59 protein-coding genes and 1 tRNA gene (1 of these 60 running past the window's edge) are annotated in these 54,278 nt (G+C 68.7%); 28 read left to right on the top strand and 32 right to left on the bottom strand.

Annotated elements, in window-relative coordinates:
- The 11 genes from ABZX61_RS09340 to ABZX61_RS09290 all read right to left on the bottom strand — a co-directional run.
- Nucleotides 1-922, bottom strand: the 5' portion of a protein-coding gene (locus ABZX61_RS09340; protein WP_355192958.1) for an alcohol dehydrogenase catalytic domain-containing protein. Its footprint begins 122 nt before the window's first position; the window shows 922 of its 1,044 coding nt (coding positions 1-922); its start codon is at nucleotides 920-922; its stop codon lies beyond the left edge, outside the window.
- The gene (locus tag ABZX61_RS09335) at nucleotides 919-1,356 is read right to left on the bottom strand and encodes an RbsD/FucU domain-containing protein (protein ID WP_355192956.1); all 438 of its coding nucleotides are present in this window, start codon (nucleotides 1,354-1,356) and stop codon (nucleotides 919-921) included. The genes ABZX61_RS09340 and ABZX61_RS09335 overlap by 4 nt, the downstream gene beginning before the upstream one ends.
- Nucleotides 1,347-2,249, bottom strand: a complete 903-nt coding sequence (locus ABZX61_RS09330) for an amidohydrolase family protein (protein ID WP_355192954.1) — start codon at nucleotides 2,247-2,249, stop codon at nucleotides 1,347-1,349. Before ABZX61_RS09330 ends, ABZX61_RS09335 begins: the two co-directional genes overlap by 10 nt.
- A complete protein-coding gene (locus ABZX61_RS09325; protein ID WP_355192952.1) occupies nucleotides 2,242-3,567 on the bottom strand; it encodes an L-fuconate dehydratase in 1,326 nt (441 codons plus the stop codon). The genes ABZX61_RS09330 and ABZX61_RS09325 overlap by 8 nt, the downstream gene beginning before the upstream one ends.
- A gap of 90 nt (nucleotides 3,568-3,657) precedes the next feature.
- A complete protein-coding gene (locus ABZX61_RS09320) occupies nucleotides 3,658-4,701 on the bottom strand; it encodes an ABC transporter permease (RefSeq protein ID WP_355192950.1) in 1,044 nt (347 codons plus the stop codon).
- Nucleotides 4,694-6,256 (bottom strand): sugar ABC transporter ATP-binding protein, encoded by a 1,563-nt coding sequence (locus ABZX61_RS09315; RefSeq protein WP_355192948.1) that lies wholly within the window; start codon nucleotides 6,254-6,256, stop codon nucleotides 4,694-4,696. Before ABZX61_RS09315 ends, ABZX61_RS09320 begins: the two co-directional genes overlap by 8 nt.
- A gap of 52 nt (nucleotides 6,257-6,308) precedes the next feature.
- The gene (locus ABZX61_RS09310) at nucleotides 6,309-7,370 is read right to left on the bottom strand and encodes a sugar ABC transporter substrate-binding protein (protein ID WP_355192946.1); all 1,062 of its coding nucleotides are present in this window, start codon (nucleotides 7,368-7,370) and stop codon (nucleotides 6,309-6,311) included.
- A gap of 495 nt (nucleotides 7,371-7,865) precedes the next feature.
- Nucleotides 7,866-7,955, bottom strand: a tRNA-Ser gene (locus ABZX61_RS09305).
- 10 nt (nucleotides 7,956-7,965) lie between these two features.
- Nucleotides 7,966-8,403, bottom strand: coding sequence for a tRNA adenosine(34) deaminase TadA (gene tadA / locus ABZX61_RS09300; protein ID WP_350724347.1), 438 nt, complete (start codon nucleotides 8,401-8,403; stop codon nucleotides 7,966-7,968).
- Nucleotides 8,404-8,434: 31 nt separating this feature from the next.
- Nucleotides 8,435-8,911, bottom strand: coding sequence for a tRNA adenosine deaminase-associated protein (locus ABZX61_RS09295; RefSeq protein ID WP_350724125.1), 477 nt, complete (start codon nucleotides 8,909-8,911; stop codon nucleotides 8,435-8,437).
- A 17-nt stretch (nucleotides 8,912-8,928) separates the two neighbouring features.
- Nucleotides 8,929-9,447 carry a tRNA adenosine deaminase-associated protein gene (locus ABZX61_RS09290; protein ID WP_355192944.1) on the bottom strand — a complete coding sequence of 173 codons (519 nt, stop codon included), beginning with the start codon at nucleotides 9,445-9,447 and terminating at the stop codon, nucleotides 8,929-8,931.
- Nucleotides 9,448-9,643: 196 nt separating this feature from the next.
- On the opposite strand from ABZX61_RS09290, the gene upp reads away from it, so the two are divergent.
- The 7 genes from upp to ABZX61_RS09255 all read left to right on the top strand — a co-directional run bounded on the left by upp (nucleotide 9,644) and on the right by ABZX61_RS09255 (nucleotide 14,178).
- A complete protein-coding gene (upp, locus tag ABZX61_RS09285) occupies nucleotides 9,644-10,282 on the top strand; it encodes a uracil phosphoribosyltransferase (protein WP_350724129.1) in 639 nt (212 codons plus the stop codon).
- A gap of 120 nt (nucleotides 10,283-10,402) precedes the next feature.
- The gene (locus ABZX61_RS09280; RefSeq protein WP_192788986.1) at nucleotides 10,403-10,627 is read left to right on the top strand and encodes a hypothetical protein; all 225 of its coding nucleotides are present in this window, start codon (nucleotides 10,403-10,405) and stop codon (nucleotides 10,625-10,627) included.
- A 71-nt stretch (nucleotides 10,628-10,698) separates the two neighbouring features.
- Nucleotides 10,699-10,881: a hypothetical protein gene (locus tag ABZX61_RS09275; RefSeq protein ID WP_192794450.1), complete on the top strand. Its 183-nt coding sequence runs from the start codon at nucleotides 10,699-10,701 to the stop codon at nucleotides 10,879-10,881.
- Nucleotides 10,878-11,411, top strand: a complete 534-nt coding sequence (locus tag ABZX61_RS09270; RefSeq protein WP_192788987.1) for a PH domain-containing protein — start codon at nucleotides 10,878-10,880, stop codon at nucleotides 11,409-11,411. Before ABZX61_RS09275 ends, ABZX61_RS09270 begins: the two co-directional genes overlap by 4 nt.
- Nucleotides 11,412-11,507: 96 nt before the next feature.
- On the top strand, nucleotides 11,508-12,851 hold the full coding sequence (locus ABZX61_RS09265; RefSeq protein ID WP_355192941.1) for a helix-turn-helix transcriptional regulator: 1,344 nt from the start codon (nucleotides 11,508-11,510) through the stop codon (nucleotides 12,849-12,851).
- A gap of 100 nt (nucleotides 12,852-12,951) precedes the next feature.
- The gene (locus tag ABZX61_RS09260; protein ID WP_350724133.1) at nucleotides 12,952-13,626 is read left to right on the top strand and encodes a FadR/GntR family transcriptional regulator; all 675 of its coding nucleotides are present in this window, start codon (nucleotides 12,952-12,954) and stop codon (nucleotides 13,624-13,626) included.
- 99 nt (nucleotides 13,627-13,725) lie between these two features.
- Nucleotides 13,726-14,178 (top strand): universal stress protein, encoded by a 453-nt coding sequence (locus tag ABZX61_RS09255; RefSeq protein ID WP_355192939.1) that lies wholly within the window; start codon nucleotides 13,726-13,728, stop codon nucleotides 14,176-14,178.
- Between the two features lie 137 nt (nucleotides 14,179-14,315).
- Here the strand turns inward: ABZX61_RS09255 and soxR are convergent, their stop codons facing one another.
- Nucleotides 14,316-14,849 carry a redox-sensitive transcriptional activator SoxR gene (gene soxR / locus ABZX61_RS09250; RefSeq protein ID WP_355192937.1) on the bottom strand — a complete coding sequence of 178 codons (534 nt, stop codon included), beginning with the start codon at nucleotides 14,847-14,849 and terminating at the stop codon, nucleotides 14,316-14,318.
- Between the two features lie 9 nt (nucleotides 14,850-14,858).
- On the bottom strand, nucleotides 14,859-15,290 hold the full coding sequence (locus tag ABZX61_RS09245) for an Lrp/AsnC family transcriptional regulator (protein WP_350724139.1): 432 nt from the start codon (nucleotides 15,288-15,290) through the stop codon (nucleotides 14,859-14,861).
- A gap of 56 nt (nucleotides 15,291-15,346) precedes the next feature.
- Between ABZX61_RS09245 and ABZX61_RS09240 the strand changes: the two genes are divergently transcribed.
- Entirely contained in the window at nucleotides 15,347-16,261 is a 915-nt protein-coding gene (locus tag ABZX61_RS09240) for an SMP-30/gluconolactonase/LRE family protein (protein ID WP_355192935.1), read from the top strand.
- Between the two features lie 2 nt (nucleotides 16,262-16,263).
- Here ABZX61_RS09240 and ABZX61_RS09235 read toward each other — a convergent pair whose 3' ends face one another.
- Nucleotides 16,264-16,992 carry an ABC transporter permease gene (locus ABZX61_RS09235; RefSeq protein ID WP_355192933.1) on the bottom strand — a complete coding sequence of 243 codons (729 nt, stop codon included), beginning with the start codon at nucleotides 16,990-16,992 and terminating at the stop codon, nucleotides 16,264-16,266.
- The gene (locus tag ABZX61_RS09230; protein ID WP_355192931.1) at nucleotides 16,989-17,894 is read right to left on the bottom strand and encodes an ABC transporter ATP-binding protein; all 906 of its coding nucleotides are present in this window, start codon (nucleotides 17,892-17,894) and stop codon (nucleotides 16,989-16,991) included. Before ABZX61_RS09230 ends, ABZX61_RS09235 begins: the two co-directional genes overlap by 4 nt.
- Before the next feature lie 109 nt (nucleotides 17,895-18,003).
- Here ABZX61_RS09230 and ABZX61_RS09225 point away from each other — a divergent pair, with 109 nt between their 5' ends.
- The 3 genes from ABZX61_RS09225 to dnaN all read left to right on the top strand — a co-directional run bounded on the left by ABZX61_RS09225 (nucleotide 18,004) and on the right by dnaN (nucleotide 21,283).
- Nucleotides 18,004-19,434, top strand: coding sequence for a histidine kinase (locus ABZX61_RS09225; RefSeq protein WP_355192929.1), 1,431 nt, complete (start codon nucleotides 18,004-18,006; stop codon nucleotides 19,432-19,434).
- Nucleotides 19,434-20,087 carry a response regulator transcription factor gene (locus ABZX61_RS09220; protein WP_350724149.1) on the top strand — a complete coding sequence of 218 codons (654 nt, stop codon included), beginning with the start codon at nucleotides 19,434-19,436 and terminating at the stop codon, nucleotides 20,085-20,087. Before ABZX61_RS09225 ends, ABZX61_RS09220 begins: the two co-directional genes overlap by 1 nt.
- A 98-nt stretch (nucleotides 20,088-20,185) precedes the next feature.
- Nucleotides 20,186-21,283 carry a DNA polymerase III subunit beta gene (gene dnaN / locus ABZX61_RS09215; RefSeq protein WP_355192927.1) on the top strand — a complete coding sequence of 366 codons (1,098 nt, stop codon included), beginning with the start codon at nucleotides 20,186-20,188 and terminating at the stop codon, nucleotides 21,281-21,283.
- Here the strand turns inward: dnaN and ABZX61_RS09210 are convergent.
- Complete coding sequence (locus ABZX61_RS09210) at nucleotides 21,266-21,736, bottom strand: MarR family winged helix-turn-helix transcriptional regulator (protein WP_355192925.1); 471 nt, start codon at nucleotides 21,734-21,736, stop codon at nucleotides 21,266-21,268. The genes dnaN and ABZX61_RS09210 overlap by 18 nt on opposite strands.
- A gap of 58 nt (nucleotides 21,737-21,794) precedes the next feature.
- On the opposite strand from ABZX61_RS09210, the gene ABZX61_RS09205 reads away from it, so the two are divergent.
- Nucleotides 21,795-22,643 carry an SDR family oxidoreductase gene (locus ABZX61_RS09205; RefSeq protein ID WP_355192923.1) on the top strand — a complete coding sequence of 283 codons (849 nt, stop codon included), beginning with the start codon at nucleotides 21,795-21,797 and terminating at the stop codon, nucleotides 22,641-22,643.
- 3 nt (nucleotides 22,644-22,646) lie between these two features.
- Here ABZX61_RS09205 and ABZX61_RS09200 read toward each other — a convergent pair whose 3' ends face one another.
- Complete coding sequence (locus tag ABZX61_RS09200) at nucleotides 22,647-22,802, bottom strand: hypothetical protein (RefSeq protein WP_355192921.1); 156 nt, start codon at nucleotides 22,800-22,802, stop codon at nucleotides 22,647-22,649.
- A gap of 129 nt (nucleotides 22,803-22,931) precedes the next feature.
- On the opposite strand from ABZX61_RS09200, the gene ABZX61_RS09195 reads away from it, so the two are divergent.
- Complete coding sequence (locus ABZX61_RS09195) at nucleotides 22,932-23,438, top strand: GtrA family protein (RefSeq protein WP_355192919.1); 507 nt, start codon at nucleotides 22,932-22,934, stop codon at nucleotides 23,436-23,438.
- A gap of 84 nt (nucleotides 23,439-23,522) precedes the next feature.
- Here the strand turns inward: ABZX61_RS09195 and dnaB are convergent, their stop codons facing one another.
- Entirely contained in the window at nucleotides 23,523-24,878 is a 1,356-nt protein-coding gene (dnaB, locus tag ABZX61_RS09190) for a replicative DNA helicase (RefSeq protein WP_350724159.1), read from the bottom strand.
- 283 nt (nucleotides 24,879-25,161) lie between these two features.
- On the opposite strand from dnaB, the gene ABZX61_RS09185 reads away from it, so the two are divergent.
- Together ABZX61_RS09185 and ABZX61_RS09180 are read left to right on the top strand one after the other, a co-directional pair.
- The gene (locus ABZX61_RS09185) at nucleotides 25,162-26,463 is read left to right on the top strand and encodes an MATE family efflux transporter (protein ID WP_355192917.1); all 1,302 of its coding nucleotides are present in this window, start codon (nucleotides 25,162-25,164) and stop codon (nucleotides 26,461-26,463) included.
- Nucleotides 26,464-26,588: 125 nt separating this feature from the next.
- Complete coding sequence (locus ABZX61_RS09180; RefSeq protein WP_355192915.1) at nucleotides 26,589-28,061, top strand: amino acid permease; 1,473 nt, start codon at nucleotides 26,589-26,591, stop codon at nucleotides 28,059-28,061.
- Between the two features lie 51 nt (nucleotides 28,062-28,112).
- Here ABZX61_RS09180 and ABZX61_RS09175 read toward each other — a convergent pair whose 3' ends face one another.
- The 7 genes from ABZX61_RS09175 to rpsF form a co-directional block, all read right to left on the bottom strand.
- Nucleotides 28,113-28,856 carry an amino acid ABC transporter ATP-binding protein gene (locus ABZX61_RS09175; protein WP_350724165.1) on the bottom strand — a complete coding sequence of 248 codons (744 nt, stop codon included), beginning with the start codon at nucleotides 28,854-28,856 and terminating at the stop codon, nucleotides 28,113-28,115.
- Nucleotides 28,853-29,791, bottom strand: coding sequence for an amino acid ABC transporter permease (locus tag ABZX61_RS09170; protein ID WP_355192913.1), 939 nt, complete (start codon nucleotides 29,789-29,791; stop codon nucleotides 28,853-28,855). The genes ABZX61_RS09175 and ABZX61_RS09170 overlap by 4 nt, the downstream gene beginning before the upstream one ends.
- The gene (locus ABZX61_RS09165) at nucleotides 29,788-30,645 is read right to left on the bottom strand and encodes an ABC transporter substrate-binding protein (RefSeq protein WP_355192911.1); all 858 of its coding nucleotides are present in this window, start codon (nucleotides 30,643-30,645) and stop codon (nucleotides 29,788-29,790) included. The genes ABZX61_RS09170 and ABZX61_RS09165 overlap by 4 nt, the downstream gene beginning before the upstream one ends.
- Nucleotides 30,646-30,958: 313 nt before the next feature.
- Nucleotides 30,959-31,405, bottom strand: a complete 447-nt coding sequence (gene rplI, locus ABZX61_RS09160; RefSeq protein ID WP_185069541.1) for a 50S ribosomal protein L9 — start codon at nucleotides 31,403-31,405, stop codon at nucleotides 30,959-30,961.
- Nucleotides 31,406-31,419: 14 nt separating this feature from the next.
- A complete protein-coding gene (gene rpsR / locus ABZX61_RS09155; RefSeq protein WP_020543048.1) occupies nucleotides 31,420-31,656 on the bottom strand; it encodes a 30S ribosomal protein S18 in 237 nt (78 codons plus the stop codon).
- A 64-nt stretch (nucleotides 31,657-31,720) separates the two neighbouring features.
- The gene (locus tag ABZX61_RS09150; RefSeq protein WP_355192908.1) at nucleotides 31,721-32,290 is read right to left on the bottom strand and encodes a single-stranded DNA-binding protein; all 570 of its coding nucleotides are present in this window, start codon (nucleotides 32,288-32,290) and stop codon (nucleotides 31,721-31,723) included.
- 78 nt (nucleotides 32,291-32,368) lie between these two features.
- On the bottom strand, nucleotides 32,369-32,659 hold the full coding sequence (gene rpsF, locus ABZX61_RS09145) for a 30S ribosomal protein S6 (RefSeq protein WP_080044189.1): 291 nt from the start codon (nucleotides 32,657-32,659) through the stop codon (nucleotides 32,369-32,371).
- Nucleotides 32,660-32,848: 189 nt separating this feature from the next.
- Between rpsF and ABZX61_RS09140 the strand changes: the two genes are divergently transcribed.
- The gene (locus tag ABZX61_RS09140; protein ID WP_355192906.1) at nucleotides 32,849-33,163 is read left to right on the top strand and encodes a hypothetical protein; all 315 of its coding nucleotides are present in this window, start codon (nucleotides 32,849-32,851) and stop codon (nucleotides 33,161-33,163) included.
- Between the two features lie 57 nt (nucleotides 33,164-33,220).
- Here ABZX61_RS09140 and ABZX61_RS09135 read toward each other — a convergent pair whose 3' ends face one another.
- The gene (locus tag ABZX61_RS09135) at nucleotides 33,221-33,400 is read right to left on the bottom strand and encodes a hypothetical protein (protein WP_319714256.1); all 180 of its coding nucleotides are present in this window, start codon (nucleotides 33,398-33,400) and stop codon (nucleotides 33,221-33,223) included.
- 107 nt (nucleotides 33,401-33,507) lie between these two features.
- Between ABZX61_RS09135 and ABZX61_RS09130 the strand changes: the two genes are divergently transcribed.
- Complete coding sequence (locus ABZX61_RS09130; RefSeq protein ID WP_355192904.1) at nucleotides 33,508-34,251, top strand: deoxyribonuclease IV; 744 nt, start codon at nucleotides 33,508-33,510, stop codon at nucleotides 34,249-34,251.
- Between the two features lie 63 nt (nucleotides 34,252-34,314).
- On the opposite strand, the gene ABZX61_RS09125 is transcribed toward ABZX61_RS09130, so the two are convergent.
- The 4 genes from ABZX61_RS09125 to ABZX61_RS09110 form a co-directional block, all read right to left on the bottom strand.
- The gene (locus ABZX61_RS09125) at nucleotides 34,315-35,391 is read right to left on the bottom strand and encodes a mannosyltransferase family protein (protein WP_355192902.1); all 1,077 of its coding nucleotides are present in this window, start codon (nucleotides 35,389-35,391) and stop codon (nucleotides 34,315-34,317) included.
- Nucleotides 35,388-36,710 (bottom strand): glycosyltransferase 87 family protein, encoded by a 1,323-nt coding sequence (locus ABZX61_RS09120; protein ID WP_350724179.1) that lies wholly within the window; start codon nucleotides 36,708-36,710, stop codon nucleotides 35,388-35,390. The genes ABZX61_RS09125 and ABZX61_RS09120 overlap by 4 nt, the downstream gene beginning before the upstream one ends.
- Nucleotides 36,707-39,184: a transglycosylase domain-containing protein gene (locus tag ABZX61_RS09115; RefSeq protein WP_355192899.1), complete on the bottom strand. Its 2,478-nt coding sequence runs from the start codon at nucleotides 39,182-39,184 to the stop codon at nucleotides 36,707-36,709. Before ABZX61_RS09115 ends, ABZX61_RS09120 begins: the two co-directional genes overlap by 4 nt.
- A 328-nt stretch (nucleotides 39,185-39,512) precedes the next feature.
- Nucleotides 39,513-39,899 (bottom strand): DUF5318 family protein, encoded by a 387-nt coding sequence (locus ABZX61_RS09110; protein WP_350724183.1) that lies wholly within the window; start codon nucleotides 39,897-39,899, stop codon nucleotides 39,513-39,515.
- A gap of 134 nt (nucleotides 39,900-40,033) precedes the next feature.
- On the opposite strand from ABZX61_RS09110, the gene ABZX61_RS09105 reads away from it, so the two are divergent.
- Together ABZX61_RS09105 and ABZX61_RS09100 are read left to right on the top strand one after the other, a co-directional pair.
- The gene (locus tag ABZX61_RS09105; RefSeq protein ID WP_350724184.1) at nucleotides 40,034-40,624 is read left to right on the top strand and encodes a PadR family transcriptional regulator; all 591 of its coding nucleotides are present in this window, start codon (nucleotides 40,034-40,036) and stop codon (nucleotides 40,622-40,624) included.
- 13 nt (nucleotides 40,625-40,637) lie between these two features.
- Nucleotides 40,638-41,717, top strand: coding sequence for an inositol-3-phosphate synthase (locus ABZX61_RS09100; protein ID WP_355192897.1), 1,080 nt, complete (start codon nucleotides 40,638-40,640; stop codon nucleotides 41,715-41,717).
- A gap of 48 nt (nucleotides 41,718-41,765) precedes the next feature.
- On the opposite strand, the gene idi is transcribed toward ABZX61_RS09100, so the two are convergent.
- Nucleotides 41,766-42,350: an isopentenyl-diphosphate Delta-isomerase gene (gene idi, locus ABZX61_RS09095; RefSeq protein ID WP_355192895.1), complete on the bottom strand. Its 585-nt coding sequence runs from the start codon at nucleotides 42,348-42,350 to the stop codon at nucleotides 41,766-41,768.
- A 106-nt stretch (nucleotides 42,351-42,456) separates the two neighbouring features.
- Between idi and ABZX61_RS09090 the strand changes: the two genes are divergently transcribed.
- Complete coding sequence (locus ABZX61_RS09090; protein WP_350724190.1) at nucleotides 42,457-43,761, top strand: MFS transporter; 1,305 nt, start codon at nucleotides 42,457-42,459, stop codon at nucleotides 43,759-43,761.
- Here the strand turns inward: ABZX61_RS09090 and ABZX61_RS09085 are convergent.
- Nucleotides 43,712-45,175 (bottom strand): CCA tRNA nucleotidyltransferase, encoded by a 1,464-nt coding sequence (locus ABZX61_RS09085; RefSeq protein WP_355192892.1) that lies wholly within the window; start codon nucleotides 45,173-45,175, stop codon nucleotides 43,712-43,714. The genes ABZX61_RS09090 and ABZX61_RS09085 overlap by 50 nt on opposite strands.
- A gap of 90 nt (nucleotides 45,176-45,265) precedes the next feature.
- Between ABZX61_RS09085 and ABZX61_RS09080 the strand changes: the two genes are divergently transcribed.
- From ABZX61_RS09080 to trxA, 8 genes are all read left to right on the top strand, one after another.
- On the top strand, nucleotides 45,266-45,793 hold the full coding sequence (locus ABZX61_RS09080; protein WP_355192890.1) for a YbaK/EbsC family protein: 528 nt from the start codon (nucleotides 45,266-45,268) through the stop codon (nucleotides 45,791-45,793).
- Nucleotides 45,794-45,843: 50 nt separating this feature from the next.
- Nucleotides 45,844-47,979: a DUF6049 family protein gene (locus ABZX61_RS09075; protein WP_355192888.1), complete on the top strand. Its 2,136-nt coding sequence runs from the start codon at nucleotides 45,844-45,846 to the stop codon at nucleotides 47,977-47,979.
- Complete coding sequence (murJ, locus tag ABZX61_RS09070) at nucleotides 47,976-49,583, top strand: murein biosynthesis integral membrane protein MurJ (protein WP_350724198.1); 1,608 nt, start codon at nucleotides 47,976-47,978, stop codon at nucleotides 49,581-49,583. The genes ABZX61_RS09075 and murJ overlap by 4 nt, the downstream gene beginning before the upstream one ends.
- A 166-nt stretch (nucleotides 49,584-49,749) precedes the next feature.
- Nucleotides 49,750-51,261: a protein kinase family protein gene (locus ABZX61_RS09065; protein ID WP_350724200.1), complete on the top strand. Its 1,512-nt coding sequence runs from the start codon at nucleotides 49,750-49,752 to the stop codon at nucleotides 51,259-51,261.
- A 15-nt stretch (nucleotides 51,262-51,276) separates the two neighbouring features.
- A complete protein-coding gene (gene sigM, locus ABZX61_RS09060) occupies nucleotides 51,277-51,912 on the top strand; it encodes an RNA polymerase sigma factor SigM (protein ID WP_350724202.1) in 636 nt (211 codons plus the stop codon).
- A complete protein-coding gene (locus tag ABZX61_RS09055; RefSeq protein WP_355192885.1) occupies nucleotides 51,902-52,801 on the top strand; it encodes a zf-HC2 domain-containing protein in 900 nt (299 codons plus the stop codon). The genes sigM and ABZX61_RS09055 overlap by 11 nt, the downstream gene beginning before the upstream one ends.
- 133 nt (nucleotides 52,802-52,934) lie before the next feature.
- Nucleotides 52,935-53,867 carry a thioredoxin-disulfide reductase gene (trxB, locus tag ABZX61_RS09050; protein WP_355192883.1) on the top strand — a complete coding sequence of 311 codons (933 nt, stop codon included), beginning with the start codon at nucleotides 52,935-52,937 and terminating at the stop codon, nucleotides 53,865-53,867.
- A gap of 14 nt (nucleotides 53,868-53,881) precedes the next feature.
- A complete protein-coding gene (gene trxA, locus ABZX61_RS09045; RefSeq protein ID WP_350724208.1) occupies nucleotides 53,882-54,196 on the top strand; it encodes a thioredoxin in 315 nt (104 codons plus the stop codon).
- The last annotated feature ends 82 nt before the right edge of the window (nucleotides 54,197-54,278 follow it).

The following is a 54,278-nucleotide window of genomic DNA, read 5'->3' as shown; positions in this document are numbered from 1 at the left end:
GTTGCTCGGCGGGGATGGTGGCGTCGGCAACCAGCGTGACCGCCTTCTCGAAGTCCGAACGGTCGTACAGCCTTGCGCCGATGAGGGTCAGTTCGCGCCAGAAGAACCGATGCAGGTCGACCTCTCGAGGCCGGGGGTGGATGGCCACGAGGCACAGCCGGCCGCGTACGCCCAGCACCTGGACCGCGGTGTCCACACCGCCTGCCGCGCCGGAGACCTCGAATGCGACATCCGCGCCTGCGTCGCCGGTCCACTGCCGGACCAGTTCGGGCACGTCCTCGGCAGCCGGGTTCCAGGCGGTCAGCCCCAACTTCTGCGCCAGGATCCGCCGGTGGCCGCTCAGCTCCACCACGCGGACTTCGGCACCGGTGGCGCGCGCGACCAGCGCGATCAGGATGCCGATGGGTCCGCCGCCCACGACGACCACCCGCTCACCGTCCCGCACTCGGGCCCGGTTGACGTCGTGTACCGCCACCGCAGTGGGTTCGACGAGCGCGGCGCGGTCCAGGGGGAGCGAGTCGGGCAGCCGTACGAGGGTGGCGGCGGGCACGATCCAGCGCTGCTGCATCGCGCCCGGGGAGTCGATACCGATGAAATCCAGGTGCTGGCAGATGTGCCGGTTGCCTGCGCGGCAGGCGGGGCAGCTGTCGTCCCAGCGCAGCGGCATCACGGTGACCGCGTCGCCGGGCCGCCAGCCTTCGACGTCCGGCCCGACACGGAGGACACGGCCGGACATCTCGTGCCCCAGGACCGCGGGCGTGCTGACCCGGGCGTCCATGTCACCGTGGAAGATGTGTAGATCGGTGCCGCAGATGCCGACGTAGGCGGGGGCCAGCTCGACCTCACCCGGTCCGGGGGAGGCGGGTTCGACGGGCGCCGTGTCCAGGGTTCGGGCAGCCGTGTAACGGACGGCGAGTGTCATCGTGTTGTCACGGTCCTTTCAGTGCGAACGCCGATGGTCAGCAGCAGGTTCGCGTAGGTACGGATGTCGGCGGTGACGATCGCCAGCGCCAGGTCGGGTGAGCGGGCGGCGTCGTAGAACTCGAAGCGGCTGAGGTTCTCGACCGGGACGGGCGCCAGCTTCGAGCGGTACTCGGTGATGGCCGGCGGCTCCGGTGCGCCCTCGGGGGGCACCATCACCTGGGCCGACTCGACGGGCAGGGCCCGCAGCAGGACGTCGAGCACGACGGTGACGTCCAGCAGGCCGGGGGCCAGGTTGAGGTGGACCGTCCTGGCACGCTCGCCGGTGGCGGTGCTGGCGGGGTAGTGGCCGTCGGCGAGCAGGACGCGGGCGCCGTGGCCGGCTCCGGCCAGGGCTTCGAGGATTCCAGGGTGCAGCAGTTCGGTCAGGAGCATGGGGCGGTCCTCCCGTCGGCGGCGGATATCAGGCCGTAGAAGGTGGTCGCAGTGTCAGCGAGCACGGCGTCGGTCTCGATGGCGGAGCAGCCGCTCAGGAGTACCTCGACGGTGGCGGCCCAGCGGTTCCAGCCCCCCGCCAGAACGCATACCGGCCAGTCGGAGCCGAACATCAGCCGCTCGGGGCCGAAGGAGGAGAGCAGGACGTCCCACACCGGCCGGATGTCGGCGATCGTCCACTTCTCGTGGTCGGCTTCCGTGACCAGCCCGGACACCTTGCACCGCACCTGCGGGTGCCCGGCAAGCAATCTCACGTTCTGTTCCCAGTCGGCCAGATCATGCCGGACGATGGAGGGCTTCCCTGCGTGATCCAGGACCAGCGGCAGATCCGGGAGGCGTTCGGCCAGGCGGATCGCCTGGGAGAGCTGGTGGCTGCGGATGAGCACGTCGTAGCCGAGCCCGCGCTCCTGCACCGCCCGCAACCCCCGCTCCACGGCCGGGCGTTGCAGCCATTCCGGGTCGGACTCGCTTTGGACGATGTGCCGCACGGCTCGCAGATACGCCCCTCCGGGCCCGGCCCGCAGTTCGTCGAGCACGTCACCGATCGCCGGGGAGGTCAGGTCTGCCCAGCCGACGACCGCGCCGATCAGCGGGTTCTCGTCGGCCAGAGCCAGCAGCTCGCGTGTCTCGACCACGGACGTGACGCACTGGACGACCACCGTGCTCGTCAGCTGTCGGCCGGCGATGAGCCGGGTCGCGGTCGATCGCAGGTCGTCGAGGCCGAAGGTGCGGCGGATCGGCTCGTGGCCCGCCTCGTCCAGCCAGGGCTGGGGGCGGTGGTCGAGGTTCCATACGTGATGGTGGGCGTCGACCAGGCGGAGGGCGTCAGACACGGGCGGTCCAGACGGGGCCGTCGGGGTAGGCGTACTCCTTGAGAGACTCCGGGTGCATCTGCGCGCTGAGTCCGGGCAGGGCCGGGGCGAGGTAGTGGCCGTCCGCAACGCGGACCGGGTCGACGAAGTGCTCGTGCAGATGGTCGACGTACTCGATGACCCGGTTCTCGACCGTGCCGGAGACGGCGACGTAGTCGAACATCGACAGGTGTTGCACCATCTCGCACAGGCCCACACCGCCCGCGTGTGGGCAGACCGGCACCCCGAACTTGGCAGCGAGCAGCAGGATCGCGATGTTCTCGTTGACGCCGCCGACCCGTGCCGAGTCGATTTGCACGATGTCCACCGCGCCCGCCTGGAGGAGTTGCTTGAAGACGACCCGGTTGGCGATGTGCTCGCCGGTGGCGACCTTGATGGGGCTGACCGCCTTGCGAACGGCGGCATGCCCGAGGATGTCGTCCGGGGAGGTGGGCTCCTCGATCCAGTACGGCTGATAGGGGGCCAGGGCGCGCATCCAGTCGATGGCGGGCTGCACGTCCCATCTCTGGTTGGCATCGACCGCGATGCGAATGCCCTCGCCCACCGTCTGACGAGCAGTGCGCATACGCCGTAGATCGTCCTCGAGGTCCGCGCCGACCTTCAGCTTGATCTGGGTGAAGCCGTCGGCGACGGCCTCGCGGGCGAGGCGGGCCAGCTTCTCGTCGGAGTAGCCGAGCCAGCCAGGGGTGGTGGTGTAGGCGGGGTAGCCGCGCTCCAGCAGGTGGGCGATGCGCTGCCGGCGACCCGGTTCGGCGCGGCGCAGGATCTGAAGCGCCTCCTCTGGAGTGAGGGCATCGCTCAGCCAGCGGAAGTCGATCTGGGCGACCAGATCCTCTGGCGACATCTCGCCGAGAAACCGCCAGACGGGCTTGCCGACCCGCTTGGCCGCGAGGTCCCAGGCGGCGTTGACGACGGCACCGGTGGCCATGTGGATGGCGCCCTTCTCCGGGCCCAGCCAGCGCAGTTGGGGGTCGTGGACCAGAGAGCGGGAGAACGTGCCGAGGTCGGCGCAGACCTCGTCGACGGACAATCCGACCACATGCGGGGCCAGGGCCGCGATGGCGGCGGCCTGGACATCGTTGCCACGGCCCGTGGTGAAGGCCAGGGCGTGGCCCTCCAGTCCGTCACCGGCGTCGGTGCGCAAGATGACGTAGGCGGCCGAGTAGTCGGGTTCGGGGTTCATCGCGTCCGATCCGTCCAGATGCTCGGACGTCGGGAACCGGACGTCCATGACGTCGAGCGCGGTGATGCGGGCGGATGCGGACACAGCGGAGGACATGGCAGCAACTCCTGTGGCGGCAGGCGGCGACACGACCTCCTGCGACGGAACAAAGATGGGGCGGCGTACGGCGGCGTGGGGTCGCCCGGTTCACTCCTGGACCTTGCCGCCCGTGATGCGGGAGATGGTCAGCGCGACCAGGATGATCAGGCCGTTGAGGGCGCCGATCCACTGGGCGGGGACACCCGCGAGGGTGAGCACATTCTGGATCATGAAGAGCAGCAGGATGCCGCTGAAGGCGCCGAACATGGTGCCCTTGCCGCCGTTGAGGCTGATCCCGCCGATGACGGCGGCGGCGAACACGGTGAAGATGTAACCGTTGCCCTGCGCGGAGGCGACGGAGGCGAGACGCCCGGAAAGTAGCAGCCCGGCGAGTGCGGCCAGCAGGCTGCCGGTGACGATGACGATCCACAGCACCCGGTCAGTGCGGATACCGGCCGCCTTCGCCGCGTCGACGTTGCCGCCGATGGCGTACAGCGAGCGGCCGAAGCTGGTCCAGCCCAGGACGACGATCGCCACGGCGAACAGCGCCAGGCAGATCCAGATAGAGGCGGGTATCCCGAACCACTGGGCGGTGCCCAGGTAGAGCATCGACTCCGGCAGTTGGAAGAAGGTCTGGCCGCCCGAGATGCCGGTGAGGACACCACGCAGGACGATCAGCATGCCGAGGGTGACGATGAAGCCGTTGAGACCGAAGCGGATGATCAGCAGGGCGTTGACCACGCCGATGAGCGCACCCACGGCCAGCGTGATGGGAATCGACCAGGCGCCGGGGAGGAGCCCGAGGCCGGGTCCGACGCCGGCCGGCACCACCAGCAGGGCGGCGACGCCGGGCGCGAGGCCCATGGTGGACTCCAGAGACAGGTCCATCTTCTTGACGATCAGGATCATCGTCTGGGCGAGGACCAGCAGGGCGATCTCGGACATGGTCTGCAGGACATTGATCAGGTTGTCGCCCTGGAGGAAGACCGGGTTGACGATCTGGCCGACGATCGCGATCGCGACGATCGCGGGAACCAGGGCGAGGTCACGCAGCCGGGCCACGGGTATCCGGCCGCCGAACAGCCCCTTCCGCCCGGCCTCGGGCTTCGTGGGCTTGGGGGCGGGCGTGTCCGCGAGGGCGGTTTCAGGCATTGAGGTCCACTCCTTCCATCGCGGCCACTAGGTCGTGGTCGTGCCAGCCGCGGGCGATCTCTGAGGTCACCCGGCCCTGGAACATCACCAGGACCCGGTCGCACATGCGCAGGTCGTCGAGTTCGTCAGAGGCGATGAGCACTCCGGTGCCGCCTTCCGCGGTCTCCTCGACCTTGCCGAGGAGGAACTCCTTGGAGCGCACGTCCACGCCTGCGGTCGGGTTGATCAGCACCAGCAGCCGGGGGTCGTCGGCGAGGGCGCGGGCCATGACGACCTTCTGCTGGTTGCCCCCGGACAGCGCGGAGACCGACAGGTCGGAGCCTGAGGTCTTGATCGCCAGTTTCTCGATCATGCCCTCGGCAAGCTGGTCCCGGCGGTCGCGGCTCAGGAACCCTCCCCGGCTGAGCCGTTTGGGCACGGACAGCGTGGCGTTGTCCGCGATCGACATGTCGGGTACGAAACCCTGGTGGTGCCGGTCCTGCGGGACGAACCCGGCGCCGGCGGCGAGCGCGGCGGGCACGCTGCCCGGCTGTGGCTGCCGCCCTGCGATCTCGACCTCGCCGCCGTCGGCGGCCAGCAGCCCCACGACGGTCTCGGCGACCTCGATGCGACCGCTGCCGGCGGCCCCGGCCAGGCCGACGATCTCGCCCGCGCCCACCTTGAAGGTGACGTCCTCGTAGGCCTGGCCGGTGAGGCCCCGGACGCTCAGCGCCGACGTCGCGCCGACGTCGAGGGCGCTCGCCCGTTCCTCGCGCCTGTCGGCCGCCGCCTCGCCGGTCATGGCGGCGATGAGCTCGGTGCGGGGAAGTTCGGCGACCGGCGCGGTCAGGATGTGCTGGGCGTCTCGGAACACCGTCACCATGTCGCAGATCTCGTAGATCTCCTGGAGGTGGTGGCTGATGAACAGGAAGGTCACGCCCTGGCGCTGCAGATCGCGTATTCTCTCGAAGAGCCGGTTGATCGCCGCGCCGTCGAGTTGCGCGGTCGGTTCGTCGAGGATGATGAACCGGGCTCCGAAGGACAGCGCACGGGCGATCTCGACGAACTGCCGCTGTTCCACGCTGAGATCGCCGGCCGGAGCTTGCGGATCCACGTCCACCGACCAGGTCGACAGCAGTTCCCGCGCCCGCCTGCGCACTCCCTGCCAGCTGATCAGCCCGCTCCGGCCGTGCTCATGCCGGTTCAGGAAGAGGTTCTCGGCGACGGTCAGCGTGGGGATGATCGTCGACTTCTGGTAAACACAGGCCACCCGCTGCCGCCAGGCGTCGCGGTCCGCGAGCCGGGGCGCCAGGCTGCCGCCGAAGGTGACCGTTCCCTCGTCCGGGGCCTGAAGTCCGGTGAGGACGGACACCAGGGTCGACTTGCCGGCCCCGTTGCGGCCGACCAGCGCGTGGGTCTCGTTGGGCATGATGGTGATCCGGGCGCCGTTCAGGGCCACCGTCGGACCGAATCGTTTGACAATGCCCGTCGCCTCGACGACGGGAGGGCCGACCGGGGCTCTCCCGTCGTGCGCCGGGGCGGGCGCGGGGGTGACTGCTCGCTCCCCGTCGCTCATCTCAACCGCCTTGTGTTCGTGAGCCGTTCTGTTTCCTGACGAGCTCTGAGACTCAGCCGAGGTTGTTGCCCCACAGGGACGTGTCGGTGCTCTTGAGGCTGGGGACACCGCCGTAGGTGCCGCCGTCGGCGGTGACGAGCGGGGCTGCGAGCTGGTCCTCCAGCAGACCGTCACGGACCTGGACGATGGTGCTGTCGTGGTCGGTCTTGCCCGGCTGGAACGTCTTCCCGTCCATTGCGGCCTTCAGGTAGTACAGGGCGTACTTGGCGTAGAGGTCGGCCGGCTGGGAGACGGTGGCGTCGATCTTGCCCTCGGCGATGGACTTGAGTTCTTCGGGGATGCCGTCGTTCGAGACGACGAACACGTGCTTCGCGTCCTCGGGACCGACCAACAGGCCCTTCTGCTTGAGCACCTGGAGCGTGCCAGACAGGGCGAAGCTGGACTGCATGTAGACGCCCTTGATGTCCGGGTGGGCGGTCAGGTCTGTCTGGAGCTTCTGCGCGGCGACGGCGCCGTCCCAGTTGGTGGCCTCTCCCAGCACCGTGATGCCCGGGTAGTTCTTCTTCATACAGTCGTTGAACGCCTCGGTGCGGTCACGGCCGTTGATGGAGGCAAGGTCGCCTTGAAGCATGACGACCTTGCCCTTGCCGGCCAGCTTGGTGCCCAGGTACTGGCACGCCTTCTCGCCGTAGGCACGATTGTCGGCGCGGACGACCATGTAGACCTTGCCGCTGTCGGGGCGGGTGTCGACGGTGACGACCGAGATCTTCTTCGCCTCCAGCTGCGCGAGGGTCGGGGCGATGGCGGCGGTGTCCTGCGGAGCCATCGCCAGGCCCTTCACACCCTGGCTGATGAACGTCTGCGCGTTGGCGGTCAGCTTGGCGACGTCATTCTGCGAGTTGGTGGTCTTGAGCGAGAGGCCAAGCTCCTTGGCGTACTCGGGCGTGTACTTGATGTACGAGTTCCAGAAGTCGGTGTCGGAGCGTGGGTAGTCCACGCCGACCAGTGGCGTGGCGCTCGACGTGGCCGTGGTGCCGGAGCTGCTGCAGGCGCTGAGCAACACCAGCGCGGACACGGCGGAGGCGGTGGAGCACAGGACAGTTGTGAGTCTCATCGGCACTTCCTCGCACTGATCCCGAAGCGGGGGATGTTTCATATCGGCGGCATCCGTGTGTCACCGACATGAAGAGATGGGATGTATTTAAGGCCGAATCCGGGGCACTGTCTACCCCAAGGGGCATTTTGCTGCGATGCTCTCGGTAGATCTCTTGTCTGGACATCACCGGCAACGAGCGGGAGGATGGATCCATCCCATCAATTCAGTTCAACGCGTGCATGATGTGATCCGGCCATGCCGGCTGGTAGAGGCATGCCATGTCCGACGGTGGGCACACTGCTACAACCTTCGACAAAGGAACGAGAGTCTGGTCGGGCCTGGTTGCCGACCGCTGGATGCCGCCCCATCCGGCACCGGTGGGCAGGATGGTGTCTTCGTCCTCGCCCACGGTGGGCACGTCAGCGGCGGCGACGGGCCGCCGGGGTCCCCAAAACGCTTTCATGATCTTGACAGACGAAGGGCCCCCGACCCGTAGGTCGGAGGCCCTTCTCGTGGCGGTGGTGGTGGGATTTGAACCCACGGATGAGTTGCCCCATCACACGCTTTCGAGGCGTGCGCCCTCGGCCACTAGGCGACACCACCGCGCATGAGCTTACCGGATCCGGCGAGTAGCGAAGAACCGCTTTAGTACCGACGAGCACTCGTCCGCCAACACTCCCATGACGACCTCGGGCCGATGGTTGAGCCGGCGGTCGCGTACGACGTCCCAGAGCGAGCCCACGGCCCCGCCCTTCTCGTCCACCGCGCCGTACACGATCCGGTCGACCCGGGCCAGTACAGCGGCGCCCGCGCACATCGTGCAGGGCTCCAGGGTCACCACGAGCGTGCAGCCGGCCAGCCGCCACTGCCCGCGCCGCACGGCCGCCTGCCGGAGCGCGAGAACCTCGGCGTGGGCCGTCGGGTCGGCGGAGGACTCGCGGTCGTTGCCCGCCGCGGACAGGACCTCGCCGAGCGCGTCGAGCACCACCGCGCCCACGGGGATCTCTCCCCTGGACCCCGCTGCGTCCGCCTCCGCCAGCGCCAGGCGCATGGCCTCCTCGTACGTCACAGCGAGAGCCGGGTCACCGCAGCCGGTCGAGCTCGTCGGCGAAGGCCAGCCGCTCGGCGATCACCGACAGGATGTCGGCCGGCAGCATGCCCTCCTCCATGCTCAGCTCCAGCAGCTCCTCGGAGCTGACCCCGAGGTCGCTCAGCAGCTCGTAGTCACCGGCCGGGCGCACGCCGAGGCCGTTGGCCTCCTTGTCGGGCGCCACGCCGGCGAACTCGGCGAACAGCTCGCCGAGCGGGTCGGACAGGATCGCGTGCGCGTCCGACAGGAACACGCGCGGCTCCTCCTCGCCCCGGTAGCGGGCGATCGCGAACCACTCGTCCTCGACCTCGACGCAGAGCAGGGCCAGCTCGTCGCCGGAGAGGCTCAGCGTCTCCGTGACCGCGTCACCGAGGTCGTCGACGATCTCGGCCGCGCTCAGATCGACCTCGGCGCCGCTCCAGCCGTCCGAGGTCCTGACGAAAGCCGCAGAGAAGGTGTTGGACGCCATGTCCGAGCTCCAGGGGGTCAGCCGAAGACCGATTCGATGGCACGCTCGAACGGCTCGGAGAAGCCGAGCCGCGCGGCGATGCTGGACAGCACATCTTCGGGCAGCAAGTCGATGTCGCCGGAGAGGATGCCCAGCTCCATCTCGTCCAACCCGAGATCGGCGAAGATCGACAGATCTCCGGCGGGGAGCACGGTCTCCTCGTCCTGGAGGATCTCGTCGAGCTCCTCCTCGTCCGGCACCGGCACGTCGAGGTACTCGAGAACCTGGCGGGCCAGCGGGAAGTCCCAGGAGGCCGCGATGTCGGACAGGAACACGTCCACCCGCTCGCCCAGGACCCGCAAAGCTACGAAGAACTCGTCACCCACGGCGACCAGCCCGATCGTCCCGCTCTCGCTCGGCTGCTGCCGCAGGGCATGGATCAACCCCTGCAGGTCGGACGTGAGCACGACCGGCAGGAGCTCGGCGTCCCAGCACCCGTCCTCGCGATAGACCACGATGGCGAAGTCCAGAGCGTCATCTTCGTCTGCCATCGCCATCCCCACCCGACTTCTGACACGACAGGTATTACCAGCACCCAATCGTTCCAGACCCGCGCACGAGGCGTGTGCCTCTCGGACCAAATTGTGATCAAAACCCATGGCCTGACGGGCCGTGGGGGTGGGCGCGGTCAGGGGACCACCGCAGGTGGCGGGGGTCCCCATGCACGTTCGCCAGCGGATAGCCTTGCCGTTTATGGAAACCCTCGTCGTCGACCATCCGCTCGTGGCCCACAAGCTCACCACGCTGCGCGATGTCCGCACCGACTCGCCGACCTTCCGCAGGCTCGCGGATGAGCTGGTGACGCTGCTCGCGTACGAGGCCACCCGCGACGTGCGGATCAACGACGTCACGGTCGAGACGCCCGTGGCCCCCGCCCACGGCGTGCGACTGGCCAAGCCGTACCCCCTGGTGGTGCCCATCCTGCGCGCCGGGCTCGGCATGCTCGACGGCATGACCCGGCTGCTGCCCACGGCCGAGGTCGGGTTCCTCGGCATGATCAGGAACGAGTCCACCCTCCAGGCCGAGACATACGCCACGCGGCTGCCCGACGACCTGTCCGGCCGCCAGTGCTACGTCGTCGACCCGATGCTGGCCACCGGCGGCACGCTGGCGGCGGCCGTGCAGTTCCTGTTCGACAGGGGCGCGGTCGATGTCACGGCCATCTGCCTGCTGGCCGCCCCCGAGGGCCTGGCGTACATGGACAAGGTGTTCGCCAACTCGGGCAAGCCCATCCGCGTGGTGACCGCCGCGCTCGACGAGCGGCTCAACGAGAACGGCTACATCGTGCCCGGCCTCGGCGACGCGGGCGACCGCCTCTACGGCGTGGTCTGACGCCACGACGTCTGAAAAGCACCTTTCCCGTCACACGCAGTCATCTCTTCGTTACATACTGTTGTTTCGTGGGTACGAAGAGGCAGGAAGGCAACTTCCGCATGCGCGTGGGGGAGCACGATGAGCGATCACAGCGAGGCGGAGCCGGCTCCGTACGCGGAGGTGGAAACTGTGCTGTGCGACGAGTTCGCCGGCATCCACTCCGCGACCACCGTAACGCGCTGCGTTGAAGCTGCGCACTACGGCGCGCTGGAGGTCACCGGTTACGCCCATCCAAGCCTTGTAGAGCGCATCGCACGCAAGCACCTTCACGTCCTGGCCCTGGTGGCCAGCGAACGCGGCTGACAAGATCAAAACTATCCCGCGAAGGCATCTTTACCCGGGCATCCGGGTGGGTAATGTATAGGGCGGGTGGAGTGGGTAAGGGCACGGAGGCGACGGTGCAGGTCAAAAAAGTCCTCACATACGGTGGTATCGCATTTGTCGCGTACTACCTGTTCGCGCGACCATCTGACGCCGCGGACGCGGTGAGAGGAGCGTTCGACACGGTGTTCAACGCGGCCGACTCGCTGGCTCAATTTGTGAACAGCCTGTCATGAGACTTGTGACCCACGGGGACTCCGCCCCGTCGTCGGTCAACCGATACCTTCTCCCCCAAGAACAACAGTTCATCATGGTCCGGCGGCACCCTGCGATCTTGCTACGCCCGGTTGCCGAGGTGCTCGCCGGCCTGATCGTCGCGGGCTTGCTCAGCAAGTTCTTCGGAGGCAGCGATCAGGGTGGCACGGCGCTCGTCGTCGTGTGGTGGTTGTGGCTCCTGCTTCTGGTGCGTTTCGTGTGGAAAGTCGCGGAGTGGTCGGTCGATTACTTTGTGGTGACTTCGAAGCGCATGCTGCTGACAACGGGCTTGATCACCCGTAAGGTCGCGATGATGCCTTTGGGCAAGGTCACCGACATGAGCTTCCAAAGAAGTCTGCTTGGGCGCATGCTCGGCTACGGTGAGTTCATCCTCGAGTCAGCAGGTCAGGACCAGGCACTCTCGACCGTGGAGTACATTCCGTACCCCGAGACGCTGTACCTCGAGGTCTGCGGGATGCTTTTTCCCAGCAAGGACGAGAGCGACGATTAATCTCCTCGCGGGGAATTCTTCACTCGGGGATACCCGATTCGGCTACTTCATGCAATCATTGCGTGTTGTTGACCCTTCCCCGCCTTGAGAGATGAGATGCCGAGTCAGGGAACCATCGGTGACCGCGTCCGCGGACTGCGGCTGAACAGGCGGATGTCCCAGGCCCAACTGGCCGGACCCGACCTGTCTGACAGTTATGTCTCGCTCATTGAGTCGGGCAAGCGCACGCCGACTCCTGTCGTGGCCCGGCTGCTGGCCGAGCGGCTGGGGTGCACGACCGAGTTCCTCCTTCACGGAATCGAACCTCGGCAGCGCATCGACACGGAGCTCGGCCTGCGTCACGCCGAGCTCGAGCTGCAGCATGGCGACCCGTCCGTCGCCGCCGACCGCTTCACGGAGATCGTGAAGGCGGCCGACGAGGAAAACGCCATGCTGACCGCGCACGCCCGGTTCGGCAGGGCGCGCGCGCTCGAGGCCCAGGGTCGCCTCGGCCAGGCGGTGGAGGCGTTCGAGCGCCTGCGCAGGGAGGCCGCGGCTCACCCCGAGCGGCTGGCCGACCTCCCGCTCACGATCGCACTGAGCCGCTGCTACCAGCGGGCGGGCGACCGCCTGCGGGCCCGCGACCTGGCCGCCGCCGCCCTCCAGCAGGCCGAGCGGCTGTCCATCACGCAGGGCGAGATCGCCGTCGACCTGGCAGCCGCTCTGGTCGAGGCGCGCAGCGAGCGCGAGAGCGAGTCCCGCGAGCTGGGATACGTCCAGCGGGTGCTGGCTCTGACCGGCGTTCCTCAAGTTGTGGACCGTTCCGGAGAGATCCAGGCGCTGTGGCACGCGAGCGCCGCCGCCGCTGCCGGCGAGGACTCGGCGCTGGCCGTGCGCCTCGCCGACGACGCCATCATGGCCGGCCGCCAGGCCCGGCTGTCGCTGCAGCTGGCCAGGACCGCCATGCACTGGTCCAGGCTGACCACGGTGCCGGCCGACGAGGCCGAGCGCCTCATCTCGGCCGCCGCCGAGGCGTTCGCCACGTTCCCCGGCACCGCGCGCGAGCACGGCGAGAGCCTCATCGTGCACGCGCGGGTCGTGCTGCGGACCGGCGCCTCGGCGCGGGCGAGCGAGCTGGCGAACGCGGCTCTGAGCCTGTCGCACGACCGCGCCGGCACCACGCCCGCCGAGGCCCACCTCGTGCTGGCCACCGTCGCGTTCGACGAGGGGGGCGACGCCTCCGCGCACCTGCGCGACGCCCACCGGGCGCTCGACACGCTCGACCGGCCGGTGTTCGGCTCCGATCGGCAGGCCGCGCGTTGCTGGCGTGAGCTGGGCGACCTCTACGGCAGGGCCGGGTCCAGAACACAACAGACCGCCGCATATCGTAAGGCCCTCGAAGCCGCTGGGGTCCGTTCGGCCATGGCGGGGGTGACCGTCGACGCCACGGTTTCGCGCTGATCCTCCAGGAGCTCCAGATTTGGCGTTTTGAGTCTGGAATAATTAGGGTCTACCAGTCATTGACTCATAGGATGATTGGTTTCCCCGGAGGAGGCGGACTGTGAGTCTGCGTACGGCGCAGCGGGCTTCGCTCGTCGACCAGGTGATCGATCAGCTCAAGGAGCAGATCACCTCAGGGTCGTGGCCGATGAACGGCAAGATCCCGACCGAGACGGTGCTCGCCGAGCAGCTCGGGGTGGGTCGCAACACCGTTCGGGAGGCCGTACGCGCGCTCACGCACGCCGGGCTGCTCGAGTGCCGTCAGGGGGACGGCACTTACGTCCGTGCGACCAGCGAGCTGTCCGGCGCGATGCTGCGGCGGCTCAAGCAGGCCGAGCAGCTCGAGATCCTCGAGGTACGTCGTGCGCTGGAGGTCGAGTCCGCGCGCCTGGCCGCCACCCGGCGCACGGACGACGACATCAAGCGCATCGAGGCGGCCCTGGCCGAGCGGGACCGGGCCTGGGAGCTGGACGACCCCGACTACTTCGTCGAGGCCGACCTGGCCTTCCACATGGCCGTGGCGCACGCGACGCACAACCTGGTGCTGATCGACCTGTACGAGGACTTCTCGGCGGCTCTGCGCGCCAGCATCACGGCCGCGGGAACCTCGCTCGACAAGAGCTACATCCCGCACGACGCCATCGCCCGCGCCATCGCGGCGGGGGACGCGGCGGCGGCCGAGCGGGCGGGGCACGCCTGCATGGAACACATCCTCATCGCCCTCACCGAATCCTGACCCCTCCCCCGGGGTGTGACAAAGGAGACAGCCGGCTCTGGAATGGCGCCTGATCGCTTCGGTGCTTTAGCGGAAGAGTGAAGTGAAAGGAAGAACGCCATGACCATCCTTGTCGCCTACGACGGCTCGGCCGACTCGCGGACCGCGATCGAATTCGCGGCCAAGCATCTCGCCGCCGAGCCCACCGTCGTCGTCACGGTGTGGGAGCCGCTGCTCGTGCAGCTCAAGAAGTATCCGCTGGCCGCGGGCGCCCTCGACCAGAGCACCGAGGACGAGTCGCACGCGCAGGCGGAGCAGCATGCCCGGGAGGGGGCCGAGCTGGCCATCGCCGCCGGGCTCTCGGACGTCACCTATCGGGCGGTGGCTGACAACGAGTCGATCTGGAAGACGATTGTCGATGTGGCGGATGAGGTGGATGCCTCGGTGATCGTCACGGGGTCGCGGGGGCTGGCGGGGGTGCGGTCGGTGCTGTTGGGGAGCGTGTCCAACCACGTGCTCCATCACGCGCACCGGCCGACGCTCATCGTCCCGCCGGCCAAGCCCGCCCGCTGAAAGCGGCTCAGGACCTCAGCCGAAGCGCGCCACCGCACTTCGGCTGGGGTCCTTTGCGTGAGGAGGACGGCCTTGGGGTCCCTCCAGAGGCCGGGCCCGACCGTGACGACGACGAGGGGCAGCCTTGGGGTGGGGCGTCAGGAGGCTGTGGGGAGGGGCGTTTCCGTGAAGGGGGCGCAGCCGGTTGAGGGGGCGCAGGACTGGGGTGGGGGGCAGAGGCGGGTATCGATGCGGCGCGCGCCCGGGCCCTCGTCGCCGAGCCGGTCGTGGGGGTTGGCCACCGGGCACCGGTCGAGCGACAGGCAGCCGCACCCGATGCAGTCCGTGAGATCGTCCCGCAGCCGCTGAAGCTGCTCGATCCGGTCGTCCAGCTCCCCGCGCCAGGCGGCCGACAGCCGGGCCCAGTCGTCCCGGTTGGGCGTGCGCTCGTCCGGCAGCTCGGCGAGGGCGTCCTTGATGGTCTTCAGGGGGATGCCGATGCGCTGGGCCAGCCTGATGAACGCGATCCTGCGCAGGCTGTCGCGGGTGTACCGGCGCTGGTTGCCGGCCGTACGGCGGCTCTTGATCAGGCCCTTGGTCTCGTAGAAGTGCAGGGCGGACACGGCGACCCCGCTGCGCTCGGCGAGCTCGCCGACGGTGAGCTCCTTGGTGTTCCAGGCGACCTTCGTCATACCTGGAGATTACTTGAGGGTTCGTTCGAACAGGGTCTCGAGGACCACGATCGTCTGCGTCCCGGTGACCCCGTCCACCCCGAACACCCGGCGCAGCACGTCCTGCAGCTCCACTGTCCCGGCCGTACGGACCTTGAGCAGCACCGACGCGGGACCCGCGATGACGTGCGCCTCCTCGATCTCCGGGATCGCCGCCAGCCGGTCGGCGCTGTCGCCCATCCAGGTGCTCCCGTCCACCAGCACGTACGCCGTCACCGCACGCCCGAGCGCCGCCTGGTCCACCTCGATCGTCGTCCGCCTGATCACCCCGCGCTCGCGCAGCTTGCGCACCCGCTCGTGCGCGGCCCCGCTGGACAGCCCCACCGCCTTGCCCAGCACCGCGTACGACCGCGTCGCGTCCTCCTGCAGCAGGCCGATCAGCATCCTGTCGATATCATCCACAGCCGAATGCTATCCAGTGATATGCCCGAGATGTCGAACAGCATATGGTGGACCTCATGACGGACACGATCCCCACTGAGTTCGAGGTGCTCGACGAGCGGTTCGCCGCGGTAGGCGGAGACGACTATGTCGAACGCCTCCACACCGGCACCCGCTGGGCGGAGGGCCCTGTTTACTTCCCGGCCGGCCGGTTCCTGGTCTGGAGCGACATCCCCAACGAGCGGATGCTGCGCTGGGACGAGATGACGGGCGCGGTCGGCCTGTTCCGCCAGCCGTCCGGCTACACCAACGGCAACACCCTCGACCGCGAGGGCCGTCTGATCTCCTGCGAACACGGCAACCGCCGCGTCACCCGCACCGAGCACGACGGCTCGATCACGGTCATCGCCGACCGCTGGGAGGGCAAGCGGCTCAACAGCCCCAACGACGTCGTGGTCCGCTCCGACGGGTCGATCTGGTTCACCGACCCGCCGTACGGGATCCTCAGCAACTACGAGGGCTACGCCGCCGCGCAGGAGATCGACGGCTGTCACGTCTACCGCGCCGACCCGGTGACGGGCGAGGTCCGTGTCGTGGCCGACGACTTCGCCCGCCCCAACGGCCTGGCGTTCTCGCTCGACGAGAGCCGGCTCTACGTCGCCGACACGCGGATGAAGCACCTGCGCGTGTTCGAGGTGCGCGAGGACGGCACGCTCGCGGGCGGCAAGGTCTTCGCCGAGGGGACGGAGCAGGACATCTTCGACGGCCTGCGCCTCGACGACACGGGCCGCGTCTGGGCCGCGGCAGGCAGGGCGCTGCTCTGCTACGACCCGGACGGCACGCTGATCGGCCGGCTGAAGCTGCCGGAGCCCACGGCCAACCTGGTGTTCGGCGGGCTCAAGCGCAACCGGATGTTCATCACGGCCTCGTCCTCGCTCTACTCCCTGATGACCAACGTCACCGGCGCGCGCCCGGTCTGGGCCGGGCGCTAGCCTCACTCCCACCTGAACAGCCGCACGGCCAGCCCACTGAAGATCAGCAGCCCGGCGCCCACCACCACGAGGTGCGCGGTCTGCGGCGCGTGGCCCGCCCAGGTGTCCTTGAGCGCCTGGGCGAACGGCCCCGCGACGGAGTAGTCGCTGACCGTCCGCAGCGCGTCCGGCATGAGGTCGCGCGGCACCCACATGCCCCCCAGGAACATCAGGGGGAACATCACCGCGGACCCGATCCCCGGCGCGACCTTCGCGTTGGGCGCCAGCGCGGCGATCACCAGCCCGATGGCCTGCAACGCGGCGCTGCCGAGCAGGAAGACCAGGATGAATCCCACCCACTGCCGCGGCGCCGCCGACCCGAACACCAGCGAGCCCGTCACGATCAGCAGGGCCGTGGTGACCGCTCCGACCACCAGGTTGATCAGGAGCTGCACCCCCAGCAGCCGTGCCGGGTGCACGGGCGTGGTGGACATCCGCCTGAGCACCCCTTGCTCGCGGTAGCCGGTCATCACCGCGGGCACCACGCTGCAGGCCAGGGTCAGCAGCGAGAGCAGCGTCATCAGGCTCGGCATCTGCGTGTCCACGGCCCGCTCCCCCGAGGCCCCGGGCCGGGTCATGTCCGGGATGCTGAGGCCCAGCACGAGCAGGAGCGCGACCGGCAGCCCGATCGTGAAGAGCAGGAACGGCCATTCGCGCAGGTGCAGCTTGGTCTCCACGAGGAGCAGCTTCATGACAGCTTCCTTCCGGTGAGTGCGAGGAACGCGTCGTCGAGCGTGGTCTGCTCGATCCGCAGGTCTCCTGGAACGACCCCGTGCTGGGCCAGGGCGAGCGTGACGGCCGGCGCGAGGTTGCCCGTGCCGCTCACCACGAGCTGCTCGCCGCTCCTCGTGACCTCGCGTACCTCCGGCAGGGCCAGGAGCAACGCGTCGTCGACCGGAGCCGACGGCCGGAACCTCAGCCGCTGCTCCCCGCCCACCTGCGCGATGAGCCCGGCAGGCGTGTCCGTGGCCGCCACCTTGCCCGCGTCGATGAGCGCGAGCCGGTCGCAGAGCCGCTCGGCCTCCTCCATGAAGTGGGTGACGAGCACGATCGTCACGCCGGAGTCGCGTACCTGCTCGACCAGCTCCCAGGTGTCCCTGCGGGCCTGCGGGTCGAGCCCGGTGGTCAGCTCGTCCAGCACCGCCACGCGCGGCCTGCCGACCAGGGCCAGCGCGACCGAGAGCCGCTGGCGCTGCCCGCCGGAGAGCTTCTTGAACGCCGTGTCGCGCTTGCCGCCGAGGCCGACCCGTTCGAGCAGCTCGGACCAGTCGGCGGGGTCGGGGTAGAAGGAGGCGTACAGATCCATGGCCTCCCACACCTTGATCTTCTCGGGCAGCGCCGCGCTCTGCAGCTGCATGCCCAGCACGTGTCGCAGCTCGCCCCTGTTGAGCTGCGGGTCCAGCCCGGCCACCCGTACGGTGCCACCGTCGGGCACGCGCAGGCCGGCCACGCACTCGACGGTGGTGGTCTTGCCCGCGCCGTTCGGGCCGAGGATGCCGAAGATCTCACCCTCCGCCACCTCGAACGACACGTCGGCGACCGCCAGGTGGTTCGGGTACTGCTTGCGCAGGTTCCTGACTTCGATGACCTTCATGCAGACGACGCTAGGAACACGGCCTTCGCCGGGGAATCCGGCTGGATGTCGGGCAAGGGTGTACCTAGGTGCAATGGTCCGGTCGCGCCCGTTGGACCAGACTGGGGGCATGCTGCTCCGAAGGTTCGGTCAGGCCGCGGCGCTGCTCGCGCTCCTCCTCGTCGAGGTGCCGGCGATCGTGCTCAGCCTCACCATGCTGCTGCTGTCGTTCGGGATGGGCATGGTGTTCCTGTATTCGCCTCAGGTCCAGCTGGTCAGGAGGCTGGCCGAGCTCAACCGGCGGCTGATGCGGAGCTGGACCGACGTCCACATCGAGTCCCCGTACCTGCCCAAGCCCCCGCCTCCGGAGCCGCAGGCGGACGGCCTCTACCGCTCCGACCGGACCCTCTACAAGACGCCCCGGATCCCCGCGTGGAACAACCAGTGGAAGTGGCTGACCTCCGACCCGGCGACCTGGCGCGACACGATCTGGCTGGTGCTCGAACCGGTGGTGAAGGCGGCGCTGCTGCCGGTGTTCGTCACGCTCCCCGAGCGTGGCCTGCGGGTCTACGCCCTCTGGAGCGACCTGATGCTCCGCGCGACCGTCGCCAGCCGCCTGGCGAACCAGGTGAGCCACCTCAAGCGGACGCGTAACCTGGCCGCCGACTCGCAGGCGGCCGAGATGCGCCGGATCGAGCGGGACCTGCACGACGGCACGCAGGCCCGGCTGGTGGCGATCGGCATGACGCTGGGCGCGGTCGAGCAGCTCGTCGACGACGACCCCGCGGCGGCCAAGGCGCTGCTGTCGAAGGCCCGGGACACCTCTTCCGAGACGCTGACCGAGCTGCGCCGGGTCATCCGCGGCATCCACCCTCCGGTGCTGGCCGAGCGCGGGCTGGCCGACGCCGTACGCGCGCTGGCCATGGACAGCCCGTTGCAGGTCACGGTGGACGTGGACCTGCCGCACCGGCCGGAGGCGCCGGTGGAGGCGGCGGTGTACTTCGCGGTCAGCGAGCTGCTCTCCAACGCCGCCCGGCACGGCGACGCGCACGCGGTGACGGTGGACCTCAGCACCGACGGCCCCAACCTACGGGTCACGGTCACCGATGACGGCCTGGGCGGCGCCGACCCGGCCAAGGGCAGCGGCCTGTCCGGGATCGAGCGGCGGCTGGCCGCCTTCGACGGGCTGCTCGCCCTGAACAGCCCGCCGGGCGGCCCCACCACCGTGGCGATGGAGCTGCCCCGGGTGCTGCCCGAGCACTGGGCGGGCAGCCTGCCCCGGCTGCCGCGCTGGAAGGCGGCCATCGTCGTGTTCCTCTGGGCCACGGCCTGGTGCCCGACCTTCCCTCAGGGCATCGTGGCCGGCGTCATGAAGACGATCGGCGTCGAGGAGAAGAGCTGGTTCCTCGCCCTGTACCTGCCCGGGCCCTGGCAGTGGCCGGTCATCCTCGGCATGATCACCCTGGGCCTGTGCATGCACATCCTAGCCATCTGGATACCCTCCAACCACAACCGCGACCTCTGGGTCGCGCGTGCCACGCCGATCAAACCCTGGTGCTGATGAAGAACCGCGTACTCGTCGCCGAGGACCTCTACCTGCTCAGAGACGGGCTGGTGCACCTGCTCCAGGCCCATGGCTTCTCGGTCGTGGCGGCCGTGGAGAGCGGGCCCGAGCTGCTGCGGGGCCTGCTGGAGCTGCGGCCCGACGTCTCGATCGTGGACGTGCGGCTGCCGCCCACGTTCACGGACGAAGGGCTGCAGGCGGCGCTCGCGGCCAGGAAGCAGGTGCCCGGGCTGCCCGTCCTCGTGCTGTCCCAGCACGTCGAGCAGCTCTACGCGCGCGAGCTGCTGGCCGACGGCTCGGGCGCGATCGGCTATCTGCTCAAGGACCGGGTCTTCAACGCCGAGCAGTTCATCGACGCCGTACGCAGGGTCGCCGAGGGCGGCACGGCCATGGACCCCGAGGTCATCGCCAAGCTGCTGGCCAGCAACGCCAGGCACGAGCCGCTGGCCGCGCTCACGCCGCGCGAGCGGGAGGTGCTGGAGGCCATGGCGGAAGGACGCTCCAACACGGCCATCTGCCAGCGGCTCTATCTGAGCGAGAGCGCCGTGGCCAAGCACACGGCCTCCATTTTCGCCAAGCTGGGGCTCGCGCCGTCGGACGACGACAACCGCCGCGTGCTGGCCGTACTCGCCTATCTCAACAGCCGCTAGGAACCCTCCACCTGGGGTTGGCCATCCGGAGACTGCCCCGACTTGTCGGTCGCACCGGCTATTTTCATAAGGGCATGGCGACGAAGGGGTGGTAGCAGGTGAAAATCCGGGTTAACCGCGATGTTCTGGCAGATGCGGTGGCGTGGGCTGCCCGAGTCCTGCCCTCCCGCCCCGTGGTGCCCGTTCTGTCCGGGCTGCTGCTGGAGGCGAGCGACGAGCTGGTCCTGTCCGCGTTCGACTACGACGTCTCGGCCAGAGCCTCGGTCGACGCCGACGTGGCCGAGACGGGCAGCGTGCTGATCCCCGGTCGGCTGCTGGCCGAGATCAGCAGGAGCCTGCCCGCCGACGACGTGGAGATCGTCACAGAGGGCGCCGAGGCGGTGCTGACCTGCGGGAGCGCGGAGTTCGGGCTGATCACGATGCCGGTCGAGGACTTCCCGACCATGCCCACGATGCCGCCGAGCATCGGCGCCGTCGGCGGCGGCGTGTTCGCCTCGGCGGTCGGCCAGGTCGCGCCCGCCGCCAGCCGCGACGACACGCTGCCCATGCTCACCGGCATCAGGGTCGACATCGCGGGCGAGTCCGTGGCCATGGCGGCCACCGACCGCTACCGCATCGCCGCCCGCGACTTCGCCTGGCGCCCGGCCGGCCCCGACCTCGCGGTCTCGGCCATGGTCCCGGCGAAGGTGCTGGTCGAGGTGGCCAAGTCGCTGCGCGGCGGCGAGGTGTCGATCGCGATGGGCGACGGGGTGGCGGGGTTCGAGAGCGTCGGGCGGAGCACGACCGTGCGGCTGCTCGACGAGCAGTTCATCGACTATCGCGCCCGGCTGACCTCCGACTGGTCGATCAGGGCCGACGTGGCGGTGGCGCCGTTCGTGAACGCCATCAAGCGGGTCGCCCTGGTGGCCGAGCGCAACACCGCGATCCGGCTGTCGTTCAGCCAGGGGCAGGTGCTCATCCAGGCGGGCGGCGGCGACATCGGGCGCGGCGCCGAGGTCGTCGACTGCGAGCTGCGCGGCGACGACATCCAGATCGCCTTCCAGTCGCAGTTCCTGCTCGACGGGCTGACCGGGATCGAGAGCGAGCTGGCCCGCATCAACATGGAGTCGCCCACCAGGCCCGCCCTGATCCAGGACGTGCCCGGCGACGCCGAGCCCGCCTTCCGCTACCTCGTCATGTCACTCCGCCAGGGCTGAGCCGCCGGTCTGGCGCTCGGCGACCAGCTTGAACACCCTCTTGAACTCCGTGTACGCCTCCTCGCCCACGGCCTCGGCGTGCTCCGCCTCCATGACGGCGAGGATGGCGTCCGACTTGACCATGTGATCGCGGCCCTTCTCGGTGGGCACGATCAGCTTGGCCCGCCGGTCGGCCGGGTCCGGCTGGCGCTCCACGTAGCCCAGCTCGACCAGCTCGTCCACCAGCGTGCCGATCACCTGCTTGTGCTGGCCCGACTGCGCGGCCAGGTCCGTGGCCCTGCTGCCCTCCTCGTCCAGGTACGCCAGCACTGCCCCGTGCCGGGGCCTGAGCCCGGGATGCCCCTGCTGGGCCAGCGTCTCGAACAGCTGCCGCTGCAGGCTGAAAAGAGTCCTGCTGGACAGGATGCCGAGATCGGGCTCTTCCTGCTTGCGCCGGCTCCTGCGCACGGTCATGTCCTCCATTTAGTCATCAATCTTGATTGTCACTGAATCTTACTATATCGTCGACGGCATGAGCATCTTGATCACGGGTGCCAACGGCACCGTTTCCAGCGCTGTCCTCCGCTCCCTGTCCGGCACCCTGTCCGACATGGGGGACGTGCGGGTCCTCGTGCGTGACGCGGCCAAGGCGCCGTCGGGGGTGGCGGTCACGGTCGGCGATCTGGACGACCCCGCCACGCTCGACCAGGCCTTCCAGGGCGTGGACACGTTGTGGCTGCTGACCGCCATGGGCCCGCAGGCGCCGCACGCGAGCATGAACGCCGTCTGGGCCGCCCGGAAGGCCGGGGTGAGCCACGTCGTACGCATGTCGGCCATCGGCGCGGCCCACGACGCGCCGACCCGCAACGGCCGCCTGCACGCCCTGTCGGACGTCGAGCTCGCGGCCTCGGGCCTCGACTGGACCGTCATCCGCCCGGCCTTCTTCATGCAGAACCTTTTCGGCTCGGTCAACGGCGACACCTTGTACGGCGGGCTCGGCGAGGGGCGACTCGGCATGATCGACGTACGCGACATCGGCGACTTCGCCGCCACGGTCCTGCGCGCTCCCGCACAGCACAAGGGCAGCACCTACACTCTCACGGGCCCGGCCGGCGTCTCACTGCGGGACGTGGCCGCCGTGCTGGGCGAGGTGTACGGCACTCCGATCGCCTATCAGCCGATGGCGCCGGACGACGTTCAGCGGTCGATGGTCGATGCCGGGCTGTCCCCGTGGATCGCGGCGGTCACCAAGGAGTACCTGACGGCGTACTCGGCGGGGTGGGGTGACTACACGACGCCGGACTTCGAGAAGGTGATGGGCCGGCCGGCCCGGTCGTTCGCCGACTTCGCCCGCGCCCACGCCGCCGAGCTCCGCCCGTGACCGTCACTCCGGGAGCAGGGCGGGGCCTCCGTAGTCGCGCAGCCGGCGCAGGAACGTCAGGACGCCGGTCAGCCCCGCCGCCCTGGACGCCCGGGCCGAACACGCCCTCTTCGAACGCGTCCGCGGCCACACCGAGGGCCGCACGGTCGTCCTGATCACGCATCGGCCGGCCGGCGTCCGCTACGCCGACTGCAGGCCAGCACCTACAGGTTGTAGAGGTGTTACCAGGGTGTTCGACCGGTGAGAAGATCGAGGGTGCTCCAAATAGCGAAAGCAGTACTCGCGAGATTGCCGGAACCACTGCACGCACTCGCGTTGAAGCACCGTGAACTGCTGAAGTTCGCGGTGGTGGGTGGAACAACGTTCTTAGTGGACAACACGGTGTTCTACGGGTTGAAGCTGACCATTTTGGAACCGAAGCCGGTGACCGCGAAGATCATCGCGGTGCTCGTGGCGACGATCGTGTCCTACGTGTTGAACCGCGAATGGTCGTTCCGGACCAGGGGCGGCCGCGAGCGCCGTCACGAGGCGGCGCTGTTCTTCCTGGTCAGTGGCGTCGGTCTCGTGCTCAGCTCCGCGCCGCTATGGATCTCCCGGTACGTATTTCACCTGGAGACCCCGGATGTGAGCCTGGTTACCCAGGAGGTCGCCGACTTCATGAGCGCGCAGATCATCGGCACGCTGATCGCCATGGTGTTCCGCTTCTGGGCGCTCCGGAAGTGGGTCTTCCCCGACGAGAAGACCCAGTCCGGCAGCGTGCGACTGGCTCCCGATTCCACGGACGAGGCGGCTTGACGGCAGCGAATCCAGAAGCCGTTTCGGCGGTTGGATGATCAGCCGCATTTGCTCACGGAATCGCGGATCCGACAAACAGGTGAATCAGTGCTGCGCCATGTCCACGAACCGGCTGTAGTGGCCCTGGAACGCCACCGTCACCGTCGCCGTGGGGCCGTTACGATGCTTGGCCACGATCAGGTCCGCTTCACCCGCCCGGGGTGACTCCCGCTCGTACGCGTCCTCCCGGTGCAGCAGGATGACCATGTCGGCGTCCTGCTCGATGGACCCGGACTCACGCAGGTCGCTCACCGCGGGGCGCTTGTCCGTGCGCTGCTCCGGGCCACGGTTGAGCTGGGAGATCGCGATGACCGGCACCTCCAGCTCCTTGGCCAGCAGCTTGATCGCACGGGAGATCTCCGAGACCTCGTTCTGCCGGCTCTCGGTCTTCTTCGGCGAGCTCATCAGCTGGAGGTAGTCGATGACCACGAACCGCAGGTCGTTACGCTGCTTGAGCCGCCGGCACTTGGCCCGGATCTCCATCATCGACATGTTGGGCGAGTCGTCGATGAACAGCGGCGCCTCCGCCACCTCGCTCATGCGCCGGGCCAGGCGCGTCCAGTCGTCGTCGCCCATCATGCCCGAGCGCATGGCGTGGAGGGCGACCCGGGCCTCGGCGGACAGCAGACGCATGGTGATCTCGTTGCGCGACATCTCCAGCGAGAAGATGACCGTGGTCATCCCATGCTTGATAGCCGCAGACCGGGCGAAATCCAGACCTAGCGTGCTTTTACCGATGGCAGGCCGGGCGGCCACGACGATCATCTGGCCCGGGTGGAGGCCGTTGGTGAGCTGGTCGAGGTCCTGGAAGCCGGTCGGCACGCCGACCATCTGGCCGCCGCGGCTGCCGATGGCCTCCAGCTCGTCGAGGGCGCCGGGCATGATGTCGGCCAGGGGCGCGTAGTCCTCCGAGGTGCGGCGCTCGGTGACCTTGTAGATCTCCGCCTGGGCGCGGTCGACGAGGTCGTCGACCTCTTCGTTCTGCCCGCCGTAGCCGAAGGAGACGATGCGGGTGCCGGCCTCGATGAGGCGGCGCAGGATGGCCTGCTCCCTGACGATCTTGGCGTAGTAGCCGGCGTTGGCCGCGGTGGGGACGACGGCCGTGAGGGTGTGGAGGTAGGCGGCCCCGCCCACCCTGGCCATCTCGCCGCGCTTCTGCAGCTCGTCGAAGACGGTGACCGCGTCGGCGGGCTCGCCCCTTCCGTAGAGGTCGGTGATGACCTCGTAGACCATCTGGTGGGCGGGCCGGTAGAAGTCGTCGGACCGCAGGATCTCGACGACGTCGGCGATGGCGTCCTTGGACAGCAGCATGCCGCCCAGGACGGACTGCTCCGCCTCGATGTTGTTCGGGGGGGTGCGCTCGAAACCAGGGCCTGCGCCCGTCTCGTCGTCAATACTCACCGCGCCCCCTCGAACACTTGCAGGCGGTCGCACCACCCCCACTTGTAGCCGACCGGTCTGACAGTTTCTCGGAGTCGAGAGCCGACGGCAACGCGACCTGTGGACAACCCTGTGGCCAAGCTGTGCACTACCGTGCCCAGGATGTGAAAGGCCTGTGGACAGTTGCTGTGGATAACTCTCTCGGATATCCACCGAACAGCCTTTGACCTGGGCGAACGGTATCCACTGGCTGTGGAGAAAAGAAAGTTTCGCCGACACGCCGTGTAATGGCCATAATGGACAAATGCTCATTACCCCCAGGGATCGGGAGATACTCCGCTTAGCCGTACCGGCGTTCGGCGCGCTGGTGGCCGAGCCGCTCTTCCTCCTCGCCGACTACGCCATCGTGGGGCACGGGCTGGGCACCACGGCGGTGGGGGCGCTGGGGGTGGCGGGTACGGTCCTCGCGACCCTGGTGAACCTGTGCGTCTTCCTCGCGTACGGCACCACGGCCTCCGTGGCGCGTCAGACGGGCGCCGGGAACCACGCGCGGGCCATGCGCAGCGGTGTGGACGGGATCTGGCTGGCCCTGGCCATCGGCGCGCTCCTGATCGCCGTGTGCTGGCCGCTGGCCCCCGCCATCGTGGAGCTGTTCGGGGCGGGCGAGGGGCAGGGCGCGCAGGCCGTGACGTACCTGCGGATCAGCCTGCTCGGCGCGCCCGGCATGCTGGTCGTGCTGGCCGGGACGGGGGTGCTGCGCGGTCTGCAAGACACCGTCACGCCGCTGGCCGTCGCCATCGGCTCCTTCGTGCTGAACGCGGTCCTGAACGCCTGGTTCGTGCTGGGGCTGGGGTGGGGCATCGCCGGGTCGGCCTGGGGCACGGTGATCGCGCAGACGCTGGGCGCGGCCGTCTACCTCGCCGTCGTGGCGCGGGGCGCGCGGCGGCTGGGGACGCCGCTCACGCCCGGTCTGGCGGGGGTCAAGGAGGCGGGCACGGCCGGGTTCGCGCTGCTCGTCCGTACCCTCTGCCTGCGGGTGGTGCTGCTCGCGGCCACCGTGATCGCCACCAGGATGGGCGAGGTCGAGCTGGCCGCGTACGCCATCGCCACCCAGGTGTGGACGCTGCTCGCGTTCGCGCTGGACGCCATCGCCATCGCCGGGCAGGCCATCACGGGACGCTCGCTCGGCGCGGGGGACGTCGCGTCCACCAGGGCCGCGACCAGGCGGATGGTGCAGTGGGGCGGCTGGTCGGGCGTGCTGCTCGGTCTGCTGGTCGTGGCCGCCAGGCCGCTGCTGCCTGGGCTGTTCGACACGGACCCGCAGGTCACCGACCTGTTGCTGGCGCTGATGTGGCCGGTGGCGGCGTTCCAGCCGGTGTGCGGGGTGGTGTTCGTGCTCGACGGCGTGCTGATCGGTGCGGGCGACCAGCGCTACCTGGCGTGGGCGGGGGTGTGGACGACGCTGGCGTACCTCCCCGCCGCCCTCCTCGCCTCCGGCTTCGGGATCGTCGCCCTGTGGTGCGCGCTCGGGGTGTGGATGCTCGCCCGCCTGGTCAGCCTCGTACGCCGGGCCGCCGGCACCGCCTGGCTGGTGACCGGAGCGTAGGCGGTCTCACTTTGGGCACAGCCCCCGCTACCTGCAGTGATCTGCGGAAACACTGTGACCGTCCTGTGCTTGCTGTTGTCCGAGTGGTGAGACATTGTGGGCGCGTTCCCTGAGCGGGGTGTTCCTTGTCCACGATTCTGCGGCGACTGCCACCCACCGAGGCGACCGGATTACGCACGGGCGCCCGCCACAGCCTGGCCGAGCTCTACCGCCCGGCCGACCTGGTGGTGCTCGGGCTCGGTGTGATCATCGGCGCCGGCATCTTCTCCATCGCCGGGCGGCAGGCGGCCACCACGGCGGGTCCCGGCGTCATCCTGTCCTTCATGATCGCGGGCATCGCCTGCCTGCTCGCCTGCCTGTGCTACGCCGAGCTGTCGTCCACGATGCCGACCTCGGGCAGCGCCTACACCTTCACGTACGTCATCTTCGGCGAGGTCTGGGCGTGGATCATCGGCTGGGCGCTGATCCTGGAGCTGCAGTTCGCCGCCGCCGTCGTGGCCAGGGCGTGGGCCGCGATCACGGTCGGGGCGATCTCCAACTTCGGGGTACGCGTGCCGCACCAGGAGCTCGTCGGCGACGTCCTCGTGCTCGTGATCCTGGTGCTGCTCACCGGCGTGGTGGCGCTCGGCGCGCGGATCGGGCTGCGGGCCCTGTGGATCATGGTGGCAGCCAAGCTGCTGGCCATCGGGGCGGTCATCGTCGTGGGCCTGCCCCACATCGACGTACGGAACTTCGGCGAGTTCCACGTGCCGTCCAAGATCCTGCCGAAGCCGCCCACGACCGTGCTGGAGATCCTGTTCGGCCAGAGCCACGCGTTCGGCTGGTTCGGGATCTTCGCGGCGGCCTCGGCCATCGCGTTCGCGTACATCGGGTTCGACATCGTGGCCACCTCCGCCGAGGAGACCGTGAACGCGCCCGCCGCCGTGCCCAAGGGCATGATCCGCAGCCTGATCATCGCCACCGTCCTCTACCTCGCGGTGGCCCTGGTCATGGTGGGCATGGTCCCGTACACGAAGATCTCCGAGGACGCGCCGCTGACCGGGGCGTTCCGGGCGGTCGGCGTGGACTGGATGGTGCACGTCATCGACGTGGGCGCGGTGCTCGGGCTGACGACGGTGATCCTGGTGCTGATCGTGGGGCAGACGCGGGTGCTGTTCTCGATGGCCCGCGACGGGCTGATCCCCCGCGGCCTGGCCACGGTCAGCCGGAAATATCACACTCCCACCCGGGTGACGCTGGTGATCGGGGTCGTGGCGATCGTGCTGGCCGAGTTCGTGCCGGTGCTCACGATGCAGGAGCTCGTGGTGATCGGGACGCTGTTCGCATTCGCGTTCGTGGCGGCCGGGGTGATCGTGATGCGGCGGCGCATGCCGTACCTGGAGCGGGGGTTCAGGGTGCCGCTCTCGCCGCTGCTGCCGGGGCTGTCGCTGGTGGCCACGCTCTGGCTGATGGTGAACCTGCAGTTGCTCACCTGGGCGTGGTTCGCCCTGTGGATGGCCTTCGGCCTGCTGGTCTACCTCGTGTACGGCCGCCGCCACAGCCTGCTGGCCCGCCCGCACACCCCGATCGAGCCGGCACGCGGCCGCCATCGCCGCTAGAGCCGGCCCGATTCCCCCACCGCCGAGCTGGTACGCGGCCCGCCACCGGCCCTAGAGCCGGCCCGACTCCAGGACGCTGCGCAGGAACTCCCTGGTGCGGGGGTTCTCCGGCTCGGTGAAGATCTGCTCGGCGGGGCCCTTCTCCAGCAGCACGCCGCCGTCAAGGAAGCACACCGTGTCCGAAATATCGCGACAAAAGCTCATCTCGTGGGTCGTGAGAATCATCGTCATGCCCGACTCCTTGAGCTCCTTGATGACCCCCAGCACCTCCAGCACCAGCTCGGGGTCGAGCGCCGAGGTGACCTCGTCCAGCAGCATCAGCCTGGGCTGCGTGGCCAGCGCCCTGATGATGGCCACCCGCTGCTGCTGCCCGCCCGAAAGCTGGTCGGGGTAGGCGCGCGCCTTGTCCGCCAGCCCGAACCTGGCCAGCAGGCCGTGCGCCTGCTCCTCGGCCTCACCCTTGGCCACCTTGTGCACCTGGCGCGGCGCGAGCGTGACGTTGTCCAGCACGGTCATGTGCGGGAACAGGTTGAACGCCTGGAACACGATGCCGAGCCGCTTGCGCACGTCGTCCACGTTCACGCGCGGGTCGGTGATGTCCTCGCCGTCGAGGAGGATCACGCCGTCGTCCACGGTCTCCAGCAGGTTGACGCAGCGCAGGAGCGTGGACTTGCCCGAGCCGGAGGCCCCGATGAGGCTCACCACCTCGTGCGGGCGCACCTCGAGGTCGATGCCGCGCAGCACGCTGTGGCCCCGGAAGTTCTTCCACACCCCGTCAATAGTCAGAAGGCTCATGCGCCACGCCTCCTGCGCGTGCGTGCCGCCAGGTGGTCGGTGAACCTGGCCAGGGGGATGGTGAGCAGGATGAACAGCAGCGCCGCCACCAGATAGGGCGTGTAGTTGAAGGTGCTGGCCACGTGGATCTGCGCCTGCCTGAGCGCCTCCAGCGGCCCGATGGTCGACACGAGCGCGGTGTCCTTCTGCAGCGAGACGAAGTCGTTGAGCAGCGGCGGCACGACCCTACGGGTGGCCTGGGGCAGCACCACGAACCGCATGGTCTTGATGTGGCTCAGCCCCAGCGAGCGGGCCGCCGCGACCTGGCTCGGGTGGATGGACTCGATGCCCGAGCGGAACACCTCGGCCACGTACCCACCGTACGAGAGCGTCAGCGCGATGATGGCCAGCGTCACCAGGTCGGTCGGGATGCCCTGCAGCCGGAGCGCGGGCAGCCCGAACCCGATCAGGTAGATCACCAGGATCGTCGGCACACCGCGGAAGACGTCGGTGTAGAGCGTGGCCAGCGCCCGGATCGGGAAGAACGCGGGCTTCCTGATCCCCCTGGCCAGCGCCACCAGCAGCCCGACGACCAGGATCAGCGGCTCGGCGATCAGGAAGATCTTGATGTTGAGCAGGAAACCCTTCAGCACGTCGGGCAGCGCCTTGACGAACTCGTCGGGATTGAAGAACGTCTCCTGCACCCGGGGCCAGCCGGGTGAGTTCGTGACGATCGAGACGACCAGCACGATGAAGACGATCGTCGAAACCGTCGCGATCGAGGCCGAGCGGCGGGCGTGCGACCGGCGCACCCGCTCCCGCTCGACCTGCCGCTCCGACTTGACCCACTCGCCCGCCGCCGGTTTGCCAGGTCCACCGGGCTCGCCCACCGCGACCTTGCCGGGTTCGCCGGATTTGCCCGCTGCGGTCTTGCCGGGTTCGTCGAACTCGCTCATCGCAGCTCTGGCGCGCCCGCCGCCGAGCCGAGCCACGCCTGCTCGATCTTGGCCAGCTCGCCCTTCGACTTCAGCGCCTCAACGGCCTTGTCGACGCACGGCTTGAGCGCGCTGCCCTTCTCCATGACCAGCCCGAACTCCTCGGGCGTGCCGCCCGTCGAGCTGAACTGCCCCACGATCTTGGACTTCTCGACCTGCGCGGCCGTCACGTAGAACGCCGTCGGCAGGTCCACGACCAGCGCGTCCACCTGCTTGTTCTTCAGCGCGTTGACGGCGTCGATCTGCTCGTTGTAGACGTTGGGGTCGTCGGCGGGCTTGATGACGTTCTTGACCGCGTCGAGCGAGGTCGTGCCCACCTGTACGCCGATCTTCGCGCTCTGCAGCTCGGCCAGGCTCTTCGCCCCGGCGAACTTGCTCCCGTCGATCGCCACGATGGCCTGCTTGACGGTGTAGTAGCCCTTGCTGAAGTCGACCGCCTTGGCCCGGTCGGGCGTGATGGACACCTGGTTGACGTCGAAGTCGAACTGCTTGACCCCAGGAGCGAACGCCGAGTCGAACTTGATCGTGCTCCACTGCACCTCGGTGCGGTCGAAGCCGAGCTCCCCCGCCACGGCGAAGGCCACCGCGCTCTCGAAGCCCTGCCCGTTGCTCGGGTCGTCGTCCTTGAACCAGGGCTCGAAGGCGGGCTTGTCGGTGCCGATGGTCAGCTTGCCCGCGTTGACCAGCTTGAGCTGGTCCTTGGTGCACGCGGTGGACGTTGACGCGATCGGGCTCGCCAAGCTCGACGTGTTGTCGACCGGCGCGCAGCCGACGAGCGCCACGGCCAGCGCGAGCAGCATAAGGGGACGGGCCATGGCTGCAGCCTCCAGGGGGAACATGCGAAAGAACGAACGCATTCTACGCTGACCGAATAGGAAATTACGCCCGGCGGTGCCCCTGACCATGGAGTTGGCCAAGATGGGCTCGCGTAACGGCGGCCCGCCGGTGAAGGGTCAGCGGGCGTTTCCTGGAAGGCGCTGAGCCGGAGTACGGCGGGTGGCCTGCCCGTGCGCAGCCGTACGGTATGGGGCTTTTCAGCCGGGGGTCAGCGGACGTTTCCGGGAAGCGCTCACAGGGGCAGGAAACGTGAAAGCCCCCTCCGGGCGGAGGGGGCTTTCACAGCAGGACTCAGCCCGCGACGACCTCGACGTCCACAGAGGCCGAAACCTCGGGGTGGAGCTTGATGGTGACGCGGTGCGAGCCGACGCTCTTGATCGGGTTGACGATCTCGATGCGGCGGCGGTCGACGATCGGGCCACCGGCGGCCTTGACGGCGTCGGCGATGTCGCCCGTCGTGATCGAGCCGAACAGGCGGCCGGACTCGCCGGCGCGCGTGGTCAGGCGGACGCGCAGCGCGCCGATCTGACCGGCGACCTCCTTGGCGGTGCCGAGGTCGCGGATCTCGCGAGCGTCGCGAGCCTTCCTGATCGTCTCGATCTGCTTCTCGGCGCCCCGCGTCCAGCGCATGGCGTAGCCGCGCGGGATGAGGTAGTTACGGCCGTAGCCGTCCTTGACCTCGACGACGTCGCCAGGGGTGCCGAGGCCGGAGACCTCGTTGGTGAGGATGAGCTTCATATCGACAGGCCTCCTTAGCGCGCGGTGCTCGTGTAAGGCAGCAGGGCCACCTCACGCGCGTTCTTGATCGCGGTCGCCACGTCGCGCTGGTGCTGGGTGCAGTTGCCCGTCACCCGGCGCGCACGGATCTTGCCGCGGTCGGAGATGAACTTCCGCAGCAGCGCCGTGTCCTTGTAGTCGACGTAGGAGATCTTGTCGTGGCAGAACAGGCAAACCTTCTTCTTCGGCTTGCGCAGTGCCGGCTTAGCCATCGTGGTGCTCCTTTCAGAGCCCCGCCTTCACGGGCGGGAATGGACTCGGGCTTGTGGACAGGTTTTAGAAAGGCGGTTCGTCGCTGAAGTCGCCGCCGCCGCCGCCTCCGAAGCCGCCGCCGCCCTGCTGGCCGCCGCCGCCTCCGAAGCCGCCACCACCGCCGCCGCCGTAACCGCCGCCGCCCTGGGGCGGGGCGGGCGAGGCGGAGGCCCACGGGTCGTCGGCGGGGCCGCCGAAGCCGCCCCCGCCGCCTCCACCACCCTGGCGGGAGGTGCGGTTGACCTTGGCGGTCGCGTTACGCAGGGACGGGCCGACCTCGTCGACCTCGACCTCGTAAACGGTGCGCTTCTCGCCTTCCTTGGTCTCGTAGGACCGCTGCTTGAGCCGCCCCTGCACGATGACCCGCATCCCGCGCTGCAGGCTCTCGGCGGCGTTCTCCGCCGCCTGCCGCCACACGTTGCAGGTCAGGAAGAGGCTTTCGCCATCTTTCCACTCGTTGGTCTGACGATCCATGAACCGCGGAGTGGACGCGATGCGGAATCGAGCCACCGCTTGCCCCGTCGGGGTGAAGCGCAGCTCCGGGTCGTCGACGAGGTTGCCGACGATGGTGATTACGGTGTCGCCTGCTGCCATGGCTAGCGCTCGCCTTCCTGCACGCCTTCGCTTGGATTACGGCTCAGAGTACGGGGCTTCCCCGACAAAAACCGGGGGTTAGTGCACGTCCGGACGCAGGACCTTGGTGCGCAGGATGCCCTCGTTGAGGTTCATCTGCCGGTCGAGCTCCTTGACCGTCGCGGGCTCCGCGGACAGGTCGATGACGGCGTAGATGCCTTCCGACTTCTTGTCGATGTCGTAGGCGAGACGGCGACGGCCCCAGACGTCGACCTTCTCCACGGTGCCGCCGTCGTTGCGGACCACGGAGAGGAACTGGTCGAGGGACGGCGCGACAGTGCGCTCATCGAGCGAAGGGTCCAGGATGACCATTACTTCGTAACGACGCATGCGGACTCCAACCTCCTCTGGACTCTTGCGGTCACGACACTCTGCCGTGACAGGAGGACGCTGACGTCTGTGCCCGGGCGCCCCTTTCGGCGCCCCGGGGCGATGGTTCAACCATCACAACGCAGCTTGCCCAGGTTACCAGCCGCGGGAAGGTGGGAAGGCCTTTAGGAAACCTAGGGGGTGGTGGCCGTGCCACATGTGCTTCAGCCCTCCGAGAGGGAGCGGTTCAGGCTCACACTCAACAACGACGGGCATGCGCACCCGGTGGAGAACGCCCTGGCGGTGGGAGCGCTCGTTTGCGGTCTCATTGCCTTCGTCTCCACATTCTGGGTCTCCGCGCATGCGATCTCCTCGTGGGCCGGCACGCTCGGCTTCGGGGTCGGGTTGTATTCCCAGTACGTCTCGGCGACCACGCCGCAACGTGCGCTCAACATCGTCGGCATCGTGGGATCGTTCGTGGGAGCCGCGCTGGGCATCGCCCACGGGGGCTTTCTCCCCCACTGAACTTCATTGAGCCGATGAGGAACGGCCCCGGCGCCCGGGGCCGTTCCGGCATGCCGCTCACCCGCCGATGTGCAGGTCTATACCGAGCAGGACCAGGAACCAGAGGAACACCGCGAGCAGCGCTTCCGCGAGGTCTCTGAGCAGTCCGGGGGTGATGTAGTGGTAGACCCAGCCCACGTAGATCCCGATCACGACGTAAACCAGTAAGATCAGCGCTCGCAAGCGCCAGCGTGCCATATCGTTTCTCCTCGATTAGGGGGCGCATGGCGACTTCCCGAGCGCGCGCCCGGCAAACCGATCGGTCCCCCGATGCCGCCTTACTCTGCGGCGTAAGCTCGGGAGCTATGGTGCGCATCGGAGCTCATGTCGATCAGGACGATCCCGCCGCCCACGCCGAGGCGGTGGGGGCCGAGGTGGTGCAGTTCTTCCTCGGAGACCCGCAGGGGTACGACAAGCCGGTGCTGCCCGCCAAACCGGTCGAGGGCGTCGACATCTACATCCACGCCCCCTATCTGGTCAATGTCGCCACCACGAACAACCGCATCAGGATCCCCAGCCGCAAGCTGCTGGAGCAGCACCTCAAGGCCGCCGCCGGGCTCGGCGCCAAGGGCCTGATCGTGCACGGCGGCCACGTCAACAAGAGCGACGATCCACAGGCCGGCTTCGACAACTGGCGCAAGGTGTTCGAGCGCATGGAGTGCCCCATCCCCGTGCTGATCGAGAACACCGCGGGCGGCGGCAACGCGATGGCCCGCAAGCTGGAGCGCATCGCCCGGCTGTGGGAGGCGCTCGACGGGTTCGACGTGGGCTTCTGCCTCGACACCTGCCACGCCCACGCGGGCGGCGAGGAGCTGGTCGACCTGGTCGAGCGGGTCAAGGCCATCACCGGCCGGATCGACCTCGTCCACTGCAACGACTCGCGTGACGACTTCGACTCCGGCGCCGACCGCCACGCCAACCTGGGCAAGGGGAAGATCGACCCCGAGCTGATCCTGGCGGTCTGCCGGGCGGCCGACGCGCCGATCGTGGTGGAGACGCCCGCCGACGGCCAGGCGGACGACATCGCGTTCCTGCGCAAGAACCTCTAGGAAATACACACAGCCTGTGGATAACTTCCCTGGATTACCAAGACGAAGAAGTGGGTAGAAAGATCAGCCCGCCCACGCGCCGCTCAGGAAACGTTCCGCGTTGAGCAGCATGAGCGGCCCGAAGATCAGGGCGTACACGACCATCACCCACGGTCTCCTGGTCGCGACCTTCGCGACCAGGATCCACAGGGGGAACCACAGCAGCAGCGAGCGCGGGATCGACAGGTAGTACGCCGAGGTCATCAGCGCCGCCGCCTGCAGCCCCGTGTAGACCAGCTCGCTCCACCGGCGCAGCGCGAGCAGCCAGATCAGCGCCGCCAACGCCACGACCACCCCGGTGATCTCCATCCGGAACGCCACCGCGAAGTCGTCGGAGCCCATGGCCGAGCGCCAGGTCGTCTTCCACGCCTCCCACGGCCAGGCGAAGTCCCGCCCCCACCCGGCCTCCTGCGCGTGCTTCCACGCCAGCCAGTCACCCGACCTGCGGTAGTGGTAGTACGAGTACGTCGCCAGCGGCACGAACGGCACGACCAGCCACCCCGCCTGCCGGATGCGCTGCCGGATCGGCTCGCGCCGGGTGAAGAACTCCACGACGAGCGCGACCGCGAGAAACAGCCCCGTGATCCGCACGCACGAGGCGCCCGCGGCGAGGGACGCCGCCAAGGACCATTGCCCCTGCCTGGCGGCCAGCCAGGCCGGGATCGCGAAGGCCAGGAAGAGGGACTCGCTGTAACCCGCCGCCAGGAACACCGCCATCGGGTAGAGCAGCAGCGCCAGCACCGCCATCCAGCCGGAGGCGCCTTCCAGCTCGGCCAGCCGGGCCAGCGCCACCATCGCCACCGCCCCGGCGGCGAGCGAGATGAGCAGCCCGGCCGCCGCCCAGTCCGGCACGACGAGGTGCACCACCCGCAGCAGCATCGGAAAGCCGGGGAAGAACGCGGGCAGCCCGTCGTCCACAGGCTTGCCGGGCTCGCCGTCGTAGCCGTACTGGGCGATGGTGATGAACAGCCCGGCATCCCACTTGCGCCACTTGTCGGCGTACGCGCCGAGGGCCGTCCCCAGCAGCGTCATCACCAGCAGCCCCGCCCGCGAGCCGAACCAGAGCAGTAACGCGTCCCGGCCGGCCGAGCGGGTGATCATCGAACGGCTGGTGTCAGCGTGAACCGGTCACGAGCGTCGTCGAAGACGCCGCCACCCTGGTCGTCGACGTCGCCCTGGCGGACCACGTCCTTGTCGGGACGGAGGATGTCCCGCACCACGAACGCCATCATGATCCCGATCGTGATGACCCGCCCCCAGACGGCGGTGAAGTACGTGTCGTCACCGATGCCCAGGTCGTTCCTGCTGAAGGGCGCTTGCGCGACCAGGTAGAGCCAGATGGCGACGAAGTACCAGATCTCGGCGAGCTGCCACAGCACCAGCGGCTTCCAGTTGGGCCTGGCCAGCACGGCGAACGGCACGAGCCAGAGCACGAACTGCGGCGACCACACCTTGTTCGTCATCATGAACGCGGCCAGCGCCAGGAAGCAGATCTGCGCCAGCCTGGGCCGCCGCGGCGCGGCCAGCGCGAGTACGGCGATGCCCAGGCACAGGATGGCCAGGGACGCCATGCCCAGCTTGCTGACGTCGCCGTCCCCCAGGATGGGGATCCCCTTGTTCTGGAAGAACAGCCACGGCGAGCCCCAGTCGACCCCGCGTTCCTGGGAGAAGACGTAGAACCTGCGCCATCCCTCCCACGCGAAGATCATGAACGGCGCGTTGACCACGATCCACGCGCCGGCCGTGGCGCCCAGGGTGACCAGGAACGGCCGCCATCGCGCGGTGCGCAACGTGAGCAGGAACAGCGCCCCCAAGAACATCAGGGGATAGAACTTGGTCGCGATGGCCAGCCCCAGCAGCACCCCGGCCAGCACCTGCCGGCGCCGCGCCCAGGCCAGCAGCATGCCCATCGACAGCGCGCCGGCGACCAGGTCCCAGTTGATGTACGCGGCCAGCACGACGGCGGGCGAGATGGCGTACCAGAGCGCGTCCCACCGCCGCGTGGGCCCGGCCACCGCGGCCATCAGCAGGACGCCGACGACCAGGCAGATGCCGAGCAGGATGACCGTCAGGTCGTAGAACCTGACGGCCTGCGCGCCCACGTCGGCTCCGACCGCCCTGGCGAACCAGCTGATCACCTGCATGACCTCGCCCAGCACGACCGGGTACTCGACCTGCTTGTCGAACGGCACGGCGGCGAAGTAGGGATCCTGGGTCGACAGCGCCCTGTCGAAGTACAGGGGGTAGATGTCGGTGTAGCAGAAGTTCGTGTACGTCGTGACCTGGTCGTTCCAGCCGCCGGTGCGGCAGGGCAGGCGCACGACGTACGCGAGGGTCGCCCCCAGGGCCGCGAACAGCCCCAGGGGAAGGTACGGAACGGCACGCGCCACGAAGGGGACGCGCACCTCCGTGCTCGTCACCGGTCCTCAGGTCTGGACATCGGCGACCATCCCGAGGGCCTCGGTTCGGGCGCCCGGCCGCCGCCGGGCCCGCCGACGTCGCCGGTCTGCGGGACGCCGCCGTCGCCGTTGTTGCCGTTGTTGCCGTGGTTGCCGTTGTTGCCCGGGTCGTCGATGGTGACGTCGTCGTCGGGGGTGGCGTTGTCGTCACACGGGTTGACGAGGCAGTCCTGGTTGCCCTGGTCGTCGAAGGGGTTGTCCCCGCTGTCGAACGGGTTGTCGGGGGTCTTCGTCGGCTTGGGCTCGGGGCTCGGCACGATGTTCTCGGCCAACCCCACATCGGCCTTCTGGGGGAACTGCTCGACCGGCAGGTTCTCGTGAGCCGCCAGCATGAACCTCTGCCACGTGAGCGTGGGCGCGTCAGCACCCTCGAAGCCCAGACCCCGCTCGTACGGCAAGCTGTAGGGATTCTGGTCGTTGTACTTCGTGCTCTTCCTGTTGTTGGGCGTCACCGGGCAGGTGCGGTTCGCGTTGGGCGGGACGACCTTGCCCGTCTTCGTCTTGCACTCCTCGCGGTAGAACCCGACCGCGGCGGAGATCTGCGGCGTGTAGCCGACGAACCAGGCGCCGTTCTCGTCGTTGTTCGTGCCGGTCTTGCCGGCGGCCGGCCGGTTGCCCAGGCCCTTGCCCCGCGCGGTGCCGTTCCGCAGCACTTCCTCCATGGCGACCGTGGCGTCGGCGGCGACACCGGGGTCGATGACCCGCTTGGAGGCCAGCTGCTCGCCGTAGACGACCTGCTTGCCCAGCCTGACTTCCTGCACCACGTGGTACTTGGTGTACTTGCCCGCGTTGGCGAAGATGGAGTAGCCGGCGGCCTGCTCGATCGGCGTCACCAGGGCGCTGCCGATGGCGAACTGGTAGTGGTGCTTGTCGACGTCGTCTTCCATGCGCTGCGGGTTGAACCCGGCCGCCTCGACGAGGTTCTTCACGTCGTCGATCTTGCCGGGCAGCGCGTACGCCATCGACACGTACGCCGTGTTGACCGACTGGGCGGTGGCCTTGATCACGTCGACGGCCTGGCCGACGTTGTGGCTGTTCTTGAAGCCGCCCCGCGCCTGGCCCGGCAGCACCTTCGGCACCGTCACGTTGCCCGGCACGTAACTCTTCAGCGAGTAGCCGGCCTGCAGCCAGGCCGCCAGCACGTACGGCTTGAACGCGGACGCGGCCTGCTTCTTGGCGTCGAAGGGCTCGTTGAACGGGTCGGTGACGTAGTTGTTCCCGCCGTTGAACGCCAGAACGCGGCCGTTCTTCGGATCCACCGCGGCCAGGCCCGCGTGGAACTCCTTGGTCATGCTGTCCGTCGTGCTCTTCACCGCGACCTGCGCGGCCTTCATGAGCTTCTTGTCGAAGGTGGAGATGATGTGGTAGCCGCCGCTCCTGACCGCGTCGGGAGTGAGGCCACGCCGCTCCTTCAGCTCCTGGAGGACCTGCGTCACCATGTAGCCCCGGAGACCGCCGAGCTCGTTGCTGTCGCCGTCCTTGCGGAGCTTGGGGAACTTCGCGGTCTCCGGCAGCTTGCCGTATTTGTCCGGCCACTGCTCGGCCATGTACTGGATGACGGTCTTCCAGCGGGCCTTGAGCTCGGGAGCATCGGGCTCCCAGTTGGGCTGCTGGATGCGCGCGGCGAGGTAGGCGCCCTGCTCGGGCGTCAGCTTGGCGGCGGTGGCCTTCTCGTCGAAATACGCCTGCGCGGCGGCCTGGACGCCATAGGCCTTGCCGAAGTTGACGGTGTTCAGGTAGGTCTTCAGGATGTCGTCCTTGGACAACTCCTCGTCGAGCTTGACCGCGACGAAGATCTCCATGACCTTGCGCTTGATGGACACTTCCTGGCTGAGGCCGTCGTAGTAGTTACGGGCCATCTGCTGGGTGATCGTCGAGGCGCCCTGGAGCTGCTGTCCGGTCACGGTCATGTACAGCGAGCGGAACATGCCGGAGATGGAGACGCCGGAGTCCTCGTAGAACGTCTTGTTCTCGATGGCCACCGCGGCGTCCCGGACGCTCGGGGACATCTTGGAGATGTCATCGAGGATCTCGCGCTTCGTACCGAGCTTGGCGATCTCGGTCTTGCCGTCCCGGTAGTAGATGGTGCTCTGCTGCGCGAGCGCGTCGGACTTGGCCTGGTCGGCGGTCGGCACCGGCGTGTTGGCGTACGCGACCATGACCATGCCGAAGAGGCCGGCCGCGAGCACCACGAACCCGGCCACGACGATCTTCCAGCTGGGCACGAACCTGCGCCAGCCGCCCTTGCCGTCGCCGCCGCCCTTCTTGGTCGGCGGCCCGGGAGGCCCGGGCGGCCCGCCGTCGCCCTTCCTGCGCGAGCGCCGCGGCGCGTCGCTGACGATCGTCTCCTGGTTGCTCGTCCCCCGCGCCTCCTGCCGGGCGCGCGTGCGCGGCCCCGGCTGGTCACCGCGCGTAGCCGGCCCGTCGCCACGCATGGGAGGGCCGTCACCGCGTGTGGGAGGTCCGTCGCCACGCATCGGAGGGCCGTCACCGCGTCCGGGAGACTCGTCGTACCGCTGCGCGGCCATGGCGCCGGTCTGCTCGTAAGCGGCTTCCGCACGACGCTGCGACTGCGCCGGACCACCCCAACCCGACTCACCGGTTTGCGGAGGAGAACCCTGGGGCACAGAACGGGATGAGCTGGAACGACGGCGCCTTCCTGGGCGGGCCGTCCCCTCATTCATGCTGTCACTCACACGTCCTCGCATCGTCGTCGGAAACATAAACGGCGGTGGGCGTGAGATTTCTCGCCGCCCTCGGTCTTCACAGTTGGCTGACGAGGTCAGGCGGTCCGTTTCCGAGGACGTATGAAACCGTCAGGTGGTTCCAGGAACAACCTTGGCAGACCTCGACAACGTACACGCGGAACTCATCGTAATCATGAGCCATTGCGACGAGTTCCGATGTGACCTTTGCCTGTCCGGCATGCCTACCGAGCGCATCGCCGTAGACGTAGGTCACATTGGTGACGTTCTCCCTTTCGCATACCGGGCAGAGGCGTTCGGTCGGCTCGCCGAGGTGGCGCGCCGCGCGAAGGAGGTAGGGCTGTGCGTCACACACGTCGCCCCGCGAGGTGCGCCCCATGCGCAGGGAGCGGACCACCGCCCGTTTCGCAAGGCCGTAATCCACCACCCTTCGCTGTGACCACATGAGCGCCAGACTACGGCGTTTTGCGGCTGCATCCCAACGACTTGGCAGATTCACAGATTGCCGCCATATAGCGACTCGACGTATCCTGGGGATGTATCGGCTCGATACATCGACGCGAGAGGGGGCGGGTTCCGATGGGCGGCGGACAGGGCAGGGTCTTGGAACTGGCCGTGCTCGGGTCGCTGCACGAGACACCACTACACGGCTATGAGCTGCGCAAACGGCTCAATGCCCTGCTGGGGATGTTCCGTGCGTTCTCCTACGGATCGCTGTACCCCTGTTTGCGATCACTCCTGGCTCAGGGCCTCATCGTGGAGGAGCAACCCGCTCCCACCACGATCGTCGGCGGCAGATCGAAGATCGTTTACAAGCTGACGGCCGAGGGCAAGGAACGGCTACAGGACATGCTGACGCAGGCCGGCCCCTCCGCTTGGGAGGACGAGAGCTTCGGCGTGCACTTCGCGTTCTTCCGCCACACCGAGGCGGAAGTACGGCTGCGCATTCTCGAAGGCCGCCGTAGCCGGCTGGAGGAGCGGCTCGACGCGGTGCGCACAGCTCTGGCGCGCACCAGGGAGCGCCTCGACAGTTACACGCTCGAGCTGCAGCGGCATGGGCTCGAGTCGGTCGAGCGCGAGGTGCGCTGGCTCAACGAGCTGATCGCTACAGAGCGTCGGGCCTCGTCGGAAGAGGGGCCCGCAAGAGATACCACGTCAACTGATGAGTAAGGGAGCGAATGCGATGGGTTCGGTTCGCGTGGCCATTGTCGGTGTCGGAAACTGCGCGTCATCGCTGGTCCAGGGCGTCCATTACTACAGGGACGCCGACCCGGACACTCGGGTCCCGGGCCTCATGCACGTGAAGTTCGGCGAATATCACGTCGGTGACGTCGAGTTCGTCGCCGCGTTCGACGTCGACGCCAAGAAGGTCGGCCGTGATCTGGCGGAGGCGATCGTCGCCAGCGAGAACAACACGATCAAGATCTGCGACGTGCCGCCCACGGGGGTGACCGTCCAGCGCGGCCATACCTTCGACGGTCTGGGTGAGTACTACCGGGAGATCATCGAGGAGTCCGACGAGGCGCCCGTCGATGTCGTCCAGGTGCTCCGTGACAACCAGGTCGACGTCCTGGTCTCCTACCTGCCGGTGGGCTCGGAGGACGCGGACCGCTTCTACGCCCAGTGCGCCATCGACGCCGGCGTGGCGTTCGTGAACGCGCTGCCGGTCTTCATCGCCTCCGACCCGGTGTGGGCGGAGAAGTTCACCAAGGCCGGCGTGCCGATCGTCGGCGACGACATCAAGTCGCAGGTCGGCGCCACCATCACACACCGCGTGATGGCCAAGCTGTTCGAGGACCGCGGGGTGGAGCTGCTGCGCACGTACCAGCTCAACGTCGGCGGCAACATGGACTTCATGAACATGCTGGAGCGCAAGCGGCTCCAGTCCAAGAAGATCTCGAAGACCCAGGCGGTCACCTCGCAGATCCCGCACGAGATGGGCAAGGCCGACGTGCACATCGGGCCGTCGGACCACGTGCCGTGGCTGGACGACCGGAAGCTGGCGTTCGTGCGGCTCGAGGGCCGCTCGTTCGGCGACACGCCGCTCAACCTCGAGTACAAGCTGGAGGTCTGGGACTCGCCGAACTCGGCGGGGATCATCATCGACGCGGTACGGGCCGCCAAGATCGCCCTCGACCGCGGGATCGGGGGCCCGATCCTGTCGGCGTCCTCGTACTTCATGAAGTCGCCGCCCAAGCAGTTCTCGGACGACGAGGCCAGGGACTACGTCGAGAAGTTCATCCGGGGTGAGGTCGAGCGCTGACCCCCCGTCGGCGCCGCACCCGTCTCCACGGGTGCGGCGCTGCGCTGTCTACGGGCGGGCGGCCGGGGGCAGCTCGGCGGGCGAGGCGGGATGCCAGGTCAGCGGGTCGGCGCCGAGGTCGGCCAGCAGCGGCACCTGCTCCTGGCACCAGGGCGAGACGGCCAGCAGCCCGTTGCGCACCCCCTCCGCGAACTCCTTCCACGGCATCCACATCGTCTCCCCCACCTCGGCGGGGTTGGGGACGACGGGCGAGGTCACGGTGACGCGGTAGACCGGGCAGAGCTCATGCTCGACGATCCCGTTGGCCATCTCGGCGCGGTAGGAGAAGGCCGGCAGCATGAGGTCGACGCGGTCCACCGTGAGCCCCAGCTCGTAGGAGAGCCGGCGCTCGACGGCCCGCTCCAGGGGCTCGCCCGGCAGCGGGTGGCCGCAGCAGCTGTTCGTCCAGATCCCCGGCCACGTGAGCTTGCTGTCCGCTCTCCTGGTGAGCAGCACCCGGCTCTCGTGATCGAAGACATAGCTGGAGAAAGCCAGGTGAAGGGGTGTCTCGCGACCGTGCACCGCCAGCTTGGGCGCTGTCCCGAGTGCGTGGCCGTCGCGGTCGACCAGCACAACGTGTTCCTCAGTCGTCACGCTATGAAGCGTACGAGACAAGGTGACCGTTCGGAACCCACGGCCCACCTGCCGCAGCACGACTCTCGCGCATCCTAGGCGATGGGTGGAGGGCTAGGCTGGCCGCGTGTCATTTGTGGCCGACCTACGCGTGGTCCTGCGAGGCGAAGATTTCCGGCGGTTGTTCGCCACCCGGTTGATCTCCCAGTTCTCCGACGGGATCTTCCAGTTCGGGGTGGCCGGGTTCGCCTTTTTCAGCCCTGAGACCAAGACGACAGCGCTCGCGGTGGCCGCCGGGCTGGCGGTGCTGCTGCTGCCGTACAGCGTGCTCGGGCCCTTCGTGGGCGTGTTCATCGACCGCTGGTCACGACGGCAGATCCTGGTGATCGCGCCGATCGTGCGCGGCGCGCTGCTGGTGGTCGCGGCGGCGCTGGTCGCCGCCGACGTGCCGGACACCGTCTTCTACGGGGCGGCGCTGGCCGTGCTGGGCGTCAACAGGTTCTTCCTGGCCGCGCTCGGCGCCTCGCTGCCGCACGTGGTGCCGGCCGACCGGCTGATGGCCGCCAACGCGGTCGTCCCCACGTCGGGCACCGTGGTCACGTTCGTGGGCGTGGGGCTCGGTTACCTGCTGCGCAAGGTGTTCGGCGCCGAAGACTACGGCGTGGCGCTGCTCCTGGTCGTCTCAGGCGTGGTGTTCGGCCTGAGCGCGCTGGTCGCGCGGACGATGGACCGCGGGCTGCTCGGCCCGGAGTCCGACCCGAGCCGGCCGCAGGCGCGCGACGCCCTGCGCAACGTGGTCGGCGGCCTCACGGACGGCGCCAGGCACCTGGTCAAGCACCGCGTCGCGGCCTCGACCATGGGCGCGATGGCCGCCCACCGCTTCTTCTACGGCATAGCCACCGCGCTCGGCATCATCCTCTACCGCTACTACTTCTACAACGGCGACGCCGACGCCGCGCTGGGCGGCGTCAGCCTGGTCGTGGCGACCTCCGGTGTCGGCTACGCCATCGCCGTCGTCATCACCCCGTACGCCACCGAGCGGTTCACGATCGAGCGCTGGGTGCCGATCGCGCTGACGACGGCCGGGCTGCTGACGGCGGCACTGGTGCTGCCATTCCAGGAGTGGGGGCTGCCGGTGGCGGGATTCGTGCTGGGCGTGGCCGGGCAGAGCGTCAAGATCTGCGCCGACACCACGGTCCAGCGCGACGTCGAGGACATCTACCTGGGCCGGGCGTTCTCGATCTACGACATGCTCTTCAACGGCATGTACGTCCTCGCCGCGGCCCTGTCGGCGGCCATCCTGCCCGCCGACGGCAAGTCCTACACGGCCGTCGTGATCGCCGCCGTCGGCTATCCCGTGGCCGCGCTGGCGTACCGGATGATCACACGCCCGCGTCGTTCGACCTCGCCCACTCCAACAGCGCCTCGGTAGCCGCCTCCTTGCCGATCATGCCCTTGTCGAGCCTGATCTCCAGCAGGAACTTGTACGCCTGCCCCACCACCGGCCCCGGCCCGATGCCGAGGACCCGCTGGATCTCGTTGCCGTCGAGCTCGGGCCGCATCTTGGCCAGCTCCTCCTCGTCGGCGAGCCTGGCGATGCGCTCCTCGAGCTGGTCGTAGGTCCGCGACAGCGCCGTGGCCTTGCGCTTGTTGCGCGTGGTGCAGTCGGCCCTGGTCAGCTTGTGGAGCCGGTCCAGCAAGTGGCCGGCGTCGCGCACGTAGCGGCGTACGGCGCTGTCGGTCCACTCCCCGGTGCCGTAGCCGTGGAAGCGCAGGTGCAGCTCGACCAGCCGCGCCACGTCCGACACCACGTCCTTGGGGAACTTCAGCTCCGTCATGCGCTTCTTGGTCATCTGCGCGCCGACCACCTCGTGGTGGTGGAACGACACCCGCCCGCCCGTCTCGTGGCGGCGCGTCTTCGGCTTGCCGATGTCATGCAGGAGCGCCGCCCAGCGCAGGATCCGGTCGGGCTTGCCGTCCTCCTCCTGCGCGATGGCCTGGTCGAGCACGGTCAGCGTGTGCTCGTAGACGTCCTTGTGCCGGTGGTGCTCGTCGATCTCCAGCCGCAGCTTTGGCAGCTCGGGCAGCACGTGCGCGGCCAGCCCGGTCTCGACCAGCAGCCGCAGGCCCTCGCGCGGGTTGGCGCCGCAGACGAGCTTGTCGAGCTCCTCGCGGATGCGCTCGGCCGAGACGATCTCGATGCGCCCGGCCATCTCGGTCATCGCCGCCACGGCGCCCTCGTCCACCCCGAACCCGAGCTGCGAGGCGAACCTGGCGGCCCGCAGCATGCGCAGCGGGTCGTCGCCGAAGGACCGCTCGGGGGTGCCCGGCGTGCGCAGCACCTTGGCCTTCAGGTCGTCGAGCCCGCCGTACGGGTCGACGAACTCGTGGCCCGGCAGCCGCACCGCCATCGCGTTGACCGCGAAGTCGCGCCGTTCGAGGTCCTCGTCGAGCGTCTCGCCGTACATGACCTCGGGCTTGCGCGACTTCGGGTCGTACGACTCGTTCCGGTACGTCGTGATCTCGATCAGCCAGCCGCCCTTGCGCAGGCCCACCGTGCCGAAGTCGATGCCGATGGTCCACACGGAGTCGGCCCAGTCCCTGACGAGCTCCAGGACCCGCTCGGGGCGGGCGTCGGTGGTCAGGTCGAGGTCGTTGCCGATGCGGCCGAGCAGCAGATCGCGTACGGGACCGCCGACGAGGGCCAGCTCGTGGCCCTGAGCGGCGAACAGGCGGCCGAGCTCGTCGGCCACCGGGGCGATCTTGCGGAACAGGTCCGTCATGGCCCGCCGTTGGCTGTCAGTCAGAGTTGAGTCGGACAAGCGGGTAGGTCCTTCTGGGAGCATTCCGGAACATATCCCCCGAGCCACACCGGGTCCGGGTTACCGTCGGTCCAAGGACCGTCGGGGGCCAGGGAACGAGGCAAGGAGGACTATATGAAGGACGCCCTCGCGATCCACCGCTGGCTCCTCGCCCACCAGGTCCATCATGAGATCGTACGCCTTCCGCGTCCCATGACATGCGCGGAAGATCTGCCTGAGGCGGTCTCCGCTGCACCGAGCAGGTGCCTGATGGTCACAGTGCTCGAGGTCGCCACGAGGGTCGGCCGCGAGGTCGTCATCGCGGTCACCACCCTCGTGTCGGCGCCGCCACCGGTGGGAGCCGTCGGCGGAGTGCTGGGCGTGCGCCGGGTTCGACCGGCTCCGGTCCACGTGGTCAACGCGGCCACCGACTACGCGAGCGGGCTGGTGTGCCCGCTGCTCCTGCCCGAGCCGCTGCCCAAGTTCATCGACGACCGGCTGCCGGCCGACTTCCTGGCCGACGACGGGCCGGTCTACACCGCAACCGGCGAACGGCATACCGCCCTGACCCTGCGCGCACTCGACCTGATCGCACTCCTGCCAGGCAAGATGGTCGACCTCAGGGCGAAAGGAACACGTGAGGCGGTCGCGCGGCGGCACTGAGCCCGTACCATTGCGGGCGTGTGTCGTCGTCCTCCAGCTCGGGCATTCGCGTGATCCGTAAGGCCACGCTGCTCGCCGCGCTGCTCGCCCTCACCGTGGTGGCGACCGCGCCCGGCGCGGCTGCCACCACGTCCGTGAAGGCGAGCAGGCAGACCCTGGCCGTGTCGATCTCGTCGATCTCGCCTCAGGTGCCGACCGCGCAGACCGATGTGATCAAGTTCACCGGCACGCTCCGCAACGACAGCGGCGCGCCGCAGAGCGGCCTGCGCGTCCGCCTGCGCTATACGCCGCAGAAGCTCCCCGATCGCGTCACCATGGCCGCCTACCAGACCGACCAGAATCCCGCGACGCTGCCGTTCCGCGCCTCGCTGAGCTCGTTCATGGACATCCCGGCGCTGGCCGCCGGCGCCCAGGCGCGATGGGAGTTCACCGCGACGCCCGTGCAGCTCGGCTACGGCTCGTTCGGGGTCTACCCGGTGGCCGTGGAGGTGGTCCAGAACGGCCTGCAGGTCATGACGCAGCGCACGTACCTGACCTACGCGCCGCCCACGGTGCCGAAGCTGCCGCGCAACAAGCTGGCCATCGCCCTGCCCGTCATCGACCAGCCGCACCGCGGGACCGACGTCGACCCGAAGACCCGCACGCCGCTGTTCGTGAACGACAAGCTGAGCCAGTCGATCAACGGCAAGGGCCGCCTGGCCGACCTGGCGCGCATCGCGCAGGCCGCGCCCGAGGCCGTCACCTGGTTCATGGAGCCCTCGCTGCTCGACGACCTTGACGCGATGAAGAACAAGTACCTGGTCAAGGTCAAGGACGAGACGCAGGAGAAGCCCGCCAACCCCGAGGCCGCGAGCTGGCTGACGACCATGCGCACCGCGCTGGCCGACTCTCCCGTGGTCGCGGTCCCGTACGCCGATCCCGACGTGGCCGCGCTCGCGCACCAGGGGCTGGACACGCAGACCGGCCGGGCGATCGAGCTGGGCAGGCAGAAGGCCGCCACGCTGCTCCAGCGCGAGGTCAAGACCAACGTCAACTGGCCGCCCGCGGGCGTGCTCGACGCCGACGCGCTCGACCTGCTCTCGGTCAGCCTCCCGGCCGGCAAGGAACGGGTCGACACGGTCCTGCTCAACTCCACCAACCTGCCGCCGCAGCCGCCCGTGCCGTTCTCGCCCGACGCCGCCTCCACGCTCGACTCGGTGAACGGGCCCGTCACCGCGCTGGTCGCGGACGCCGAGCTGAGCAAGCTGTTCGAGCCCGCGGCGCCCACGTCCGTGCTGCTCAGCACGCAGCGGTTCATCGCCGAGACCGCCATGATCGCCGCGGAGGCCGGCCAGACCTCGCCCAGGTCCCTCGTCATCGCCCCGTCGCGCCGGTGGGACCCCAACCCCACGCTCGTCAACGCGCTGATGAAGACCGCGGACAATCTGCCGTGGCTGCGGCTGACCCCGCTGGAGTCGATCAAGCCGACCAAGCTGTCGGTCCCGCGCGCCGGGCTGACCTACAGCGACCAGGACCGCAAGGAAGAGCTGACCGCGAAGTACCTCGACCCGATCAAGGGCATCGCGTCGAATGCGCAGCTCACTTCCCTGATCACGGAAACGAAGACGCCGTCGAGCTTCGACGCGGCGGTCCTCCGGCTGACCTCCTCGGCCTGGCGCAACAGCACCCGCGCGGGCCGCGCGGTGACCAAGGTGGTCCGCGAGGCGGTGACGGACCAGACCGACAGGATCCAGATCACCGGAGCGGGCCCCAGCTGGACGCGCACGCTGGCGGGCAGCAACGGCGCGGTCCCGATCAGCGTCAAGAACGAGCTGGGCGTGCAGATCGCCCTCTACATCGACGTCACGTCCAACAACCCTGAGCTGTTGCAGGTCAACTTCGACCAGCGCGGGCCGATGAAGATCGGCCCGCGGCAGAGCGGCACGGTCCAGGTGCCGATGAACGCCGCGGCCGGCACGAGCGGCGACGCGACGGTGACCGTGCAGCTCAAGACCTCCGACAACCAGCCGTACGGCAAGCCGCAGCGGCTGACCATCCGCATCACCGGCTACACCGGGATCGCCTCGGTGATCGTGGGCGCCGCCCTGACCGTGATGCTCGCCGCCGTGGTGATGCGAGTGCTGCGGCGCAGGTCGGAGCGGAAGCTCGCGCACGCGGCCAAGACCCGGGAGAATAAGATCGTATGAGTCGCATGCTTCGGGCCAGCGCCATCATGGCCGCGGGCACGATGGTGTCCAGGGTCACGGGGTTCGTGCGGACCATGGTGCTGGCCTACGCCATCGGCACGAGGGCGCTGGGCGACTCCTACAACGCGGCGTACGCGATCCCGTACAGCATCCTCGACCTGCTGCTGCTCGGCGTGCTGAGCAGCGTCGTGGTGCCGATGATCGTCCGGGCCCAGCAGCACGACGCCGACGGCGGCCGGGCGTACGAGCAGCGGCTGCTGACGCTCTCCGCGGTGGCGCTGATCGTGGTCGCGGTGGTGGCGGTGTTCGGCGCGCCGCTGCTGATCGACCTCTACACCGACTGGGCGCCGGGCAGCCCCAAGTTCGAGGTCGCGGTCACGCTGGCCCGCTTCATCCTGCCGCAGCTCGCCTTCTTCGGCGTGGGCGCGGTGGCGGGCGCCATCCTCAACACCCGCGACCGTTACGGCGCGCCCATGTGGGCGCCGGTGGTCAACAACCTGGTCGTCATCTGCGTGTTCCTGGCGTACGCCATGGTCGGCGGCGAGCGCGACAACATCGAGCAGATCAGCACCGGCGACATGGCGCTGCTCGGGCTGGGCACCACGGCCGGCATCGTGGCCCAGGCGGTCATCCTGATCGTGGCGCTCAAGCGGGTCGGGTTCGTCTTCGTGCCCCGCTTCGACGTGCGCAACGCGCGGCTGGGCGAGATGGCCAGGGCAGGCGTCTGGACGATCGGCTACGTGATCGTCACCCAGCTCGGCTTCATGCTGACCACCAACCTGGCCAGCGCGGCCGGCGACGTGGTCGAGGGGCACGGCATCAGCCCGTACACGCTGGCGTTCCAGCTCTTCCAGCTCCCGTACGGCGTCATCGGCGTCTCGGTGATCACCGCGATGCTGCCCAGGATGAGCCGGGCCGTCGGCGAGGGGCGCTTCCACGACGTGCGGAGCGAGTTCGGGTCGAGCGTGCGGCTGATCTGCTCGCTGATGGTGCCGGTGTCGCTGCTGCTCATGGTGCTCGGGCCGGCGATCACCGTGCCCATCTACGGCCACGGCGCCAACAGCGTCGCGGACGCCGTCTACATCGGCAACGTGCTGCAGGTCTACGGGCTCGCGCTGGTGCCGTTCGCGCTGTTCCAGCTGTTGCTGCGGGTCTTCTACAGCTTCGGCGACACCCGTACGCCGGTGTTCATCGGCGCGGCCACCACGGCGGCCAACGCGGCGCTCATGCTGGTGTTCAACGCGTTGCTGCCGGCCCGGTACCTGGTGATGGGGCTGGCGCTCGCGTACGCCATCGCGTACGCGCTGGGCGCGGTCGGGGCGTGGTTGCTGGCCAGCCGCCGTGTCAGAGGGCTGGGTGGCTGGACCATCGGCATGGCGTTGACCAGGATGTATCTGGCGGCTCTGCCCACCGCTGTGGTGGCGCTCGCGGCGGTTTGGGTAGTCACGGGGGTGTTCGCCGGGCTAGGGTTCGTCAATTCGCTGATCGTTCTCGCGGTCGGCGGGGGCCTCGGGTTGCTGCTCTATCTAGGCGTCGCGCACAGAATGCGCATCCCCGAGGTCAATTCCATCGTTGGGATGGTCGCTGGGCGGGTAGGCCGGTAAAGAACGCGGGCCGAATCCACTCGGCACTAACATGGAGCCCGACACGCGCGAATGGAAGCAGGAGGGGCGTGGGCGGATCCACCCGGCATAGCGTGCCTTCGTGGGACACCACCACGCAGGTGAGTCGAGTCATGAACACGCCCGATCGGCCAAGCGGAGTGAACCTGTGAGCACGTCGGCCGTCGAACCCGGCACCCGTCTGGCCGAGCGCTTCCGGCTCGAGGACCGCGTCAGCGAGTCCGATGGAGCCACGCTCTGGAAAGCAATCGATGAGATCCTCGCGCGTCCCGTGGCCGTCCACACCTTCGCGCCCGACTTCCCCCGCGTCCACGAGGTGGTCACGGCCGCCCGCGCCGCGAGCAGGCTGACCGACCCGCGCCTGACGCAGGTGTTCGACGCCGCGGAGGACGACAAGGCCGCCTACGTCGTCAGCGAGTGGGTCACCGGCGAGTCGCTGACCGACCTGCTCGCCTCCGGCCCGCTGGAGCCCGAGCGCGCGGCGGGGCTGGTGGCCGAGGCCGCCGAGGCGCTCGCGCACGCCCACGAGGCCCAGCTCTACCACCTGTGCCTGCGCCCCTCCCACCTGGTGTGGACGACGGGCAACACGGTCAAGGTGCTCGGCGTGGCCGTCGACGCGACCCTGTACGGGCTCACCACCGACCAGCCGGCGCTCGACGACGCCGAAGGGCTGGGCCGGCTGCTGTACGCCGGGCTGACCGGTCACTGGCCGGGCGACGAGGAAGAGGGCGGCCTGCCCGCGGCTCCCATGACCGACGGCCACTTCTGCACGCCGCGGCAGGTCACCGCCGGTGTGCCGAGCTACCTCGACACGGTGACCGTGCGCGCGTGCCTGCCCGAGTCCCGCAGGGGCACGGGCGCGCTGGCCAGCCCGTCCGACGTGGCCGAGGCGCTGTCCGGCGTGGCCAGGCCCATGCCGATCCCGATCGCCTACCCCTCGACCCCCGCGGTGGCCTCCGCCTCCCACACCGAGGGCCTGGACCTCGTCCACCGGCAGCAGCTCACCGTCCCGCAGAGCCCGCCCCCGCCGCCGCGCCGTCCCCCGGGCGGCGGCAGCACGCTCAACCGCGTGCTGATGACGCTGGTCGTGCTGCTCGTCATCGCGGCCGTCGGCGTCGGCGCCTGGACGATCGGCCGCAGTCTGGGCAGCCCGACCAAGCCCGAGGCATCGGGCTCCAGCCCCAGCACCTCCACGTCCGCCTCGGCCGAGGCCCAGACCGTCAAGCCGAAGAAGGCCCAGGGCTTCGACCCGCTCGGCGACAACAACGAGAAGCCCGAGATGGCCGACCTGGCCATCGACGGCAAGCCCGGCACGCTGTGGAAGACGGAGCGCTACACCAGCGCCGACCTGGGCAATCTCAAGAAGGGCGTCGGCCTGCTGCTCGACATGGGCAAGTCCATGCAGATCAGCGACGTGGTCGCTACGCTGTCCGATGCTTCGGGCGCGTCCGTCGAGCTCAAGGTGGGCGACTCGCCCGATCTGTCCGCACTGAAGACGGTGGCGACCGCGAAGAACGCCGCAGGTAAAACCACTCTTACCCCTGATCAACCGGCAACTGGACAGTACGTTTTGATCTGGTTTACCCGGGTTCCGATGGATGGCGGCGAGTTTCATGGCACCATCTATGAAGTAGTGGTGCACTCTCCCGGATCGGCATAACCAGGAATCTCTCTTGTGAACTCCCCACCCGAGACACCCTCAGCAGCGGAGCGGCCGGCGATCACAGACGCCGAGCTGCTGACCGCGCACATCAACGGGGACCCTCACGCCTTCAGCGAAATCGTCAAACGGCACCGCGACCGCATGTGGGCGGTCGCCCTGCGTACGCTCGGTGACCCCGACGAGGCCGCCGACGCCGTGCAGGATGCCTTCGTCTCCGCATATCGCAAGGCCGCCACGTTTCGCGGCGAGGCAGCCGTCACGACCTGGCTCCACCGGATCGTGGTCAACGCCTGCCTCGACAGGATGCGCCGTAAATCGGTCAGGCCCGTCGCCGACGACGAGCTGATCGAGGCCGCTGAGCGCGAGACCCCCCTGCCCGACCAGACCGTCGAACGCGAAGTCTCCATGGAGGTTTCGGCCGCATTGAAACTCCTGCCCAGCGACCAGCGGGCGGCTCTCGTCCTCGTCGACATGATGGGTTATTCGGTCGAAGACGCAGCTCAGGTGCTCCAAGTGCCGAGCGGAACGGTCAAGAGCCGGTGCGCTCGAGGGCGCGCGAAACTTGCCCCAATTCTTTCCCATCTGCGGAACCGATCGGACCTCAATCGCGTCTCATCCGCGAAGGGAGCAGAACTTCGTGACGGGTGATACGCACTACGATCTGGACATCCTGGCCGAGCTGGCCGAGGGTCTCCTAGACGTCGACACGGCGCGCCGGGTCCGCGAGCATCTCGCGGTCTGTGACCCATGCGGGGAGCTACTGGCAGACCTGGCGGCGGTTCGCGAGGTGCTCGCGGCGACCCCCACACCGGCCATGCCGATGGGCGTCGCACTGCGCATCGACAAGGCTTTGGCCGCCGAGGCGGAGTTCCGGCGGGGAGGTGTCGGCCTTGTTGAGGCGCCCGACTGGGACGAGCTCATGCGGGACGCCCCGTGGGAACGACCGGTCGAGGTGGCCGCTGAGGCGGCTCCCGAGCCGGTGCGGCTGGGCGTCGTCTCCGACGACGGCACGATCGTCCCGGCCAGGCCCTCTCGCAGACGCCGATGGGCGATGCCCGCGATCGCGGCCGCGGCGGCGGTCGCCGTGGTGGGCACGGCGGTGGCCTCCACCGGCCTGCTCGCGAGCGGCGGCGGCGGAAGCAGCGGCGTCGACGTGATGGCCGGCGGCGTGACCGAGACCTCCGTTGTCCCCTCGACCCCGGCCAAGGTCCCCACGATGGCCAGGTCCTACGGGTTGACCGACAGCGGACACAACTACAGCGACCAGGACCTGCGCCAGCCGCTCGAAGGCATGTTCGGCTTCCAGCGCATGGTGCAGGGCGGCTCCGACGACGACGGCAAGGTCGACAAGTGCGTGAAGCGGGTCTCGAGCCGCTCCAGGCTGCCTGCGTACCAGGTCGACCAGGGCCAGTACAACGGCCAGGAGGCCCTCGTCGTGGCCTCGTGGAAGGACAAGGCCAGCCAGAGACTGCGCATCGACATCGTCGACCCGTTCAACTGCAAGAACCTGCGTAAGCCCACACTGGGCCGCTGGTAAAGGACATACACGTCAGAGCCCGCCTCGGCGGGCTCTTTCGCTTTGTGCGAGCGTTGTGTGTAGGGCAGGGAATCAGGGCGGCCTAGGATCTGTTGACGCCGGTGCAACAGCAGACGAGGAAGGCGTGGGAGCGTTGAGCGACGTTCGTAACGTGATCATTATTGGATCCGGCCCAGCTGGCTACACCGCGGCCGTCTACTCCGCGCGCGCCGAGCTCAAGCCGCTGGTCTTCGAGGGCTCCGTGACAGCCGGCGGCGCCCTCATGAACACCACCGATGTGGAGAACTTCCCGGGTTTCCCTGACGGCATCATGGGCCCCGACCTCATGGACAACCTGCGCAAGCAGGCCGAGCGGTTCGGCGCCGAGCTGGTCACCGACGACGTGGTCGAGGTGGACCTGGAGGCGAACCCCAAGGTCGTCAAGACCCACACCGACACCTACTACGCCAAGTCGGTCATCCTGACGATGGGCTCCGGCTACCGCGAGCTCGGTCTGGAGAACGAGAAGCGCCTGTCCGGGCATGGCGTGTCCTGGTGTGCGACGTGTGACGGCTTCTTCTTCCGCAACAAGGACATCGTGGTCGTCGGCGGCGGCGACACGGCGATGGAGGAGGCCACGTTCCTCACCAGGTTCGGCCGCATGGTGACGGTGGTGCACCGCCGCGGCGAGCTGCGCGCCAGCAAGATCATGCAGGAGCGCGCGCTCGCGAACGACAAGATCAGTTTCGTCTGGGACTCCGAGGTCGTCGACGTGCTCGGCGACAGCCGCGTCGAGGCCGTGCGGCTGCGTAACGTCAAGACCGGCGAGGAATGCGAGCTGGCCACCGACGCGTTGTTCATCGCGATCGGGCACGATCCGCGCACCGATCTGGTCAAGGGGCAGATCGACCTCGACGAGGACGGCTACATCAAGGTGGCCTCGCCGTCCACGGAGACCAACATCGACGGTGTGTTCGCCGCGGGAGACGTTGTCGACCACACCTACCGTCAGGCCATCACCGCTGCCGGCACCGGCTGCTCGGCCTCGCTCGACTCCGAGCGCTGGCTGGCGAACAACGAGAAGTGAGTAAGGAGCGCACCGTGAAGGCTGTCACCGACGCCTCTTTCGAAGCTGACGTCCTCAAGAGCGACAAGGCCGTGCTGGTCGATTTCTGGGCCGAGTGGTGCGGGCCGTGCCGTCAGGTCGCCCCCATCCTGGAGGAGATCGCCAAGGAGCACGGCGACAAGCTGGAGATCGTCAAGCTCAACATTGACGAGAACCCCGACGTTCCGCGCCAGTACGGTGTGCTCCAGATCCCCACGATGAACGTCTACCAGAACGGCGAGGTCGTGAAGCAGATCATCGGCGCCAAGCCGAAGGCCATGCTGCTGCGCGAGCTCGACGGCATCATCTAGCCCGCCCTCCCGCGGCGCGCGCCCGGCCCCCCGCCTCTGGCGGGGGGCTTTCGCGTTCTCCCGGTCCTGTACGGCCCCGCTT

It is taken from the genome of Nonomuraea sp. NPDC003709 (assembly GCF_040610775.1).
Lineage (GTDB): Bacteria > Actinomycetota > Actinomycetes > Streptosporangiales > Streptosporangiaceae > Nonomuraea > Nonomuraea angiospora_A.
Note: the sequence above shows the minus strand (reverse complement) of the source record. Positions and strands in the feature narration are given on the sequence as shown.

What these genes read in the sequence shown, in the direction of transcription:
- ABZX61_RS09325 (WP_355192952.1), bottom strand. Translation starts at nt 3,567, where the DNA reads ATGTCCTCCGCTGTGTCCGCATCCGCCCGCATCACCGCGCTCGACGTC.
- ABZX61_RS09290 (WP_355192944.1), bottom strand. Translation starts at nt 9,447, where the DNA reads ATGGCGATGGCAGACGAAGATGACGCTCTGGACTTCGCCATCGTGGTC.
- ABZX61_RS09220 (WP_350724149.1), top strand. Translation starts at nt 19,434, where the DNA reads ATGAAGAACCGCGTACTCGTCGCCGAGGACCTCTACCTGCTCAGAGAC.
- ABZX61_RS09115 (WP_355192899.1), bottom strand. Translation starts at nt 39,184, where the DNA reads ATGCGTGGCGACGGGCCGGCTACGCGCGGTGACCAGCCGGGGCCGCGC.
- ABZX61_RS09105 (WP_350724184.1), top strand. Translation starts at nt 40,034, where the DNA reads ATGGGCGGCGGACAGGGCAGGGTCTTGGAACTGGCCGTGCTCGGGTCG.
- rplI (WP_185069541.1), bottom strand. Translation starts at nt 31,405, where the DNA reads ATGAAGCTCATCCTCACCAACGAGGTCTCCGGCCTCGGCACCCCTGGC.
- ABZX61_RS09175 (WP_350724165.1), bottom strand. Translation starts at nt 28,856, where the DNA reads ATGAGCCTTCTGACTATTGACGGGGTGTGGAAGAACTTCCGGGGCCAC.
- ABZX61_RS09085 (WP_355192892.1), bottom strand. Translation starts at nt 45,175, where the DNA reads ATGCTCCCAGAAGGACCTACCCGCTTGTCCGACTCAACTCTGACTGAC.
- ABZX61_RS09210 (WP_355192925.1), bottom strand. Translation starts at nt 21,736, where the DNA reads ATGACCGTGCGCAGGAGCCGGCGCAAGCAGGAAGAGCCCGATCTCGGC.
- ABZX61_RS09320 (WP_355192950.1), bottom strand. Translation starts at nt 4,701, where the DNA reads ATGCCTGAAACCGCCCTCGCGGACACGCCCGCCCCCAAGCCCACGAAG.
- soxR (WP_355192937.1), bottom strand. Translation starts at nt 14,849, where the DNA reads ATGACGAAGGTCGCCTGGAACACCAAGGAGCTCACCGTCGGCGAGCTC.
- rpsF (WP_080044189.1), bottom strand. Translation starts at nt 32,659, where the DNA reads ATGCGTCGTTACGAAGTAATGGTCATCCTGGACCCTTCGCTCGATGAG.
- ABZX61_RS09270 (WP_192788987.1), top strand. Translation starts at nt 10,878, where the DNA reads ATGAGACTTGTGACCCACGGGGACTCCGCCCCGTCGTCGGTCAACCGA.
- ABZX61_RS09205 (WP_355192923.1), top strand. Translation starts at nt 21,795, where the DNA reads ATGAGCATCTTGATCACGGGTGCCAACGGCACCGTTTCCAGCGCTGTC.
- ABZX61_RS09310 (WP_355192946.1), bottom strand. Translation starts at nt 7,370, where the DNA reads ATGAGACTCACAACTGTCCTGTGCTCCACCGCCTCCGCCGTGTCCGCG.
- tadA (WP_350724347.1), bottom strand. Translation starts at nt 8,403, where the DNA reads ATGCGCCTGGCGCTGGCGGAGGCGGACGCAGCGGGGTCCAGGGGAGAG.
- ABZX61_RS09265 (WP_355192941.1), top strand. Translation starts at nt 11,508, where the DNA reads ATGCCGAGTCAGGGAACCATCGGTGACCGCGTCCGCGGACTGCGGCTG.
- ABZX61_RS09130 (WP_355192904.1), top strand. Translation starts at nt 33,508, where the DNA reads ATGGTGCGCATCGGAGCTCATGTCGATCAGGACGATCCCGCCGCCCAC.
- ABZX61_RS09235 (WP_355192933.1), bottom strand. Translation starts at nt 16,992, where the DNA reads ATGAAGCTGCTCCTCGTGGAGACCAAGCTGCACCTGCGCGAATGGCCG.
- ABZX61_RS09230 (WP_355192931.1), bottom strand. Translation starts at nt 17,894, where the DNA reads ATGAAGGTCATCGAAGTCAGGAACCTGCGCAAGCAGTACCCGAACCAC.
- ABZX61_RS09165 (WP_355192911.1), bottom strand. Translation starts at nt 30,645, where the DNA reads ATGGCCCGTCCCCTTATGCTGCTCGCGCTGGCCGTGGCGCTCGTCGGC.
- ABZX61_RS09255 (WP_355192939.1), top strand. Translation starts at nt 13,726, where the DNA reads ATGACCATCCTTGTCGCCTACGACGGCTCGGCCGACTCGCGGACCGCG.
- ABZX61_RS09315 (WP_355192948.1), bottom strand. Translation starts at nt 6,256, where the DNA reads ATGAGCGACGGGGAGCGAGCAGTCACCCCCGCGCCCGCCCCGGCGCAC.
- ABZX61_RS09110 (WP_350724183.1), bottom strand. Translation starts at nt 39,899, where the DNA reads ATGTGGTCACAGCGAAGGGTGGTGGATTACGGCCTTGCGAAACGGGCG.
- ABZX61_RS09135 (WP_319714256.1), bottom strand. Translation starts at nt 33,400, where the DNA reads ATGGCACGCTGGCGCTTGCGAGCGCTGATCTTACTGGTTTACGTCGTG.
- ABZX61_RS09335 (WP_355192956.1), bottom strand. Translation starts at nt 1,356, where the DNA reads ATGCTCCTGACCGAACTGCTGCACCCTGGAATCCTCGAAGCCCTGGCC.
- ABZX61_RS09080 (WP_355192890.1), top strand. Translation starts at nt 45,266, where the DNA reads ATGAAGGACGCCCTCGCGATCCACCGCTGGCTCCTCGCCCACCAGGTC.
- ABZX61_RS09295 (WP_350724125.1), bottom strand. Translation starts at nt 8,911, where the DNA reads ATGGCGTCCAACACCTTCTCTGCGGCTTTCGTCAGGACCTCGGACGGC.
- ABZX61_RS09280 (WP_192788986.1), top strand. Translation starts at nt 10,403, where the DNA reads ATGAGCGATCACAGCGAGGCGGAGCCGGCTCCGTACGCGGAGGTGGAA.
- ABZX61_RS09100 (WP_355192897.1), top strand. Translation starts at nt 40,638, where the DNA reads ATGGGTTCGGTTCGCGTGGCCATTGTCGGTGTCGGAAACTGCGCGTCA.
- ABZX61_RS09150 (WP_355192908.1), bottom strand. Translation starts at nt 32,290, where the DNA reads ATGGCAGCAGGCGACACCGTAATCACCATCGTCGGCAACCTCGTCGAC.
- rpsR (WP_020543048.1), bottom strand. Translation starts at nt 31,656, where the DNA reads ATGGCTAAGCCGGCACTGCGCAAGCCGAAGAAGAAGGTTTGCCTGTTC.
- ABZX61_RS09170 (WP_355192913.1), bottom strand. Translation starts at nt 29,791, where the DNA reads ATGAGCGAGTTCGACGAACCCGGCAAGACCGCAGCGGGCAAATCCGGC.
- ABZX61_RS09125 (WP_355192902.1), bottom strand. Translation starts at nt 35,391, where the DNA reads ATGATCACCCGCTCGGCCGGCCGGGACGCGTTACTGCTCTGGTTCGGC.
- ABZX61_RS09225 (WP_355192929.1), top strand. Translation starts at nt 18,004, where the DNA reads ATGCTGCTCCGAAGGTTCGGTCAGGCCGCGGCGCTGCTCGCGCTCCTC.
- upp (WP_350724129.1), top strand. Translation starts at nt 9,644, where the DNA reads ATGGAAACCCTCGTCGTCGACCATCCGCTCGTGGCCCACAAGCTCACC.
- ABZX61_RS09240 (WP_355192935.1), top strand. Translation starts at nt 15,347, where the DNA reads ATGACGGACACGATCCCCACTGAGTTCGAGGTGCTCGACGAGCGGTTC.
- murJ (WP_350724198.1), top strand. Translation starts at nt 47,976, where the DNA reads ATGAGTCGCATGCTTCGGGCCAGCGCCATCATGGCCGCGGGCACGATG.
- ABZX61_RS09185 (WP_355192917.1), top strand. Translation starts at nt 25,162, where the DNA reads ATGCTCATTACCCCCAGGGATCGGGAGATACTCCGCTTAGCCGTACCG.